Source organism: Vibrio sp. YT-18, from assembly GCF_033337345.1.
GTDB classification, from domain to species: domain Bacteria; phylum Pseudomonadota; class Gammaproteobacteria; order Enterobacterales; family Vibrionaceae; genus Vibrio; species Vibrio alginolyticus.
Window position 1 is genome coordinate 265,367 of record NZ_JAWOQO010000002.1, and the last position, 51,159, is coordinate 316,525.

The window sequence follows — 51,159 nt, forward strand, 5'->3', positions numbered from 1 at the left end:
TTCCCGAGTGCGCAAGCAAAAATCTTCCTTGATGCGAGTGCTGAAGAGCGTGCAAATCGACGCCTTAAACAGTTGCAAGAGAAAGGGTTAGATGTTAGATTTGCTGACCTTTTAAGCGAGATCCAAGAGCGTGACGACCGAGATCGTAACCGCCCAGTGGCGCCATTACGCCCTGCTGAGGATGCGCTTGTGCTAGATTCTACGTCGATGACTATCGACGAAGTAGTAGAAAAGGCACTACAATATATCGAATCGAAGCTAGCTGAGTAATAATACTCGACTAGGCTAAGAGCGTTGGTCGCAAGGATGATGACTGGCGAATTTAATAACCCCATGCGGTAGGATACCCGTGGAAGTTTAATTTATTGAAGATTAATTAAATGACTGAATCTTTTGCTCAACTCTTTGAAGAGTTTCTAAACGAAACAGAATTCCAACAAGGCAGCATCGTTAAAGGTACTGTAGTAGCTATCGAGAACGGTTTCGTTCTTGTTGACGCTGGTCTTAAGTCTGAATCTGCTATCCCTGCTGAACAGTTCAAGAACGCTGCTGGCGAACTTGAAGTTGAAGTTGGCGCTGAAGTAGACGTAGCTCTAGACGCTGTTGAAGATGGTTTCGGTGAAACTCAACTTTCTCGTGAGAAAGCTAAGCGTCACGAAGCTTGGATCGTACTTGAGAAAGCTTACGAAGAAGCTGAAACTGTTGTTGGTATCATCAACGGTAAAGTTAAAGGCGGTTTCACTGTTGAACTAAACGGTATCCGTGCTTTCCTTCCTGGCTCTCTAGTAGACGTACGTCCAATCCGCGACACTGCTCACCTAGAAAACAAAGAGCTAGAGTTCAAAGTTATCAAACTTGACCAAAAACGTAACAACGTAGTTGTTTCACGTCGTGCAGTTATCGAATCAGAGAACAGCGTTGAGCGTGACGAGCTTCTAGAAACTCTACAAGAAGGTTCTGAAGTTAAAGGTATCGTTAAGAACCTTACTGACTACGGTGCGTTCGTTGACCTAGGTGGCGTTGACGGTCTTCTACATATCACTGATATGGCTTGGAAGCGCGTTAAGCACCCATCTGAAATCGTTAACGTTGGTGACGAGATCCAAGTTAAAGTTCTTAAGTTCGACCGTGAGCGTACTCGCGTATCACTAGGTCTTAAGCAACTAGGCGAAGATCCATGGGTAGCAATCGCTAAGCGTTACCCAGAAGGTCACAAACTAACTGGTCGCGTAACTAACCTAACTGACTACGGCTGCTTCGTTGAAATCGAAGAAGGCGTTGAAGGTCTAGTTCACGTTTCAGAAATGGATTGGACTAACAAGAACATCCACCCTTCTAAAGTTGTTAATGTTGGCGACGAAGTTGAGGTTATGGTTCTTGAAATCGACGAAGAACGTCGTCGTATCTCTCTAGGTCTGAAACAGTGTAAAGCTAACCCATGGCAGTCATTCGCTGAAGCACAAGCTAAAGGCGACAAAGTTACTGGTAAGATCAAGTCTATCACTGACTTCGGTATCTTCATCGGTCTAGAAGGCGGCATCGATGGTCTAGTTCACCTATCTGACATTTCTTGGAATGTTGCTGGCGAAGAAGCTGTACGTGAGTACAAGAAAGGCGACGAGATCTCTGCAGTTGTTCTAGCAGTAGACGCTGAGCGTGAGCGCATCTCTCTAGGCATCAAGCAAATGGAAAATGACCCATTCAATGCTTACGTTGCTGACAACAAGAAAGGTGTTCTAGTTAACGCTACTGTAACTGCTGTTGACGCTAAAGGCGCTACTGTTGAAATCGCAGAAGGCGTTGAAGGTTACATCCGTGCTTCTGAAGTATCACGCGATCGCGTAGAAGATGCTTCTCTAATCCTAAGCGCTGGTGATGTTGTTGAAGCGAAGTTCACAGGTGTAGACCGTAAGAACCGCGTAATCAACCTATCTATCAAAGCTAAAGACGAAGCTGACGAGCAAGAAGCAATGGCATCTATCAACAAGCAAGATGACAATGCATTCGGTAACGCAATGGCTGACGCTTTCAAAGCTGCTAAAGGCGAATAATATACTCGCTTAAGCAAAAAAGGAGCCGCAAGGCTCCTTTTTTATATTTGGTCATATTTAAGTAGTAATACTAATGACAGTAAACTATCTTAATAAAAGGCATTTCTTCATTGCGCATTTTGCATAAAATTTGTCTAGAATTGTCAGCAAGTGTTTGTTGGAATTAGTATTACTTACTATAATAAGTGATAAAGATACTCAAAGAGGGCAACTATGACTAAGTCTGAACTGATTGAAAGACTCTGCGCTGAGCAAACACACTTATCAGCGAAAGAGGTAGAGGATGCTGTAAAAGATATTTTAGAGCACATGGCCTCTACACTAGAGAGCGGTGACCGTATCGAGATCCGTGGCTTTGGTAGTTTTTCTCTTCATTACCGCGAGCCTCGCGTAGGTCGTAACCCTAAAACGGGCGATAAAGTGGAATTGGAAGGTAAATACGTTCCACATTTCAAACCTGGTAAAGAACTTCGTGAGCGTGTAAATATTGGTTAATGCACTCTTATTAGTTTGAAAAAAGCGGCATACGTTTGTGTATGCCGCTTTTTTGTAATGTATCCAAGTTAGTCATACATCCAAGATCGTTTACTAATCTAATTGTGGATTCAGCCGTTTTCCTTGCTGCTTTCTATACCCAAATAACTTTAACTTCTAAGCATGTCTACAAACTAAGCATCTTGAGGTTACTTGGGTATAGATTATTGCTAATATACGTAGTCTGAAGAAGCATTTTCCTGCATAATCTTACCGACTTACTCCTAGAAGGGTGATGTAACATGAAAATTATAAAAATCGTTGCTGTTTTAGCTCTCTTTTTAATTGCATTGGCGTTAGGTTCCCAAAACCAAGAGCTCGTGACTTTTAACTATCTTCTAGCAAAAGGAGAGTTCCACTTATCTACGCTATTAGGTGTAGTATTTGTGGTTGGCTTTGCTTTAGCGTGGGTTATCTTTGGTAGCATCCAACTGAAAACTCAGCTACAGGTCCGTCGTTTAAAGAAAAAACTGAAAAAGTACGAACCAACTGAATCAAACAACGCTGCTGATAAGCCAGCCATTGAAAAACAGGCATAAGGATAAGGCTTAACTTTAATGCTTGAACTACTCTTCTTGTTGTTGCCTATAGCTGCTGCGTATGGCTGGTATATGGGGCATCGCAGCGCTCAGCAAGACAAGCAGAAGCAATCTCATCAAATCTCTCGTCAGTATATGACGGGTCTTAATCTGCTGCTCTCTGACCAATCAGATAAGGCTGTCGATCACTTTATTGAATTGCTCCAAGTTGATAACGAGACCATTGATACTCACCTTGCGTTGGGTAACCTGTTCCGGTCTCGTGGTGAAGTCGACCGCGCAATCAGAATTCACCAAAATCTTATTTCTCGTTCAGGCTTAACACTGGACCAAAAGAACCTCGCCCTTCAACAGTTAGCGAAAGACTACATGGTCTCTGGTTTTCTTGATCGTGCAGAGAAAATCTTCGAACAGTTAGTCGAAGAGCCAGATTACAAAGAGGCGGCTCTTCAACAATTAGTGACCATTTATCAGCAAACACGAGAATGGGAAAAGGCGATTTATTACGCGAACCAATTGGCTAAGTTAGGTAATAAACGCTCAAGGATGCGTGCAAATATTGCCCATTTTTGGTGTGAAATAGCCATGCTCGACCAAGCTGATGGGAATACTAATAAGGCAATACAGCATTTTAAAAAAGCGTTAGCGGAAGACCCGAAGTGTGTTCGAGCAAGTATTGCTTTGGGACGAATTTACCTAGAGTCTGAAGACTATAAGCACACCATCAAATATCTGACGGGGGTACTTGAGCAAGATAAAGACTTTATCAGTGATGTCTTGCCAACTATTGCAGAATGCTATCATCATCTGGGTCAGGAAGATGAACTTGTCGAGTTTCTGAGAGCTTGTATTGATAAGAAAGCAGGCGTATCAGCCGAGTTGATGTTGGCTCAATTAGTTGCTCATCACGAGAACGTTGGGGCTGCTCAAGAGTTACTGACGAAACAATTGCTGAAAAACCCAACCATGAAGGGCTTCTACCGTTTAATTGATTACCACATTGCAGAAGCAGAAGATGGTCGAGCGAAAGACAGCCTATCAACACTACAAGCGATGGTGGGTGAACAGTTAAAAGTGAAACCACATTACCGATGCCGGAAGTGTGGATTTTCTACCCATTCCCTTTATTGGCATTGTCCGTCCTGTAAAGGATGGGGGACGATCAAGCCAATCCGCGGATTGGATGGTGAATAATTCTTAATGCAGCTGGCAGAGTTTCTGTCCGCTGCATTTTTTTAACTTTTTATTTAATAAGAACCAAAACAGTTAGGAGATGAAATGATCGACCAAAAAGTTATTGTCGCACTGGATTATGATAACCAAGCAGATGCACTTGCGTTTGTAGATAGAATTGATCCTGCGTCATGCCGACTAAAAGTTGGCAAGGAGATGTTTACGCTATTTGGTCCTGATTTTGTACGTGAACTCCATAAACGTGGTTTCTCGGTATTCCTAGATTTAAAATTTCACGATATTCCAAACACCTGTTCGAAAGCAGTTCGCGCTGCGGCTGAAATGGGTGTATGGATGGTGAACGTACACGCGAGCGGTGGTGAGCGTATGATGACGGCATCACGTGAAATTCTTGAGCCATATGGTAAAGATCGTCCACTTCTTATCGGTGTAACGGTACTAACCAGTATGGAACAAAGTGATTTAGCTGGTATTGGTTTGAATGTTGCGCCTCAGGAGCAAGTGATTCGTCTAGCAACCTTGACCAAAAACGCAGGCTTAGATGGTGTGGTATGTTCAGCGCAAGAGTCCTCATTACTGAAGAGCGAACTAGGCCAAGAATTTAAGTTAGTGACCCCTGGTATTCGACCTGCTGGCTCAGAACAAGGTGACCAACGCCGTATCATGACGCCAGTAGACGCTATCCAATCAGGTTCAGATTATCTTGTGATTGGTCGCCCTATCACTCAAGCGTCAAATCCTGCAGAAGTGCTGAAGTCGATCAATGAGAGCTTATCTAACATGTAAGCACTGTCTCGATTGTATGGAGAAAAGTGAGGCTAAGATGCCTCACTTTTTACATCGAATGAAAATACTGATCGCGGTAAACAACCATTCCTTTTAACCAGCTATGTCTGATCATTTACTCGCTTTAACTGGTATATCGGGGCCAATTGAGATAAAGGTTCTGCGGTTTATTCTGAGTAAAGTAGGGCTTGGTACTATGCCGATCACACTTTTGTAACATAACTCACTGTGATGCCTCGAAAATGCAACCATGTGTTATTGATGGCTTGCGTTACAAATGTCTAAAGAATACTATGGCGAAGATGCATTCACTGCGTTGTAAGGTCTAGGATGACCTAGTGAAACTCTTTGAAATTAATATAGAAGCTGGCAGGACGTCACTTCATATTACGTTCCTATTATTTCCTATCTGCGTATTTTAAATCGCAGCTTTCTGTGAGCTTTCACACGCTGTCTTCCTTGTTACGACCTTAGTGCGCAAACACAACAAGGAAGAAACATGACTAAAAAACTGCCATTTTCAGTACTAGCAACACTGACCGCTGCCAGTTTTCAACTGAGTGCGGCAGAATTGCCAGCTGATATCGAATGGATTTCAAACAACAACGAACCTCTATTTGCCTCTGAAGAAGCGGTACGAGGTGGCACCTATCGCACTTACATTCAGAGCTTTCCGCAAACATTACGAAGTGTTGGTCCAGATGCGAACTCAGGTTTGCGCCAATACTTAATGGATGGTTCACCAAAACTGGCTCAGCGTCATCCAAATACTGGCAAATGGATCCCTCAACTTGCTAAGTCATGGGCATTTGGAGAGGACAACAAAACCGTATTCTTTAAACTCGACGAAACGGCCGAGTGGTCAGATGGTGAAAAAATTACAGCAGATGATTACGTCTTTATGATGAAGTACTACACGTCAAAAGACATTATCGACCCGTGGTATAACGACTTCTTCACAAACAGTATTGTGAGTGTTGAAAAAATTGATGACTACACGATCAAAGTCAATCTTGCTGTAGCTCAAAGTCATGACTCACTTATGGTTATGATTAACATGCCAAGTAATGGTTTTCAGCCTCGTCCTGAACACTTCTTTGAAGGAGAAAAGGACGCAAATAACGATGGCATGCCTGATAACTTCGTCAGAAAGTTTAACTTTAAATCTGAGCCAACCGCAGCGCCTTACTACATTGATCAAGTGAAGAAAGGTAAGAGCGTAACATTCAAACATGTCGGTGAAGATTGGTGGGGATACAACAACCGCTACTATAAAAACCGTTATAACGTTGAAAAGGTTCGCATTAAGGTAATTCGCGATCCTGATATTGCCATGAAGCACTTTGAGAAAGGCAACTTAGACTACTTTGAGATGGTGCTACCAAGCTTTTGGCATGACAAAACCAATAGTGATGTGTACAAAAAAGGCTATATCCAAAAGTACTGGGGCTTTAACGAAGCACCGCAAGGAGCTGGTGGTCTTTGGATGAACACAGCGATGCCGATGTTGGATAACCTAGAAGTGCGTAAAGGTGTTATGGCAGCCACTGACTATGACGGCATGATTGAAAACATCATGCGTGGAGATTATTCACGTAAACCGCATGGACTCGGCTTTGGTCATGGCGAATACGATGATCCTAACAATACACCGCCAAAGTTTGATGCTGATGCGGCGGTTAAACACTTCGAAAAAGCGGGCTTTGACAAAGTGGGCGCAGATGGTATTCGTGTTAACGACAAGGGCCAACGCTTGAGCTTTGCCATCACCTACGGATACAACTCTTGGACACCGCGTATTGCATACCTGAAAGAGCAAGCGAAACTTGCTGGTCTTGAGTTCACGTTAAACTTGGTGGATGGCTCATCTGCGTTTAAATACATTCTTGAGAAAAAGCATCAGCTAGCGTTTTTGAATATGGGCTCTGGTGAGATCCCTGCGTATTGGGAATACCTACACTCGGATAATGCAAATCGACCACAAACGAATGCTCACACCAACTACAGCAGCCCTGAGCTAGACAAGTTAATTGAAGCGTATGACTCTGAGTTTGATCAGGAGAAGCGTTACGACTTGTCGCATCAAATCCAAAACTATGTCAGCAAAGCAAATATCATCGTTCCTGGCTACATGGTGCCTTATTCTCGAGTTGCTCATTGGCGCTGGGTTAAAATTCCTAAAAACGGCATGACAAAAGCGACAGAATGGGTGCTTCATCCAATGGATATCGGTAATTTCTGGATTGATAACCAAGTAAAAGAAGAGACAGAAGAAGCGATGGACGAGGGTAAAACCTTCCCAGAACTAACGGTAATTGATGATCGTTACAAATTGTAAATCAGTAGTTTAGATAGAAAATGATAGCCCCGATAATGAATTTTATCGGGGCTTTCTTTTTTACTTAATAAGGTAAGACACTTCTAAAAGGTAGGTTTTTGCATCACCAAGCAAAGAGAACGCTCTATCGATGGTTTTAAATCGATCATCAAGCGAGTCGCTGGATATCAGCTGGCTGAATGTTTGCAACGAAAAAGCTTCGTTTGCTTTGAAGAACTGATGTACGTTTTCAAGCTGAACTTTATGAATATGCTCCACCTTATTTAGGGCGGTGGTTAAATCGGAAATGTTAATCGACATTGCTACTCGGGAACCTTATCAATAAGACCTATATGAGGTCATAGAGTGGGGTTTTACATTTTGCGACAGAGAGTAACACCGAAGAGCAATTTATAGTCTGATGAAGATCAATTTGCCTTATTTAAGCATCTGTAACGCGACACTAGACGTGTACCTAGAGCTAGTACACGTTACAACGCTTGAATATAGGCTAGGGTTTCACCTGATCAAAAGTAAAAGCCAAGTCCGACTAAAAGCCCTTGAGAAGCTGTATCATATTCAAATACTCCCTCATTTTTGTAATCAACCCAGGTCGACTTGTAAGCTAAGTTGAGATCAGACCATTCGTTAAAACGATAACGAACACCAGTTTGAATGGCATAAGTGAAGTGAGTATCGTTGCCAAGTCCGGCGTCGATGCTGGCATGAAATCGCCAGTTTTCGCTCAATTCATCAATGAGTCGCAAGCCAACTAAAAAATCGACCCAATCTTCTTGTAATGACAGTCTATCTTCTAGTACCCGGTTATCATTACGATACAGCTTGCCGGTGATGTCATTGTCCCACCAACGTAATCCAAACATATAATCCAGTTTACCAAATGAATATTGTTCGCGTTGGAATGCCTTTGCTTCTAGAACACCTTGCCGTATTTCGATGTCCGCACGATAACGAGCGTTAGGCAGAGCGCCCTTGATATTATTAACATCACCACTTAAGTTCATGAAACTATAATCTATGTAGTAGCCCCACTTACTTTGGTAAATACTCTCGAATCGCAACATCGCCCCAATATCGAGGTGGTCTACGATGAACTTAGGATCGACATCCACCTCTGATGAAAAGCGACCAATACTGGTATCCCCGTGGATATTCAGTCCTAGCATGTACACTTCTATGCTATTTCGCCAACGAGATTCTTGTGTCTCGGCTGAGAGCGCTACTGATGTAGGTAATACAAGAATGAGTGAGGAGAGTGATAGCAGGTTACATGGTTTCATCCAATTTCCTTTTCGGCTTTTCGTCAGCTTTCAGCTTAGTAGAAGTCGCTACACTCTGCATAAAAAAGGGAAGCAACTTGCTTCCCTGTAATTAACATTGACTTAGAGTTGTTTGGCAATGTCTGAGGTTAGGCTTTCTAAGCCTATGGATAAAGCGTTGACGAGCGCTTCATAGCCCTCATCTTGAAGCGGCTGTGAGATTTGTATTGGCGCACTGTTTTCGACCTTACCTTCGGCATTAATGAGCAACCATTCTCCCTCAATTTCGATATTACCTTTGTAGCTGCCATTAAATTTATTTAACGTAAGCTGGAGTTTGGCTTCACCGCTTTGATCCAACAGATTATTCATTTCAGTCGGCCAGTAATGACTTTGCTTGTGACGTAGTTCCGCGACGACTCTCTGAGTGATTTGCTCAGAAATACTGTGCGCCCATTGATTGTGCTTCGCCTGAATAACTTGGGTCTCAGAGGTTCGATAAACAATGCTATTATCATTCAAATAACTCGCCAATGTCACTGGACGAACAACTAAAGTTGGGCGCTGAGCGATATCAGAAGAGCTCAGCGTCACTGGTTCCGCCTTAGGTAGAAGGTACATAGCTCCTTTAGTTTGCGGAGCGCTACTGCAACCCGTTAGACCGACAAATAGCGCGATAGACAGAAAGAATACTCGTTTCATTAGTTTTTGCCTTTAACTGGTATTGGGTCACTGATTTCATCTTCTCCAAACACGAGAGAGTTTGGCTTTTCGTTTAGCTGTTTAAGTACGGGTTTAAACTCTGTCATTACGCTTTCTAATTCTTTTAGCGTGGCTTCCATTTCGCTGTACATGGTTGAGTTGGGCCCATAACCATCGAGTGTTTTTTGTAATTGCTGTAAGCTTTGGCGAATATCTGTTGGGATCTCTTGCGTCTCTTTTTGATTCAAAAGTTTATCAATACTGTCCGCCACGCGTTCTGCTGAAGCTAACGTTTTTTCGGACGTTTTTAACGTTGAATTGAGAGAGTCTAGTGTTTCTTCCATTGGTAAGTTATTAATCTTATTTAGGAAGTCGTTCACTTGGCGCTGAACCTGCGCAAAACCACCACGCATGGTTGGGAAAACATCTAAATCAGCAAACTTACTCGGTACGTAAGGCTCGTCGTTTGGATAGAAGTCGGCGTCAACATACAGTGCGCCTGTTAATAAGTTACCTGTTTTTAAAGTACCACGTAGGCCTTTAGCAAACTCACTCTTCAATTTATCTTTTAACATTGGTAAAGATTGGGATTGGAAATCGCCATAAACACGGCCGAGCTCGATTCGTACCAATACAGGGATTTTTTTCGCAGAAAAGTTCTCTTCTGGGGTTGGAAGTCGCATTGGTACACGCATCACAGTACCAATTCTCAAGCCTCGATATTCGACAGGTGCCTTACGTTTAAGTCCTCGTACCGATTCATCAAAAAGCATAACGAATTCAATATAATCATCGTACATGCCTTCTCGAAGTTGTTTAATATCATCGTACAAGCGGAAGTTGACCATATTTTCAGTGAGCTGTTCACCGGATTCAAGACCTGGAACGGTATCGAAGGTAACACCACCCGTTAGCATGCTCTCTAATGAGCCAAACTTGACTTCGAACCCTTCAGCGTTGAGCTGTAAATCTACGCCAGAATTCAGCCAGAACTTGGTACGAGTGCGCACTAAGCTGTCATAAGGCTTGAAAATAAAGAGTTGGTATAACGCTTTGCGAGTGTCAACATCAAAGCTGGTTTTCTCTACACGACCAACCGTAAAGCCTTTATAAATGACGGGGTCACCAACGCCTAGCTTACCAGCCTCGCGGTGTGTTAACACAAGGCGTAACCCCTCTGCATCAGGAGAGGCGACTGGGGGAACATCTAAGACCGTAAAGCGCTCTTTCTCTATCTTAGATTTACCCGGCTGAAGTTGGATATAAGCGCCAGAGAGCAAGGTCTCTAAACCTGAAACGCCATCACGGCCAATACGAGGCTTCACAACCCAAAACATGGTGTCATCTCGCAGCATGCGTTCTGCATCCTTGTTCATTTGTGCCTTAGCGATGATGTGATCGTAATTTTCACTGAGAGTGACTTCAGTAATCAGTCCGACTTTTACATTCAATGCTCGGATTTCGGTTTTGCCAACCTCAATCCCATCTGCGGTTGGCAGTTGGAGAGTAATTTGTGGGCCTGTACTGTTGATATATTGGAACAGCATCCACGCTCCCATGGCTAGCGCAAGGATCGGGACAATCCATATCGCAGAAATCTGCTTTTGCGGTTTTATTTGAGCGGTTACGTTGTTCTCATCACTCATATTTGGCTTTCTCGTTTAAGTTGTCAGAAATCGGCTCCTGCACTTCGTTTTGTGGCAATTGCCACAACAAACGTGAGTCAAATATCATTGCAGAAAGCATAGTAAAAATGACCACTGCCGCGAAAGAGAGCGCAGCAGGACCTGGATAAATCGCCATTAAGTTTTGCAGCTGAACCAGTGCAACTAAGATCGCGACGACGAAGATATCGATCATGGACCAACGGCCAATAAACTCAGTTATGCGGTAGATCTTTAAGCGTGAAATACTCTCTTCGTGCGGAAGATATCGCGCTTTTTGCGCATTGTAATACAGCCACGCGAGTGCCAGCATTTTCGCCATTGGAATAAATACGCTAGCAAAGAAAATTACCATCGCAATAGGGTAAGAACCTAAATGCCAAAGCAATATTACCCCCTCCATGATAGTCGAACCTTCTGCATGTCCAAGACTTACGGTGTACATCATAGGGTAGAGGTTTGCAGGGATATAGAAAATGACTGAAGCAAACAAAAGCGCCCAAGCTTTTTGTAAGTTGTCTGCGGGGTTGTATTTGTGAATAGGGCTTTTACAACGAATGCAGTGTTGGTGTTTCTTAGCTTCAATAGGGTTGAGCTGGTGACACGTATGACAACCAATATGGTTGTGGTTATGGTGCGTATCACCCTCTTTTACATTAGATAGCTCGATAGCTGGAATAAAGTGCCCCCAGAGCCAGCTTTTGTCGACCATTGATATGCATTTGACTACCAGAACGGTATATACACAAAACGCCCAGAATGAAGTGCCCATTCCTATGTCTGCGAGGGAAGCGATTTTAATTAAGCTGACCAACACGCCAATCAAAAAGACATCCACCATTAACCAGGGTTCGACTCGAAACAGAAGACGGCATAAAACTTTTGCCATTCGTTGCTGCTTTCTAGAGGGGGTATGTTTACGTGCTTTTAATGCTTCAAGGTGAAGAAAGAGAATGAGACCAACATAGATTGCAGGCAAAACGATAACTGTTGCGAGTAGTAGCACACCCAAAAGCACATTTTGAAACTCAGCCAGCATTTTGGCAGCGTGCAACAAGGTGATTTCTTGCGACAACCCTTGCACGCTGAACGACATAAAAGGGAAAGAAATGCTTAGCACTAACATGATCAAACATGCCGATGATATGGCGATCACGCTTTGGTAAGGCTTGGCATTCACTTTAGTCAGCGAATGCGAACATCGAGGACATTGTGCTTTTTGCCCCTGTTCGATATCGGGAATGCGAACAACAAGGCCGCACTCTTCGCATGAAATTAACTGACGGGAATTAGGTTGAATACTCATCGGGTAGGTTTTAGATTCATTTGCTTTAAGAATACTCTTTTTTCACTAGGCACGCTTGTTTTGATTCAGGAGTTTACGAGTTTCTTACTTTTGGCATTAGAGGATATGGGAGATCTAAGACATAAACGAAGTCGCGTTTGGTACAAGATTTTACGGCGAAGATGAGTATGTTGGAAGTCGAAAATAATGTGATATTGCTTGTCTGTGGAGGGGGGTAATTACTTGTTTTTAAGGGTAAGTAACCCTGCCCAGATAATCAGAGCAGGGAAAAAGAGCATTTTATTTAAGGTACTTAGTTGTACTTTACTTGACCGTTCCGCTCTTAAAGGCATTGGAGCCGACTTGCGTACCGTTGAGCGTTTTGCCGTAATAGCCTTGGTGCTGGTGATATTTCTCCGCGTTTGCGGTGACATTGCCTTTGAATCGAGGATCTTGTGGACGCTCATGGCTGTTGACGTATGCTGCGACATCCCAAGCTTCTTGCTCTGTCAGCTGTACACTTTTACCAAGCGGCATGTTTTCGTAAATAAAATAGGCCGCTGTGTTAATCCGGTGCATACCTGCGCCCCAGTTATACGCATATTCGCCCCAAAGTGGTGGAATGTATGAATGGTCGTTGGTGTCTTTGATGCCTGAACCGTCGGCGCGATGGCAAGTTTCACAGTTCTTTTCGTAGACCAATGCGCCTCGCTCTATTGATGGTTCTTTCTCAGGGGCGGCGATTTTTGGGTAGCCACGCCCAGAGAGATTACCTCGCTTTTCAACTGGTAATGCTTGTGCGATGGCTTCAGGCAACGGAAAGTCTTTTGCTTTTCCACCAATTTGCAACGCTTTTGCGTCTAGCTCTGGGATGGGTTCATCCGTCATACCATGTTTGTCAAGCAAGCCGCCCATCGCTAACCAGTAGGCGTAAGCACTAAGGGCAACAATTTCTGTCGAATCGTAAGCGGGCGCTTTACCGTTCATGGAATACTCGAAACAACCTTGGATACGGTCAGCATAGCTGTTTACGCGATCGTTTTTCTTACGATATGCCGGGTATGCCATGTAAGCTGCCCACAGTGGCGCAGCGTTTGCTTTTCGTCCTGCCTCCATATGGCAGTTCACACAGTTTTGTTCGTTGCCAACGTATTTTCCGCGCATTTGTTGTGAGTTAACAAAGAGCGAGTAACCGCGTTTTACTTGCTCACCAAATGCGGTGTTTGGGATTGTGCTGAGATCACGCGGTTTTAAGTATTCACCGTGATTTTCTTTTTCTATCGCAGGTAGCTCTTTCTGGCGGTCCGGTAATGGATCGTTAGCTAGTACGAGCGTAGAAATGAAAGGCAGTGCGAACAAAGAATAGAAACGTTTCATGACTGCTCCTAGTAACGTAATGAGGCAAAGTAGTAAGCAAGATTTTCGATCTCTTTGTCAGTGAGATTTTTTGCGATGGTCCCCATCATATTGAGCGGGTCGCCACTGCGAGTGCCGTTTTTCCATGCCATCAATTGCGTTTTTAAGTAATCAGCATGTTGGCTTGCGAGGCGAGGGAACTTGTCGACGCCCATACCGCTGGCTCCATGACAAGTTGCGCAAGCTGGAATATTTCTATCCCAATCGCCTTGGAAAATTAATTTACGATACGGGTTACGAATATCAGCTTGGTCGCCGCGTTGTTCTGGATTCGTGAACTCGTAGCTCGGGAGGTTAGCAAAGTACTCCATAACTTCCTTACGGTCTGCGGGATCGTTGAGTTCCTTCGCCATGCCTTGCATGACCACATTTTGGCGTTCGCCACTAAGGAATAGTTCGATTTGAGTGTTGAGATAGTTCGCGTTTAAACCAGCGATCATCGGCGCGATATTTGGCTGTCCCATGCCATCTTGGCCGTGACAACCGCTACATACGCTGGCTTTTTCCGGAATAGAAGAGGCGCTTGCGCCCATAGTGGTTGCTAACAAACAGGCCACCACCACTGGAAGAATTTTTGACATGCTGACTCACTTTAATTTTTATTAATATGTCTAAGTGCTACTTGGTAGTCACTTGGACGATATTGTCGGCCTTGTCAATAATGAAAGGTATTGTGGATTTCCACATATTTAATAAGTGTAAATGGCCGTATTTGTTTTTATTGGTTGTTCTATAAGCGATAAAAACAAAGTGGTGAAGAGCTGCACAAATCGGCAGCTCTAAGTGGTAGAGACGTCTTAACGTGCGGCGTTACGCTTTGCGGATTTTGGCTGGTAATGATTGACGAGCCGCGGCTCCTACCACCCAATCTAACAACACGCCTTTCCCTTCTCGGGTTGGGTCAATTAATCCGATGTCGTTAATGTTGACGCCATCTTGGCTGCGAGTTTTTACTGGTTGCTGTTTATCGCCGATCCAGTGCGAGCGTTGTCCTAGCTCGGTATGACCAAACCCATGTTCAAATCCGAGTGTGCCAGGGCGAATCCCGCTGACTATCATCGCAAGTGCTTTGGTGCTTGCAGATGGTGTCTCGATAACAAACTCATCACCCGTTTTAATGCCTGCGCGCTCGGCATCGATTGGATGGATGTACACTGGGTTTACGCCTTTAATCGAGTTCAACCTTGGCGATAGATTGGATACCGCACTGTGAATGTTGGATTTAAAGTTCGTCAGGCTGAAAGGCCATTCTGAGCTTGGGAACTGGTCTTCCATTGGTGTGCCATCGGCCAGTTTTTGTGGATGCCATGTTGGGCAACCCGTGTAGAAATCACCGGTCATGGTGTTTCTTGCGCTGCCGACACGTTCATTCCATATCGCGACAGGTCGTGTCCATTTGTGCTTCATTTGCTCACCTTGATACGCTTCGGTTGCATTTTCAAAGCGTCCGCCGCGAGCAAAAATAAACGCCACTCGTTTCATCTCATCCGCTGTTAGCGTTCTTTGCATCGCTGGCATTAAACGCTCTAAGCCTGACCATGCAATGTCTTCTGCCGAAACTTCAGGCACGCCGCCTTTCACATAAGCCAAGTTTGCCGCAGCTCGCAAATAGAAATCTTCGGCGTGATGGAGAGCGTGCCAGTTGCCTTGTGCATCTTGAATTGCATTGTCACCAAAACCGCCCAGCTGCATTTTCTTAGCAACATCAATCAGGAAGTTCTCTAAACAAATCGAGCGACCGTCGGCGGTTTTCTCTGTTCTCGCTTCCACTATCGGCCAACGAGCGGTGACGGTTTTCACCGGAACGTCGTGCCAAGGCGTTGCCATGCCCCAGCTTTCGTAAGTAACGGTGTCCGGCACAATGTAATCCGACAACGCGGTGGTTTCGTTAATGAATGCATCAACAGACACAATCAAACCGATCTGCTTTGGATCTTTAAGCTTGTCTTCCAGCAGTGTTTTCAAACCGGGTACACCATACATCGGGTTCGCCATGTGGTTGATCCACGCTTTAACGCGATATGGATAACCATCAATAGCCGCAGATAGGTGTTCTGTCAGCAGTGGCGCGGCAAACGGATACCAAGGGGCGCGAGTTGGATAAGGGGATTTTCCTGCCTCAACGCGACGTTTGTATTCGCTGGTTTTGTGGTATGGGAATTTACTGCGCGACAAAAAGACGCCTTTCGGGCCGACTTTGTCAGCAAATTTGGTGAAGTCGTAACGAGGACCCGCAGCGGAAGTTGGGTAGCCACCCGCTTTCGCCATCGCGCCGCCTTTCATGTTGATATTACCAATCAACGCATTGAGCATCATGATGGTAAACGAGTTATAGAACCCATTGGTGTGCATGTTGCCACCGTGGGTATCGACCACCGCTTTTGTTCCGTGACTGGTAAAGCGCTTTGCTAGTTCAACAATTTGTTCGACAGGGATTTCACATTGTTGGCTGTAGAACGCAAGACTGTATTTGAACGCCTCTTCTTTGAGCCTTTGTAGAGACGATTTTACGCGCACTTCGCCTGATGCAAGCGAAACCGTTTTATCGACAAACAGTGCCGCCTCTCCTGTCTGGGTATGCACACCAAATTCGCCGCTTTGATCATCCACGATGACGTACGGGTCGGAATCAGACAACGCTTCGCCCTCGAATGGCAGATTCATATCCGATGCGCGTAAAAACGTGCCGTTTCTCGGGTGCTGCTCATCGCTTATCACTAGATGTGTAGCATTACACCAGTGCGCGGTGCCTGCTCGTTTCATCGCGTTTGCCCCCGGCTGCGCCAAGAAGGTTTTGTTGTAGCGTTGGTTTTCGATGATCCATTGGATCATGCCAAGCACGAGGGCAGAGTCGGTGCCCGGTTTGATTGGTATCCAGCGGTTATTGTCACCTGCTGCCAAGCTCGATGAACCCGCCGGCAAACTTGGTGTGATGATGGTGTATTCCAAGCTGCCTTCTGTTCGCGCATTGGCGAGTTGGCGCGCCTGACGCTTAAAAGGGTTACCCGCTTGAGCTGGCGACATACCGATGAAGATGATGTATTCCGCATTATCAAAGTCTGGCTTTAAGTGTGCGTTCTTATCTAAATCGTTCATAAATGCGCCGCTGCCAGCACGAAATGCATAGCCGCAGTAAGAGCCATGATGCCCAAAGTTACGCGTACCATAGCTGTTGAACGCGAAGCGTTTGAATATGTCGTCTCGGCCTTCGTTACCTGCGTTGGTCATTAACAATTGGTTGGCTTTCGGTCCATATTCTGGGTTTTCAGGATCAACGGGCGTTGTTAAATCGCGAATATCGCGTAAGCCATCAACATGGCCTTCACCAAATAAATCACCACCTTCAACGACTTCTTTTATCAATTGCTCGTAGCTGATCGGAATCCATTTTCCTTCGCCGCGTTTGCCAACTCGTTTCAGCGGCTGAGTAATGCGGTACGGGCTGTTGCGAATTTCTAGCATCCCGTTTCCTCTTGCACAGGCGGTCGAACGGCCGTCAAGGCCCGCTTCTCCTGCCAAACTTAAATAAGCATCTTTGACTGGCGTTTCGAACGGCATGTGTTGCTGATGAGAGAGTGGGTGATATGGGTTGCCAGTAATGCGCAAAATCTCGTCGCTGCGGTTATCAATGCGTACACGCAATCCGCACAGTGACCAACAACCAAAACACATCGATGGCGCAACGCGCTGATTTGGATTAGGGATTAGGTTGCCTTTGCTGTTGACCGTGTACTCTGGTTCAAGCGAGTTACCGTGGTGAATATCACGCGTTTTTTCTCCCGCAGTGCCTTCGAGCGCACCCTCGACCATGTGTTTGGTGGTGGTGGCGTAACCCGCAGCGAATGCGCCAAGCCCACCCACTGCAATGCCTGATTTCAAAAACTGACGGCGTTTGTTATCCATGATGAAATCCTCTTTGATTAGCGTTCAGTTAAGGTGAGTGATGAGGCTTTTACTTCGATCTTTTGTTTTGGCTGAACCAGCTCCGAACCGAGCAGTGCCAGTGCAAGCCATAATCCGAGCATGCCGATAATGCCTATCCAGCCATTTCCATCCATAGTGAGTTGGTATGGATACAGCCCTGCATCGAACTTGGCGATGATTTGCACTTCCATGATGGTAAACCAGCGAATCAGCCATGCACTTGCCAGTGCGGCAGCAGACACAAAACTGAGCCCTATGACGTGACGAAATCTGGCTGATGCGGACTTTTGGGTATCGCGCAAGAAGATGAAAGCGAGCAAAACACAACCTAAAACGACAAAAGTGAGCAGGGCAATGTTGTGCATCCACTGTTCGCTAGAATAGAGCGAAAATGCGGAATTGTTGGATGCCCAAATCGGTAGCAGTATCAGCGTTAATACACCGCTGGTAACCACTGATTTTTTAAGTAAATTAGTATCGCCAGATGTCAGTGTCTTTGACTGACTAGGCAGCAAGAGCCAAATCAACAGAGAAAATCCGACCGCGCTCATAAATGCAGTGACAAACCAAAGAACCGGCGACGCGGGTTGGTGCCATAAAGAGCGCGATTTAACGACTGCAATTTCAGCGCCTGTGTAGACTGCAATGGTGATGCCTGATAGCACCGTGATAACAGATACCATAAGCATGACTCTACGAGAGAGCACCCAGTCACCCAGTGACAGCTTTGAAATTAGAGGCAGTACTTTCCCTGGCTGATTACGTAAGTTGATCAGATCCTCGCGGAGATACAGCCATGCAGTCACTACCGCTAAACCTGAGAAAACAGGCAGGAACAGCGAGCCTAGAGACATCCATGACCACGGCGTGATGTGCACGTAAAAATGCCAAGCTCGTCCCGGCTGGTGAAGGTCGCCAGTTAACGCCAACGGGCCTACGATAGCGCCGATGGCCATCGTTAGCACCAGCGCGGCGCGTAACCGATGACTGGTGTGTTGCTCAAATAATAGGGCGATTAGGAACAAAATAGCGGCAGCGTAAGCAGAACCGATGTAAAAGAAGTACTGCACCGCCCACGGGAGCCAAGCCATTGCTTGAGGTTGGACTAACACTTCGGTGATGTTCATGCGCGCTTTCCTTGTGGGTCGTAAATAGCTGGCTGCCCGTCGATGTGGCTGGTGAAGCGTTCATCCATGCCGATGTAAAACACATGCGGCTTGGTCTCTTCATTGGGCTTTAGCACTTTGATATCGTCTTGGTGCTTCGCAATTAAGCGGCGAACTTCACTTGATGGATCATTCAAATCACCAATTACACGTGCTCCGCCAACACAGGTTTCCACGCAGGCAGGTAATAGGCCTTGTTCTAGACGGTGAGCACAGAAGGTACATTTATCTGCGGTGAGGGTGTCTTCATTGATAAAACGAGCATCGTAAGGGCAAGCTTGTACGCAGTACGCGCAGGCGACGCAGCGGCTGTTATCCACCATGACAATGCCATCTTCGCGCTGAAAGGTTGCTTGAACCGGACACACTGCCACGCAAGGTGGGTTGTCGCAGTGGTTACAAAGGCGCGGTAGCATAAAGGCTTTTGCTTCTCGCGTGGCTGTAGAGCCATCATCTAACGTAACTTCGTATTGCTTTACGGTGGTTCGGAATTGACCAATTGGCGCTTGGTTCTCGATGCTGCAGCCCACAGTGCAAGCCTGGCATCCGACACATTTACGCAAATCTATCACCATGGCATAACGCTTGCCGACTTGCCCTTTTCGGTCAGCGGACTGGTTATTTCGAATAATGTTTCCCGCAGTTGCCGTGCCAATGCCTGCGACTGGAATTAACGCGGCTCCGGCTGTGACCGCGCTGAGAAAGCGACGTTTGGTGGAATCCATAACTCACCTGCTTTTTTTGTTGTATTTGAATTGACTGATTCCATTGTGAGAAATGCACTGCGAGGCTTATATTGTGGATTTCCACATACTCAGATCAAACTTGATCTAAAACAAATGTGGTTTAGGGAAGGTAGCTGTTATTCTTGTCGTACTCTCTTGACGGAACGATTCGACTCATCATGAAAAAAGCACTGTGGCTTCAGCTTTGGATTCTTTGCTTAGTTGCCTTTGCATCTTTGGCTCACGGCGCAGTTTCTGAACAAGCAGATCTGCAAGAGCAAAAAGCAGAGCAGCCACAGGTCAAGAAAAAAGTCGAAGTGGGCGTGTTAGCGATACGCGGCCATCTTTATGCCGAGCAGAGATGGCAACCGACCATTGATTGGCTCAATCAGCAAATTTCCGATGTGCATTTTGTCCTTCATCCCCTTAACTTGGATGAAATGGGCGAAGCGGTGAAGTTTCAGAAGATGAATTTCATCTTAACCAACCCAGGTCAGGCAGTGCGATTGGGCAGGCAATACGCGCTGTCGTGGATGGCAACGCTAACTAGCAGAGCCCCACAAAACTCGAATTACGGCATTGGTTCGGCGCTTGTGGTTCGAGCCAATTCAAGTTATCAAACGGTGCAAGATGTCTCAGGACGTCCCGTTGCGGCGGTATCAGAAAAAGCCTTTGGTGGTTACCTCACGATGCGCTATCAAATAGTCAAAATGGGGCTTAATCCAAACGATTTCTTTTCCGATGTCCGCTATCTTGGTTTTCCTATTGATGCCAACCTGTATCAATTACGTGATGGTAATGTGGAAGCGGCCGTCGTCCCTGCTTGTTTATTGGAACAGATGTTAAGTGAAGGGCTTTTACAACCGGGTAATTACCGAGTTTTAAATCAACAGCCGAATGAGCACTCGTTATGCGCTGTTTCCACACCGCTTTATCCTAACTGGTCATTTGCCAAAACAGAGCGCGGCTCAGCTCAGATCGCCAAACAGATTGCGCAAGTATTGTTAGCGATGCCACCTGAACACCCTGCGGTTATTGCGGCAGGCGCGTCAGGTTGGACGTCCCCCGTCAGCTTGCTGAGCATCGACAAACTTTATCAGGCGTTGGATCTCCATCCGTTGCAACAACCCTGGTGGAGTGAGGCTCTACGCTGGCTGCGTAGTCATCAAGAATGGGCATGGGCGCTGTTCATGTTTGTGATTGTGTTGAACGCGTACCACTTTTGGCTTGAGTATCGATTTAGCAAGAGTAAGCAAGCGTTGGAGCAGACATCGTTACGATTAAAAGAGAAAAGTGAACAGTTAGAACATTCACAAAGGGTCGCGATTGTCGGAGAAATCGGCACTAGTCTTGCCCATGAACTCAATCAGCCACTGGCAGCCATTCGCAACTATAGTGAAGGCGGTTTACTTCGCTTGGCCAAAAAGCGCCCTCATGAAGATATTGTCCCTGTGCTTGAGAAAATACAGGGCCAAGTTGAAAGAGCCGATGCAATTATTCAGCGATTAAGAACGTTGATTCGCAAGCGCAGTGTCGACAAAACGTCGTGCGATCTTCAAGTACTCATTGATGACACGATTGAGTTACTCCATTTTCGGATGCAGAAGCAAAACATTTCTATTGTGGCCAGTACAGAAGGGAACATTCGTCCGTTACTTGTCGATGCAGTTGGCGTACAACAGGTTTTAGTTAATGTGATCAGCAACGCGATTGATGCGTGTACTTTGTTCCAAGAGAAATATCACTCATCAGGTTATCAAGGTAAAATTGCCCTGCATTGCGATTACCAAATCAGTCAACTCTCTATTCGAGTGTTAGACAATGGTACAGGGTTGCAGCAAGAGAATCCGACTCAAGCGTTTGTGAGTAGCAAAGAAGAAGGGCTTGGGCTAGGGTTAGCCATTTGTCGCGATGTGATGGAAATGCATGGTGGCGAGTTTGTCATCAGCTCGACAGCACCACATGGTTGTTTGGTTGAGCTTGTGTTTCCATATCAAAACTAATCTGAACTAGGCATAGGAGCATTCAATGAGCAGCGGTGAAAAGCAGCTACCTGTTTTTGTAGTCGATGATGATGAATCGGTGCGTGACTCGCTCGCTTTTATGCTGGAAGAGCATGACTTCAACGTGACGACTTTTGCTGATGGGCAATCTTTTCTCGATAAAGTGAACATTCATCAGGCCGGATGCGTGATCCTTGATAGCCGAATGCCCAACCTTCGTGGTCAGCAAGTGCACCAAGTTTTAAATCAAGCCAACAGCCCGTTGGCCGTTATTTATCTGACAGGGCATGGTGATGTTCCGATGGCGGTCGATGCATTGCAAGCTGGGGCGGTCAATTTCTTCCAAAAACCAGTCAAAGGCGATGAACTGGCACGAGCCATTTTGCAGGGACAGGCGCAGTCTGCCACAAACCTCGATATGGCAGCAGCTAAATCGGCTTATGAATCGCTCACACCTAGAGAAAAAGACATTTTACGTTTGATCATTGAAGGAAAACGCAACATTCGTATTGCTGACGAACTTTGCATAGCAATGCGAACGGTTGAAGTACACCGAGCCAATCTATTGAAGAAGTTCTCGGCAAAAACCGTCGCAGAGTTGGCATATATTTATGGCAGGCTAGATTAAAGCTTAGCGAGTGAAGCCTCTTAAGGTTATTTAGAGGATACAACTTGAGCTTTATGACGACTCGCGTATTATCTTCTTCGTTCTTACTTTATCTGAATTCTTATGAGTTTGTTGACTAAACGACATCACACGCCACATAAGCGGGCAAAATGGCTACTGGCGATTATTGGCTGGGTGGTCGTTGTGTGTCTGATGCAAAATTCAGGCTTTGCATCGTCATGCTCTATGAAATATGAGACGGAATCGCCCGCGGTTTCATTTGCTGATGAGCGTTCGAGCGTCAAGTCGATTGATACTAAAGAAACCAGCAAGTGCGAATTGTCTGAAAAGTTAATTCAGTTTTCTCAACATCAACTCGATGTATTTATTGTTGTTCTGTTTGTCGGTCTTTTTGCTTCGGCAATTTGGTTGTGCAGTGCCTATATTGGTGTGCAACATTGGACGGAACCGATAGGCCGTAAGTATCGAGTCCATCTGACTTTCTGTGTGTTCCGAGAATAAAAGCGTGCTTTCTGACCACTAGCGTCAGTTATTTAGCACCTTTGTCTTTTAACTAGGAATCACTATGAATCAAATTACTAAACTGACTCAGTTTGCGTCCATGTTTTTTATGACGCTTGCTTTGAGTTTGCTCTCTCTGAGTATTTCAGCTCAAACTACTGATACAGGTTGGCTGACCAACCCGCAACATCTTCCAGTGCAAACGCGCTTTGTGCTCACTGGTCAACAAGATCCGCAAGCCAAAACAATCACTGGTTATCTGGACGTCAAGTTGGCTGGGGACTGGAAAACTTACTGGCGTTCACCTGGTGAGGGCGGCGTAGCACCATCTATTGATTGGCAGAATTCACAAAATTTATCCAAAGTGGATTGGCAATGGCCGCACCCACAAAAATTCGAACTATTAGGTATCGAGACTCTTGGGTATAAAGGCGATACTTTGTTCCCCATGACGCTGCACGTCGAAGACATGTCCAAACCTGTCACGATTGATGCGGTACTGACACTTTCTTCTTGTACGACGATTTGTGTGCTGACCGACTATCAAATTCAATTGACGTTCTTGCCTTCTGATCTAAAAGTCGATGAAGACGTGATGTTCAGTTACGCTCAAGCAGTGAGTAACGTGCCGCAGCCATCGCCGTTTATTGATGTTACTCAGGCGAGTTGGGATGCGAACCAATCGAAACTACAAATCAAGCTACAGAACAGTCAGGGTTGGCAACAACCACAAGTGCTGGTGGATGGTGTCGATGAAGCAACGCGAGACTATAGCTTCAAGCTTGAAGGAATGTATCAAGAAGGAAACATCGTCACCGCGAGCTATATCGTTGATACTTGGCTGGGCGATGTGGAGTTAGATGGTCAGTCGCTGTTTGTGACCATCAAAGACACCAATTTACTAGCAGAAGAAACCACTCAAGCAACTGCTGAGGCAATAGTTGAACCGTTGCCGAGCACGTCTCTAACGAGTGTTTTTCTATTCGCGTTGCTCGGCGGTTTAATTCTTAACATTATGCCTTGCGTTCTTCCGGTTTTGGGGATGAAGCTAAGTAGTATTGTTGCCGCTCAAGGTATCGAGCGTCGTCAAATTCGCGCTCAGTTTGTTGCCTCGTCACTTGGTATATTAACGTCGTTCTGGATTCTCGCTGGTTTTATTTTGGTGCTTAAGCTAACAGGTAATGCCATTGGCTGGGGCGTGCAATTTCAAAGCCCTTGGTTCTTAGGTTTGATGGTGTTGGTCACCACTTTGTTTGGGGCCAATATGCTGGGGCTGTTTGAAGTCCGTCTATCATCGGGTACCAATACATGGCTGGCCTCGAAAGGTGATAACTCCCTAGTTGGTCACTATGTTCAAGGTATGTTTGCTACATTGCTTGCGACGCCTTGCTCCGCGCCTTTTCTAGGAACGGCCGTGGCGTTTGCCTTGGGTGCCGACGTATTAACGTTATTTGCAACCTTTACAGCATTAGCATTGGGTATGGCACTGCCTTGGCTCTTAGTCGCTGTGTTTCCAAATATCGCGCTGAAACTACCAAAGCCTGGCTCGTGGATGAATGTCGTTAAAATCGTGTTTGGCATAATGATGCTGGCGACTAGCATTTGGCTACTTTCATTAATGGCAAATCATGTACCGATGTTATGGATTGCACTTATCGCTGTGGTTGCTTTTGTTGTAATGATGGCAAGAGTTAAGAAAGTGTATGGTGAGAAAGCGCTTGCTGTATCCGGAACTGCGTCATTAGTGTTGATAGCTGGTGGCCTGTTACTTGGTAGTGTCACTGCCGACCAATGGGCGACACCGCTTCCTGAGGACTTAGCGTGGCAGAAGCTTTCTAACTCGGCGATTGAAGATCACGTCAATAATGGGCGAGTGGTGTTTGTGGATGTCACTGCGGATTGGTGTGTCACGTGTAAAGCGAACAAGATCGGTGTGATCTGGCAAGATCCTGTCTACTCATTGCTGCAAAGCCCTAATGTAGCGACGTTAAAAGGGGATTGGACACATCCGGACGGCTCGGTAACTGACTTTTTACGAGCTCATGGGCGTTACGGTGTGCCGTTTAACATCGTCTATGGCCCGGCGGCGCCACAAGGTATCCCGTTACCTGTGATTCTGACTGATGATGTTGTTTTAAGCGCGGTGAAACAAGCGAGTGGGGGAGCCATTCAATGAGTTCGACAAAGCAGCGTAGAACATTCCGATATTGGCTCATTCAAATCGTACAGATGGTGCTCATTGTCACCGCGATTTCTATCGCGATGGATTGGTATCGCACTAAAGATATTCCTAAACAGGAGTCACCACCATTGAGCTCAGTATTGAGCGATGGCGAACACTTCGATGCAATCGCGCAAAGTTATGAACAACCTGTCGTTGTTTATTTTTGGGCGACTTGGTGTCCCGCTTGTAAATTTGTAAGCCCAAGCGTGAGTTGGCTGAGTGATGACTACACCGTAGTTGGCGTTTCTGGATCGTCGGGACCGAATGAGCGTGTGGCGCAGTTTATGAGGGCAAAAGAATATCGTTTTGAAAACATAAACGATCCTTCAAGCTATATTATGCGTGAATGGAAAATTAGCGTGACTCCAACCATTTATATTTTAAGAAATGGTGAAATTTCCTCCGTCACAACTGGCGTTACCACTCCGATAGGAATACTAGCGAGAGTTTGGTTAGCTCGATAACGCTATAAAAATCCGATATTCAAAATATTGAGTATCGGATTTTTTCTTTTTATTTTCTCGCTCTAACGGGAATAATAATGTGTGCGTATGGCATACCATTCCACATCACGTATGGGCCATCATAACTTGAACCGATGGGTAGATAGTCGAGCAACACTTGGTCTAGGGTAATAATCATCATGTGTGGTTCTTCCACAATCCATTGGTTATCGTCCGTTATTCCTTCTGAAAATGGGTCGGTGTTATTGGCGCCGCCATCACTCGCTAACATGCCAAAAAGTACAATTAACTGAAATGAAATTAGTTAAATAGTCAGATTAATAAATTAAAGCTTAATTTAATAAAAATTAAAGTTTGATAAATTTAATTATAGAGTGCCTTTAAAAAGGAAGTGTTATTTAAATTTTAAATAGTAATTGATAGTTTTACTATGTTAATTTAAGTGTTCATTTATAAACATTTTTTCGTCTATTAATACGCATGGTTTAAAACATCTTGGCTGTCCTGCTTTGAAGCGTGACCAAAAGGTGATAAATAGGTGTTTTTAGTGATATGAGCTGAGTTTATTTGTAATCTATATTTTCAACACCTAATTCCCCTCGTATGGCTAATCGTATAAAACAACATTTTATCTTTATTGTTGTCACGCTAAAGCGTACTTTCTTAATTATATGATTAGTTATAAAGGTAACGAGAATGGGATTAAAAATCCGTGGCTCTGTTGGTATAAATGGCACTAATTCGAAAAATGATGTTAAAGCAGTTCAACAATTTTTAAATGATAACCAAAAGAGAATAGGTTTTACCCGACTGTTGGTTGTTGATGGCTCGTTAGGGCGGAGTCCTCATTTGTCGAAAACAGTAGAGGCAATAAAAGTGTGTCAGCGTAAGCTACTTTATATGGTAAAGCCAGATGGTCGGATCGATGTAAATGGTAGAACTCATCGTAAGCTCAATGGATTACCATCCTATAGTTCAGTGAAAAATGATCCTCATGATGCTCAAAAACTAGTAACCAAAGTGCCTTGGATGAAAACAGCGTTGGGAGAAATTGGACAAAAAGAAGTTTCAGGCACTAAGGCCAATCCAAGGATTTTAGAGTATTTTACAGCATCTAAGTTCTGGGGCACTGATGACTCTGGAGGTCAAAATGCTTGGTGTGGTTCGTTTGCCGCTTGGGTTTTTAAACAACACGGAATCACTCCAGTAAAAGAAGCTTATCGAGCAAAGGAGTGGAAGGGTTTTGGTAAAAACATCTCAGAACCTATACATGGAGCTCTAGGGATTAAATCGAGAAAAGGTGGTGGGCATGTTGCTTTTGTCGTGGGAAAGAGCCCTGATGGTAGGCATTTGTACATGTTAGGAGGAAACCAAAGCAACCAAGTCAATATAGCAAAGTACTCTATTGATGTCTGGGACAAGTTCGTAGTACCGAGTAACTACGATGAAACAAAAGGTACTTTACCTGTATATACAAAAGGCTCTGCCTTAGCAGGAACGGAAAGTTAAACATGAAGAAATTTATAAGTTTGCTAGGCTGTGTGAGCTTATCAGCTTGTGCTTCACAGGGAGTGTACTCTCAGAATGAGGTACTCAAAGATGCGATATTTCAAACGCCCTATTCTGCAGTGGTGAAAATTACAGGTTTTGAAAAGTTTGCTGAACACGAGGAAGATGTTCTCTTTAAAGTTCAAGCAGAAGTGATTCAGAAACTTCGTGGAGACGTTGGGTCTGAGATTACTTTCAGTATGTATGGCGAGCTAGGAGATGAGCCCAATATACACAATGATCCTGTCATTCTCACACTATGTCGTGATAAAGATACATATTATTGGCCTGGAACGGGGGCTGAGTTTGGGGCTAATCAAGAGAACATATTAAACGCTCAAGAAACAGCTGCTCACTTGGATACAGAACAGCGCCATTTTGCACATTGTTCAGAATGAAATTGATAGCGGTTGAAATGAGCGGTTACAGAGCATGTTAGTTGCCATCGTAGACAGCGTCTTTGCTGAATGATTCGTCGAGATTTTTTAGTCTTTGATTGTCAGAGGCGACTGACAAAACCATACCAACTGTGACAACCAAACCGCTATTAAAGCAGGATATTATTCCTTCAACTTTGTGTTTTAGGAGTAGTCATTAGACTACCCAATAATTGTTGGAATAAATAATGACGAAACGTTGGCTTGTCTCCGCTGTGAGCATCGCGCTGCTCGGCGGTGGTACGTATTTCTATCTCCAATCTGCTGCTCAACCAGAATTGCTGCCTACATTGATTGTGGAAAAAGGCACGATTGAAAAACAAGCGGTGGCTGTTGGTAAAATTGTCCCTGCACACTCTGTGTCTATCAAGTCACAAATCGACGGTATCGTCGGTGAAATTTACGCGAAAGTTGGTGAAAAGGTGAAGCAAGGCCAGCCGCTGATCAAAGTGCGTCCAAACCCAACACCCCAAGCATTAACGGATGCATCGGCAGAACTCATGCGTAGCGAAGCCGATCTGGAATCCGCCAAACAAAAACTGTCCAACTTAGAAAGCTTGGTCAAGCAAGACATTATTCCAAGTAACTACGACGAATACGTAAGTGCGCGCTCGGCAGTCAAATCTGCGCAAGCGGACGTATTGCAAAAGCGCCAGAATCTCGAACTCATCCGCAGTGGTGAGGCGTCTATCGGCGATGCGCGTTTAACGTCGACGATCTACGCGCCAATTGATGGCACAGTACTCAACCAGAAAGTAGAGGTCGGAGAGCCGATCATCTCGACTCAATCAAGCCAAGCCGCGACTGAAATGATGTCATTGGCCGACATGAACAGTCTGATTTTTAAAGGTAGCGTCAGTGAGCATGATGCTGCGCAGTTGTCTCCGGGAATGCCCGTTATGTTGACGGTTGCGCCTTATCCTGATGTGGCGATTTCTGGTGTGCTAACCAAAGTGGCGATTCAATCTGAGAACCTTAACTCACCAGAGGGCAATGCTTCGGCAAAAAGTTTTGATAACGGTTTTGAGGTTGAAGTGGGAGAACTCAAGATCCCACAAGATGTGTTGCTTCGTTCTGGTTTTTCATCGACGGCTCAAATCATTCTGAAGAAGTCTGAAAACGTGCTCACTCTACCGGAGCGCGCTCTGCAATTTGATGGTGACGCACCGAATGTTCTGATCCCCGACAGCTCAGAACAAGGGTTTCATAAACAACCTGTGAAACTCGGTCTGTCAGATGGCATCAATGTCGAAGTGCTTGACGGCGTGGAGCTTGATGAAGAGGTTATCGACAACAGCATGATGGGAGCGGCGCATGGTTAAGCTGCAACGATCAACAATCGCCTTTGTATTGTTGGCTGCCACGCTCAGTTTGCCGACCTACGCAATTTCTATTGAACAAGCTTGGCAACAAGCAAAGCAGAACGATCCTAATTACGAAAAAGCGAAAATCGGTGTCCAGCTTGGCGAGGTTGGCGTACAGAGTAGCCGCAGTGCGTTATTGCCGGGTTTAAGTGCCAGTGCGTCAGCGGATTGGAATGAGTCCTCAAGCCATTCCAACAGTTACGGCGCGACCTTATCTCAAACTATTTGGGATAGCAGTTTGTGGTCGGAACTGGATCAAGCGAATGCCAATTATCTCAAAGCACAGTTAGAGCTATCTCAATCGCATAACGAGCTTGCGCAGAAGTTGCTCACCGCTTACCTAGATGTGGCAAGCGCACAGGGCGACCTCAAATTGGCGCAGTCCAAGCTGGAAGAGGGGAAGGAACTTCTCAACATCATTGAGAAACGCTATCGAGCAGGCAAAGTGAAGTCGGTTGATGTTGAAGAGATGCGAGCGAATCAAGTCTCTGAGCAAGCAAGTATCCTCAATGCAAAAGCCGATCTCGAAGTGAAAAAAGCAGAGCTTGCGGCGTTAATCAATCAAATGCCGGAGAGTGTCGACCAAATTCGAACGGATTCTTTGATTCAGCCGCCGATGCTGGTGGACTCTCAGGAGCAATGGCTAAAACTGGCGAAAGACAGCAGTCCAGAGCTGTTGGTGGCGGCGCAGATGGTGAAAGCGAGCGAGTTCGCGAAAGATTCAGCTAAAGGTGGATACTACCCGACCGTCAAAGGCAGTGTGGGCTACAGCGATGGTGACAATCGTTCAAACGGCGAGTTTAACGCTGGGATTAGTTTGAGTTTGCCGATTGACCTCAATGGTGCAGTGCGAGCGAAAGTGGACGAAGCATCGTTGAACATTTTAAGCGCCAAGCAAGATATGCGTAGAGTGGAAATTGATATTCAGAAACGAGTTATTCAGCAGTTTACTCAGGTCGATATCAACTGGAATCAAGTTTTGATAGCGAACGAGCTGGTTGAGTCGCGCGCCAGAGTGTTGCAAAGCAAAGAGAAACTTTACGACGCTGGTCTGCTTGAAGTGTCGGAAGTTATCAGTGCACACAACAGCTTGTTTGAGGCGAAAAACAGTCTGCAAACCAACTTGTACAGCTATTGGCGTAAGAGAATCGGCTTACTGCAAACCGCAGGGAAACTCGATGACGATACCATGGCGTTGATCTCTCGGGCTTTTCATTCATGAGCAGCCTGTTGCAGCAAACTTGGCAAACGTTGATGGCACACCGCATGAAGAGCGTGCTAGCCATTATCGCGATTGCTTGGGGCGTGATCTCTGTGGTGGTGTTAATCGCACTTGGCGAAGGCTTTTATCGCCATCAGACCCAGTCGTTTTCCTTTATGATCAACAATGTGCAAGTGGTGTTTCCGTCGAGTACCAGTAAACCGTGGCAAGGGTTACCTTCAAGACGACAAATTGATATTCCACAAGAAAAAGTCGACATGATCAAACAGTCGGGCTTCGTGCAACAGGCGTCGAGTGTTTACGCCAAATGGGATGCGAATATCACCAATCTCAAAGGACAGAATTTATCGAGTACGGTCAGCGGTATTGATACGTCTTACTTTCCTTTAATGCAACGCAAGCTGCAATCCGGTTCGAGAAACCTGTCACCAAGTGATATGGACAACCACACTCGCGTGGCAGTGTTAGGCGATCAAATTGCGCAAATGGGCGGAATCCAAATCGGGGATAGGCTCAAAGTCAACGGCATTCCGTTTTTGGTGATTGGGATAACCGTTGGTGAGGACACTGGCATTTCATTCGGCGATAGCCGCACGGTTTTCATTCCTCAAACAACGTACCGCGATTTGTGGGATGCGAAACCTTGGATGGTATTGATGAAGCCGAGAGAAGGGATGGATGCATCGTCATTTCGACAAAATATCGTGAACTTTTTCGCCAAGCAGCTTCATTTTGACCCAAGTGATAAAGATGCGGTCGAATTACCCGATTTTAGTGAAGGTGCGGCGGTCATCAGTGGAATTTTGCGTGGCATTCAGATTTTTCTCGGAGCGAGCGGCGCGATGACCATGGCGGTCGGTGCGCTTGGTGTTGCCAACATCATGTTTTTATCTGTCACGGAGCGCACGCGTGAAATCGGTGTGCGTTTGGCGATCGGGGCGACTCAAAAATCCATACTCAGTCAGTTTATTCTTGAAGGGCTTATATTGGTAGCCGTGGGCACGGCATTAGGTCTGATGTTTTCGTATGCAGTGGTATCTGTCCTAAGCAGCATGGCATTACCGGAATGGATTGGTTTACCTGTGATCACGCCAGATTCCATTGCTTGGTCTTTACTTGTGACGCTTATCTTGGCATTGATGGCGTCGTATTTCCCAGCAAGGCGAGCATCGCGTCTCACGCCAGTCATTGCTTTGAGTGCGAGGGCTTAGTCATGTTGTTACCGATGAGACAAATTTTCCAAGAAATGGCCGCAGAAAAGCTGAGACTGGGTTTGACCATTCTAGCAGTAGCGTGGGCGACCCTTTGTATCGCTGCTATGTTGGCGGTAGGTGAGGGTATTCGTCAGGGCGTATTGAAAACCGCACAAAATGGTAACGGCAACTTGATTTATTTGACCGGAGGGCTGGCCACCGTCGACCACGGTGCTTTTCACCAAGGTAAGTTTCTGACACTAAAAATGGACGATTCAGAGGTCGTTCGAGCGTTACCCGATGTAAAAAGCGTTGCGCCAACGGCGAAGTGGAAAGAGCGCATCACCGTTGGTGACAGAAGCTCGTGGCAAGAGCCGTTAGCGGTCACGAGCGAGTTTCAATCCATGACCAATTTGGTGCCGATGGCGGGGGGGCGATGGTTAAACCCACTCGATCAAAAAGAGACGCGCAAAGTCGTTGTACTGGGTTATGAACTGGCAGCCGACTTATTCAACCCGAATGAGGACTTTAGTTGGTTTGCGACAGCCACATTGCAAGTCAACCCTGTGGGGAAAAAGGTAAAAATCGGCAATGAGGAGTTCACCGTTGTGGGCGTATTGGAGAAAAACAGCGCCCAAATAGAACTGGGGGATCTTATCAACTATTCCAGCTTTGTGCCGTTAGCGACGTGGAAGCGATTTCATGTCAACGGTGAAATTGGTGGCATCAATGTGCAGCCACAAGCGGATGTAGACCGAGAAGCCTTAGCAAAGACGATCAGGCAAGTGATTGCCCGTAAACACGGGGCAAGTGTCAGTGATGAACAGGTCGTCCAAGTCGATGATATGTTCCTTAAGCAAAAGAGTATGCAGCAGTTTCTGATAGGTTTGCAGAGTTTCCTTGGCATTATCGGCTTCGTGACGTTAGCTGTTGCTGGTGTTGGCATCGCCAATGTGATGTATGCCACCGTAAAGCGATCTACGCGTGATATCGGTGTGCGCATGGCAGTCGGTGCAACCCCAACGGCTATTCGCATGCACTATTTAGTACAGTCTTTATTGACAATGATGATGGGGGGGGCGTTTGGGTTAGCCGTGACGTACGCGCTGGTGTCTGCCATCAGTTCCATTCCTTTAGAGGGCAATGCTTTTTATGAACAACTGGGTAAACCTGTCCCTGAGTTGTCGTGGGTCGTTGTCGCGATTGTCATCCTCACCTTAGTGATCATTGGTGTGGCATCTGCATGGTTACCTGCAAACCGAGCCGCAAAAGTCAGCCCGTTGGAGGCGCTACAAAGTGAATAACAACAATAACTCTGGAAAGAACATGTCGAACAAGCCGCTTGTTGAGCTGACCAACATCTGTAAATACTACTCAAGCGGGGAGGCGGAAGTTCGCGCGCTAGACGGCGTTGACTTAACCATTAATCAAGGTGAGTTTCTTTCGATTCTTGGCCCGTCCGGTTCAGGCAAATCAACGTTGATGAACATGCTCGGCTGTTTAGATAAGCCCACCGATGGCAAGTACCAACTTGGCGGCCAAAACGTCGCAAGTTTAAGTGCGAATGAGCTGGCTGGCATTCGTAACCAAAAGATCGGATTTGTCTTCCAAAGCTTTAACTTATTGGAATACGCGACGGCGCTTGATAACGTGGCACTGCCGTTGGTTTACTCTGGTATCAAAGCCAAAGAACGTCGCCAGCGCGCAGCTAAATTGCTAGAGCAAGTCGGGCTAGGGGATCGTTTAGACCATAAACCAAACCAGCTTTCTGGTGGTCAAAAGCAGAGAGTTGCGATTGCAAGAGCCTTGGTCAACGATCCGCAAATCATCCTAGCTGACGAGCCAACCGGCGCGCTCGATTCAAAATCTGGTGCTGAGATCGAAGCTCTGTTCAACCAACTCCACGCCGAAGGCAGAACATTGATCATCGTGACGCACGATAACGCTCTGGCAGAGCGCACTAAACGCATCATCACCATCAAAGACGGCAAGGTAATTTCGGATAGGGTGCCGGAGTGATATTCACAGTTTGGAGCTTTACTAAAATAAAGGTAATTTCGGATAGGGTGCCGGAGTGATATTCACAGTTTGGAGCTTTACTAAAATAAAGGTAATTCGCCTATGAAAATGGTCACTTTGGAAGTGGTGTTTTAGTCAGCCTTGTTTAGAATTTACATCTTGATTTGAATTGCTAACTGTTTTGATAGTTAGTTGATGTGAAATTTGGTTCCCACAAGGCTACAAGATTGTAATGAATATAAACCACGCACTTTATAGAAGCGAAAAGTATAGCGAAGAATCAATGGAAGAGATTCTTTCTAGGTTAAAAAATACTGACTATTTTTATTTAAATGAGAATAATCCTAGTGAAGGTGCTTACTTGACTAAGAAAAAGGAAAATATCTTAATAGTAAAAAGAAAAACTTCTCGAAGTTCTGAAGCACATCAAGACCGGTTATTCAATACTCGTGAGTTTATAAACTTCAGCTCAATTGTTGCAGGACGAGAGATTGGTGGGGAGCTTCGATGTAAACTAGGACAAGATAAAAATAAAACGAAAATAACGTACTCTTGGTATCCTGATGAGTTTGTTCAAAATTTTTGTTATGCATTTATTGTTCTGGCTTTATTAATGTCAGCTTTTAAATTTACTCCTGGTGATTACGATGTTATTTGGAATCTATTGAAAGCTGTTTTGATGTTTTCAGTTCCAAGTTTATTACAAATGATTCACCTTCCAGGACTAATAAAGCTGGCAAACAAAATTTTGAGATTAAATGGCACTAAACAATTGTTATTAAATACATAAAAATAGACTTTAATGTAAGCAATCACTTTCTATATTTAATAATCCGATTCCTATCAAAAGTAATCGACTTTTGTTTATATCTCGTGTGGTTAAAACCGATTTTTAGAGAGCAACTGCTCCAGTTTTCCTTTTGCTGTCTTACTTACCGTTTGCATAAGCTTGAAGCTTGGCGCTGCTATGCCCGATTGTTCAAGCTCTTCCACCATCAGTAACCAAAGCTTTGCCATTACCTGTGCATCGGCTAACGCGCGGTGGAATACACCGTCGTTTTCAATGTTCTTATAACGAACCAACTCACCCAACTTGTGTGACGGCGCATCTTGAATAAGGCGTTGTGCCACCAATAAAGAACACGCGAACTTGCCAGAATAACCGCAGTTAATTCGCTCCAGTTCCGCATCCAGAAAGCGCTTATCGAACGACGCGTTGTGCGCAGCATGTTATTGGTAATGCCTGTGTAAACTTCAATGGATGAGCTCACACGAAAGCCAGGATTCATAAGTTGCTGAAAACTATCGATCACCTCAACATCAACGATCTTAACCGCACCGATTTCAATCGCGCGATCACCCATATTCGGAGACAGACCTGTGGTTTCAAAGTCGAGTACGACAACGGAGTTAGCTTGAGGCATGAAGTTTTCCAACTGAACAATAAGGCGCAAGAGTATCGTTGAAAGTGTGGGAAAAGGGAAGGAGGAGGAGAAGCTTTAGTAGTGAGAGAAACTTACGGAAGCTCAGTTAGAAATTGAATGTTAGCTTGCCCACTAGATAAAACACCTTACAAAATCTGGTGCGTTCGTTTGCCCTCATAAAATGTAACCTAAGGCGATTCAAACTCTCACTGTGGTATTTGTCTGTTCAAAGTTACGTTTTTGGGTGGCGGGGTTATCCTGATATCTGGGCAGCAATGATTACTCTGTGCTTTTTAATGAAACGGCACTTACCCACTTTGATCATACCTTTTAAAAGGTGCAATCTTAACCATTACGCTGGTGTCCACAAATAACGTTGCAATATCATGACTTACTAAATTTGAAAAAGTTACAAATACATATTCAGAGGTGTGCTGGTGGTACACCAAACACGATTGTATTTTTACCCGTTGTACTTTCTAGCTCAATAGTGTTTCTTTTCTACAGAGTGTTTTTACTCACTTATATGTTGCTGACGTGTTTTTGCCTGAAAAAAAGTTATCTTGCATAGTGAAACCAACACAAACACGGTCAATTTTTGGTTATCATCGACTGATGCTTACCTGTATTTACCAAATTGAACAAAAATACAAGTAAACATTGAAGTTCAATATTACTAATAACTATTAAATTTGATATGAAGTTCGGAGGATTTAACCTTGGAGAAATTTAGATAACAATGAAAAAACGTGATGTTAATTTATTGCAAAGAGTTATGTTCAGGCTAAAAATAACATTCAATATTATTTATAAATTACTTGTTGTTGCGTTGCCGATTGATATTCTTAAATACTTAGCGATAAAGGGGTCTAGTGTGGCTCAAATTATCTTAGCGAGACGTTACTATCATGGAAGGCGTGTTAAGTATAATAAAAAGCTAGTAGTAAATTGGTTAACGAAGGCAGCGTTGAAGGGAAGCTCGGAGGCAAAGAAAGAACTTGGCTACCTGTATTTTAGTGGTGAAAAATTTAAAAAGGATTGGCGGTTAGCTAGCAAATGGTTGACGGAAGCATATGCTGACGGAGAAGTAGATTGCGCTGCTATTTTAGGCATAATCTATGAAGGAAACGGACACTTTCGTCGAGATTCAGCAGAAATGTTGAGATGGCACACGATTGCAGCAGAGTCTGGAGATTTAGAAGCGCAAAAAACTCTTGCGGCGATTTATACTATGGACAAAGAGTACTCTAACCCTAAAATGATGATGCATTGGCTACACAAGGCAGCAGATCAGAATGACACGGACGCAATGCTTCTTCTTGGACACACTTATCTGGATGGTGACCATTACGATTTCAACGAGGCTCTTAAGTGGCTTAAGACTGCTGCCAACAAGAAGGATCACTACGCATTAGTTTTACTTGGTGACATTTATTCATCAACTAAGTACAACATTGTAAATTATAAAGAAGCCATCCAAAAATACTATAGTGCAGTAAACGAAGGTTCAAGCGTTGCGATGGGGAAAATTGGATATATGTACCAATATGGCCTGGGTTGCGATAAGAATATAGATAAAGCAATAGAGTGGTATTCCGTGGGGGTTAAATACAATGACCCATATTCTCAATTTGGCTTTGCGCAATTATATCGTGATGATGAAAATGGGATGATGAATTTAATTGAAGCGTTTAAATGGTCTTACTGGGCAAAAAAAAACAAACATCCAGACGCAGAAAAACAGTTCAAAGAAATCTCTGGAAAACTAACGAAAAAAGATATAGATAAAGCACTACGTTCGGCTCAGAGTTATAAAGTAAAGCCTGTTAAAAGTTTGGGTTTTACTTTAGGTTATAAAATGGGAGAAAAAGGTACTATATATAGGTGAGTAATTATGAAAATTAAATCCACTTAATAATTTATTATGGTTGTTTATTATCATTTATTAATGGAGCGAAGAAAGTTAATTCCTAAAAAATATGGAACCACTCCTTTAACTATTGATGAACTGGGGTAACTGACTAAATTTGTTTTCTGGTTCGCTCTAATAAATAATTCTAAATTGATGTTTTCATAAGAATACGGAATTTTTAATACTGGTAAATAGAAGTAGCAAAGGAGGCACAATGATTTATTCATTAAAACTGAACTGGAGGAATATGCTAATGCTCTGTATTAGAAGTACAATATGTACATTGGGTTTGGTAGCTTTTTCTGTCAGCGCTTTTGAGGGAGAGAGTTTTCAACACAAAGATTGGTATCTAGCTTGTGATAATACAGGGACCTGCCGGGCGGCTGGCTATTCAAATATTGGCAGTCTCAATCCTGTTGCTGTGATGTTTACTCGTAAAGCGGGTCCTGCAGCGTCAGTAACGGGCAAAGTGTATTTAGGGGATGAATCTGATTTTGACCATTGGCCTGAGCAGATAAATCTTTATATCGATGGCCTAGAGTTGGGCCCGATACAGCATGACGCCATGACATCCATGCAGGTTCAGGCCATTCTTGCAGTAGTGACTAAAGATGCACTTATTGAAATTGGTGATGGTAAAACTAAATGGGTACTGTCTGGTAGCGGTGCCAGTGCCGTGTTTCGTAGGATGGATGAATATCAGGGGCGCCAGAATACTCCGTTTGCTATTGTCGCAAAAGGTCAAGGCGCTGAGTCTAGGGTGAATCTTGCTGTGGCTATCCCCACACTTGTGAATGTTGGCGGCGATGCAATGATGAAATCACTTGAGCCAGAATCTGCCCAATATGCCAAATTGTTACCACAGCTTCGTGCTAGCTATCAGTCTAACGGAGACAGTTCCGAGTGCCATAGACTGTTTGAAGAAACACCGTCAATTGCTATTGCAAAGCTTAATAATGGCCAATCATTGATTGAGGCGTCCTGTTGGATGGCGGCTTATAACTATGGTTCAAGTTATTGGTTGTTGGGAGAAGGCGATGCTGCTGTGCCTAAACGTCTTAACATCTATGGTAATGACTATTCTGACGGCATTGTTTCCTCCGCTCATAAAGACCGAGGATTGGGGGATTGCTGGAGCTTTGAAAGCTGGTTGTTTGATGGCAAACAAATGGTTCGTGCGAGTTATGGTAATACAGGTTTGTGCCGTGGTATTGCCGCTGGAGGCATTGACTTCATGCCTATTTGGGTAAGCGAAGTGGTTACTACACAAGATTTGAATAAATAGCTATGTTTTTAAGTTACTGTTCTAGCACTTCTGCTCAGGGCTTTTTAAGGTTCTGAGTTTAAAAGCAATAATTGCTGTCTGACTTGTAACAATTCTGGTACTAAAAAACGGTAGACCCTATCACAAATACCTACGAGAAATTGTTTGTGAAGTATAAATTACATAAAACTCTTCTTGTGCGTTCCTAGCTTCGATAAGGCGTAGCTATAGTCAGATAAAAAATACATCCAATATATAATCAATTCGGTGTAAAGTTTGCGAAATCAGGAACTATACCAAAAGCTCTTTTGATGAGGTTCTTTACTCCTATTTCAACTTTTATGCCGGCTCGCCCCTCAAGCTTAATTTTGCTCGTGGTACTTTGTGGATGTGATGGTTTTAAGAGGGCTCTACCCCAAATTCGTTAGATTAAATAATCTAAAAAGTCTAAAAGCGTGTGTTTTATACTACGAAAATACTGCGATAGAATGAAACTTAACAAGATTTAAGCCTTTTATATAGTTGTTTTGCTTGTCAAACCGCTTCTTTTAGTAGTGAAATTGTTTAAACAACTTGTTGGGAATGATAAGTCGCAATAAGTATTGCTATCATCCTCTTAACCCAAGATAAAACTGACCGTATGTGAATGTTTTATGCATTCGCACAGAAAATAAATATAAATCTGAGAACAGGTATGTCATTATCAATAACAAGATTCACGAGGGTAATCTGCCCGACCCTGGGCAGTTTGCTCTGTTTAACCTTTCTTACTGGCTGTGAAAAAGCAACAGAAGGGTTGGTGTATGGCACAAAAAGCAAGTCAGTAATTATTGACTATAATGGTAGCGAAACAGATGTCATCATCCCAGATTCGGTAACTACTATTCGGCGTGATGCGTTTAGACGTAGCAAGCTCACCAGCGTGACTATCCCTGATTCAGTGACTACTATTGGTGCGAGTGCGTTTAGTTACAACAATTTGACCAATGTGACTATTCCAAATTCCGTGACCACCATTGGTAGGGATGCATTTAATGGAAACAAGCTCTCTAGTCTGACCCTTTCAAATTCGTTGACTACCATTGGTGATTGGGCGTTTCAACACAACGAACTAACTAGCTTGATCATTCCAGACTCGGTAACAACCATTGGTAAGGAAGCATTTTATGGAAACAAGCTCTCTAGCCTGACCCTTTCAAATTCTGTGACCACTATTGGGGATAGTGCGTTTGAACGCAACGAGCTTACTAGCCTGATCCTTCCAGATTCGGTGACCGTTATTGGCGAGAGTGTGTTTGCCGATAATGAGATCCACAACGTGACTATACCAGAATCTGTGACCACCATTGAGGATGACGCGTTTATTCGAAACAAACTCACCAGCCTGACTATACCTAATTCAGTGACCACCATAGGAAAAGTTGCGTTTGCTGACAACAACCTCACCCACGTGAGTCTCTCTGATTCGGTAACCACTATTGGTTGGGGGGCATTTACTGGCAATACACTTACCAGTGTGACCATCCCAGACTCTGTGACGACTATTGAGGGTTCAGCGTTTTCTGACAACTATCTCACCAGCGTGATTATCCCAGATTCGGTGACCACCATTGGTTCTAATGCGTTTAATGGTAATGCAATATCCACATTCAACAATGCGCCATCAGATGGCATAATCTTTGCTCGTAATGATGATGGTACTGACAACAAGAAGGTTGTTGTTTCCTTTGGCGGAGGGAGAAAGGAGATTGTTATTCCTGATTCGGTGACTACCATTGGTTTCGGTATGTTTGAGGGCAACAATCTTACCAGTGTGACTTTTCCAGATTCGGTGACTGCCGTTGATAAGAGCGCGTTTGGTCATAATAATCTCACTAGCATAACCCTTCCAGATTCGATAACTACTATTGGAGACTATGCGTTTATTTACAATGAGCTCACTAGTGTAACGCTCCCAGGTTCTGTGATTACTGTTGGGGATAATGCGTTTGCTCACAACAAACTTACCAGCGTGACCATTCCAGACTCGGTGACCACTATTGGTGAGGAGGCGTTTGCTGATAACGCGCTCACTAGTGTGACTATTCCAGATTCGGTGACTACTATTGGTGAAGGGGCGTTTGCTGGTAACAAGCTCATCAGTGTGACCATTCCAGATTCAGTGACTACCATTGGTGAAGGGGCGTTTGCTGGTAACAAGCTCATCAGTGTGACCATTCCAGATTCAGTGACCACCATTGGTGAAGGGGCGTTTGCTGGTAACAAGCTCATCAGTGTGACCATTCCAGATTCGGTGACCACCATTGGTGAAGGGGCGTTTGCTGGTAACAAGCTCATCAGTGTGGCCATTCCAGATTCGGTGACCACCATTGGTGAAGGGGCGTTTGCTGACAACAAGCTCATTAGTGTAACCATTTCAGATTCGATGACCACCATTGGTGAGAGGGCATTTGCTGATAATGAGCTTACTAGTGTGACCATTCCAAATTCGGTAACCACCATTGGTGAGAGGGCATTTGCTGATAATGAGCTTACTAGTGTGAACATTCCAAATTCGGTGACCACCGTTGGCCAGGGGCGTTTGCTGATAACGAGCTCACCAGTGTGACTATACCTAGTTCTTTAACTACCGTTGAGGATGATGCGTTTGCTCACAACAGGCTCACCAACGTGACCATTCCAGATTCGATAACCACCATTGGACATCGGGCCTTTTCTGGCAATGAACTCACCAGTGTGACTATCCCAGATTCCGTGAATATTCTTGGGTGGGAAGCATTTAGTTACAATAATTTAACCAATTTGATCATTCCAGATTCGGTGACCATTATTGGTTGGAAGGTGTTTAGTGATAATAAACTCACCAGTTTGACTATCCCAGATTCCGTGAACACTATTGAGGGGGCTGCATTTTCTAACAACCAGCTCATCAGCGTGACTATCCCGGATTCTGTGACCATTATTGGTAATGGAGCGTTTAATGGTAATGTAATATCTGCAGTTAACAATGCGGCATCAGATGGATTTATTTTTGCTCGTAATGATGATGGCACAGAGAACAAGAAGGTTGTCGTATCCTATGGTGGTTCAAGAAAAGGAATTGTTATTCCAGATTCGGTAAACACTATTGAGCGTGGCGCGTTTTCTGATAATGAGCTCACCAGTGTGACTATGCCTGATTCGGTGACGACCATTGGTGAAAAGGCGTTTGCTTACAACAAGCTCACCAATGTGACTATACCTTATTCAGTGAATACCATTGAGAATGAGGCGTTTCGGAACAACCGACTGACTAGCGTAACTATCCCAGATTCTGTGACCTCTATTGAGGATAGGGCGTTTAGTAATAATAAACTCACCAATTTGACCATTCCAGATTCAGTAAGAACTATCGGAGAGGCTGCGTTTTCTGACAACCAGCTTGTCAACGTGACCCTCTCAAATTCGTTGACTACTATTGGCTTAGGTGCATTTAATCGCAATGCACTATCCACAGTTAATAATGCACCATCAGATGGCTTTATTTTTGCTCGTAATGAGGATGGCACCGAGAATAAGAAGGTTGTTATTTCCTATGGTGGGGCAAGAAAAGAAGTTGTTATTCCTGATACGGTGACCATCATTGAGCGTAGGGCGCTTGCTAGCAGCGAACTAACCAGTGTGGTCATCCCAGATTCGGTTACCACCATTGGGCGTGAGGCGTTTGCTGGCAATGAACTTATCAGTGTGGCCATCCCAGAATCGGTTTCCACTATTAGCCATGGGGTATTTAGTAACAATAATCTCACTAGCGTAACTATATCAGATTCGGTAAATACCATTGCACCGGAGGCGTTTGCTGATAATAAGATCACTAAGGTGACTATACCAAGTTCAGTGTCCTTCATTGGTTATAAAGCGTTCCGGAATAACCGACTTACCAGCGTAACTATCCCAGAATCAGTGTTCGATATTCAAAGTGAAGCGTTTGCTGGCAATGAACTCACCAGTGTGACTATTCCATCTTTGGCGACCCACAATGGTTTGATAGCGTTTGATGAAGGTGTAGATATTCACTGGTATTAACACTATTTTGTGTGCTGTTGCAATTTTAATATGTGGCAGTACACAAAGTTTTTGGAGAATGGTGTTTTCATCAGATGTTGTTTTTGAAGGCTCTCTTATGACGACAGAGGTCTACGTGCAACATCCTTGTCTAGGTATTTAAAGTAATGGTATTTAATAATCTGTATCTAAACAAAGCCTTTTTACTATTGCGATTTCGCTCATCGCACTAGCACTTCCAAACTCATGTTGCCACACCTGTAGTTATTTGATAGTTGCTTATATTCAATTTTCCTAAAGACGTTAATAAGATGGTACGCCCCACACCTGCACTACACTCAGCTATGTCGCTGAATATTGGGAGGTGCCATCATGTCGGCAATCAAAGTTATTGGAATCGATTTAGGTAAGTCTACTTTTCATCTAGTTGGCCACGATTATAGTGGTCGTGAACAATATCGGCACAAATTATCTAGAAGTAAATTACTACAGTTTATCTCTGTGCATGAACCAACATTGATAGCAATGGAGGCTTGCTGTGGTGCTCACTGGCTTGCAAGAAAATGCCAAGAATACGGGCATCAAGTTAAACTTATCCCACCTCAATATGTAAAACCTTACGTTAAAGCTCATAAGAATGACTTTATCGATGCAGCTGCTATTGCTGAGGCATCTACAAGACCTAATATGAGGTTCGTTTCTCCAAAGAGTGAGCAGGCTCAAGTAGGCGTCGTTATTCGGCGTGTTAGAACTGGTTATATTAGGGAGAGGACAGCAACGATGAACCGTATTGGTTCGATGTTAATAGAGTTTGGCATCAGCTTTCCACGGGGTCATGCAAACATGAAAAAGCTGTTTCAATGGTTAGCGGACAACAAAGAACCGATCCCTCCGTTATTGGTTCAGGAACTACAAAATCAGCTCGACTATTACAATCAACTGAATGAACGGATAAAAGAGCAAGACCGAAAAATAGAAAAACTGAGTTCCGAAGATGAACTTTACGCTTTACTTCAAACGATACCAGGTGTGGGTCCCATGACTGCATCTTGCTGTTTATCGTGTGTTGGAAAACCTTCAGATTTTTCTAATGGTAGAAACTTTGCAGCGTGGATCGGACTTGTACCATTCCAGTACTCGACTGGAGGGAAACAACGGATGCTGGGAATTTCAAAGCGAGGAAATAAAGAGCTGAGAGAACTCTTTGTTCATGCCGCACGAGCAGTGATGTGGAGGGAAGAAACTGCTGAACGCTATTTCGTTTCATGGTTATTAGATTTGAAACGTCGAAAGCCTTTTAATGTTGCTCTAGTTGCGTTAGCAAATAAGCTAGCGAGGATTGCATGGTCAGTAATGACAAGTCACAAGCCCTTTGAATTAAGAGTTTAATCTAGATTTGCATATGGTAATGAAAGATGACAAAACGGTTAGACCACCAGATTGAAGACCTGATGGACAGAACAGCAACTAGAGTGCTTTCACGTTTTTGAGGACAATCTGGCGCGGATCTCATCGTAGAGCTGGGGCTAACTAATCAGTGTCCCAATTAGACTCTGAATACATTAGCGCAAACCAACGCCGTTATTTGGATTTTTCACTTGCAAAACGGGGCGTACCATACATTTGTCCAGAAATATCACGATCTGAATTTTAACACGTGGTATTTTCTAGCTTGAAAATGCCCCCAAATCGCTTAGAATCTTAACCCTATAAAACAGAGGCCGCATGTACTTACCCTACTGAAAGTAATCCTTTTTTATACTCCACCGCTTATTGATGCGAACAACTTAGCAAGCCGCCACCAAGATCGACATTTAAACTCACCTCATTTACAAAATTATTGCTTAGAAGGAAAAGTTACATCAGTGATGTAGGTCGGCATAGGGTCAATACCGCCGGCAATACCTCGGCATGGACCCGTGCTGGATATCAAAGTGGGTACCATAGATTGCCCATCAAACACCCATGCCTGACTTTCCCAGCAATCGCCATATCCTCGTCCCTTGCGGTCTTGGCGCGCCATACCATCTATATAAAAACCATCACTGTCCAATGCAACCAACTGATTGGGGCCATTTTTATCCGCTAACCAATGGTTGCAAAGCGCGTTGTAAGCCATAAGCCAACAAGCACCAATAAATCGTTTACCCTGACCCAGCTCTGCAGTTTCAAGTGATGCGCTCTGGAGTTCGAAATCCAACTCAGATGCTGGCACATTAGTGGTCAGCAACTGTAACACCTCATTATAAGCTGACGAACCGATTTCAAGGGTAACAGCGTTTGATAGCGGTGCTTGCACAGTCAAACTTGGTGGTACTTTAGCGGGTGGTACTTCGTTCTCAGATTGTTTACCTTTGGCAACCACAGCAAATGGTGTGTTGCTACGCCCTTGATACTCATCCATTTTGCGAAACACAGCGCTGGCGCCATTGTTCGAAATGCGCCAGCGCTGCTTTCCAGCGCCTACTTCAATTACCGCGTTAGTAGTAACCACCGCCAATAATGCCTGTACTTGCATGGCGCTCAGCTGACTCGTTTTATCTGTGTAGATTGGGCCGAGGTCTTGGTTGTCAATCAACAAAGTCACACTTGCTGGCAACGCCTGCTCATCATGTAGCTGCAGAAAAAGCTTTGCCGTGATCTGGGTTGCAGGTCCAGCTTCACGTCTAAACATCATTGCCATACCATAGCCAAGACCAGCTGGCGCGTACCCCGCTGCTCGGCAAGTGCCAGTATTGTCACATGCCAAATACCAATCTTTGTGAGCAAACCTAGCTCCGTCAAAAGCTTGGACAGAAAAAATCGCTACACTCAATGCGATTATAATTAGACGAATATAGCGCATTTTCTTATTCCTTTGAGATAATATATCTGTGAATGTTTGATGGATTCTATGCGTTGAATTTAAGTTAATTTGACTTATTCGAAGGCGATTTTTGACATGAACTACTCCAGCCAGACTGGAGTAGATAATGATTAATCTAAAGCCAATCTCATCGCTTGAAATACATTAGTTTTACCAGCTGTTACGCTCCTTCAGGCGCTTGCGTGCGAACATCCCTATAATATTGAATTGGGTGAGGAGCGTAACTTCCGCTTGGTCTGAGCTTTTGTTCGCTTCCGCGACTTTAGCTCGACTTTGATAGCCGCAGAAATTGCCCATCTCTAGTCTTCTTATGAATATTCATCTTGAATATGGATGATCAAATAGGCAACAGTTTTCTTTATTACAGGAAACTATTGCTCCTATACTCATTAGATCAAATACCCTGCAAAAAGTTATCCGATAGAATGAAATTCAACACGATTTAAGCGTTTTATATGCTTGTTTGGCTTGTCAAAGTTGCCTCTTTTGTTAGAGAAACTATCTAAGCATCTTTTTGGGAGTGATAATCCATTAAAAGTATTGTTATCATCCTTTTATCTCTGAGTAGAGCTAAATTTCTGTGAACATTTTATGCGTTTGCATAGAAAGACCGATAACGGTCTAATTATAAACCCGCGAGTAGCAATGTCATTATCAAGAATAAAACTCAATAGGCTAACTGACCAAATCTTTGGCATCTTGCTTAGTCTAGCCCTTCTAACAGGCTGTGAGCATGCAACGGAAGGGTTAGTCTATGCTAAAAAATTAGATGGCTCGCAGAACAAATCAATACTTGCAGAGTATACCGGTAGAGAGACCGATGTCATAATTTCAAGCTCGGTGACCATTATTGGTGAAGGCGCGTTTGTTGGTCACCAACTCACTAATGTAACCATACCGGATTCGGTTGCTACAATTGAAGATGAGGCATTTAAGGACAATGAGCTCACCAACCTGACCATTCCAGATTCCGTGGTAGCCATTGGCAAAGGGGCGTTTAGCGATAACAAGCTTACCAGCGTTAAATGTGTTTAGTTTTAACCAACTTAATAGTGTGACCCTCCCAGATTCGTTATCCACCATCGGTGCTGGAGGGTTCAATGGTAACGCGTTACCCACATTAAACAATATACCATCAGATGGCTTTATTTTTGCTCGTAATGATGATGGAACTGAGAACAAAAAGGTCGTTGTTTCCTACGGTGGAGCAAGAAGAGATATCGTTGTTCCTGACTCCGTGACTACTCTTGGGAAGGGGGCACTTTATGGAAATAAGCTCACTAACGTAACCCTTCCAAACACGTTGACTACTATTCGGGAGTTGGCACTTAGCCATAATGAGCTCACCAGAGTAACTCTACCTGACTCAGTATTTACCATTGGGAGGAGGGCATTTGATGGAAACAAGCTTACTAGCATAACCTTTCCAGATTCGGTGACTGTCATTGGTGAAGAGGCATTTACTGATAACGAGATCACTAGTGTGATCATTCCTGGTTAGGTGCGCGCTATTAGCCCATGGGCGTTTGATCTTGGTGTAGTAACTAAGCGGAATTAAAGCTATTTTTGGATGCTGTCGTCTTCAGCTGGTAAATAGCAACTATTGATAAGTTATCCTTGAAACCATATATATTGAGGCACACAAAACGAGCACTGCCGAATAAAAGGCAGTAGTTCTTTTGACGGTTTGTTTGTATGAGTCTCGAAAAGGCGAAAGTACATAAATGTGCAGGGTCTTTTTTACACGAGCTTGGCTTGCTGAAAGGTAAAAAATTAACGACAGATCCACATGCAAAAGCTATTCAGTAGAGCACGGGAGGAGATGTTTAAGATCTTCCTTTTGTTTTGAAGGTAATATAGCTACCGTCGGAGACGCCTTTCAGTTATTTACTTAGTCGTTTGGGTAGCAGAAAGGCTTTGTGATTCAAACAAACGTAAAGCATACAAGAGCAGTTAACTCCCACAGGGCAGTTCGACTTATTTGGAAATCTCATTTCAGCAACATTTCGTCTGCTCAGTATTTTAGCGCTTATAAATTGAATGACTGTCAAGTGACCGCGCATCTTGGTGGATTTTTGATATCTTAAAAAACTATATTTATGGATCTATCCATACTTCTCCTAATCACCGTCAGCCAAAATAGAGCAGAAAGTTCAACAAGCTTCTGTCCAACTTTGAGTTAGCATACTCAAAGCCAACCATTTCTCCATCTACAAATTCGAGACGCGGAAATCACTGCGTCTCATCTCCTCAACCTCAGCCTCAAACAAACAACTGTACCGCGCAGTAAAGTAGCGTCGCCGCTAAGGTCATATTGATCGCTTTGCCATATTTCTGGAATTGCGATTGAAGAAGTTTGCCTGCAATTGCCCAGATCAAGTTGCTGGCTAGAGCAATAAACGCGAGCACTAGGCTGGTGGCCAAGATCCAGTAGATGTTTTGTGTGTAAGGCAACACGAATGTCGATATGGATGTTACGCCGTATAGAATGATTTTCACGTTTACGAACTGCAAACCAAAGCCCGTCAAGAAAGTGATGCCCTCAGAATCTTCTGATGTAGTTTTGATATCACTTGTCGCGATTCCCCAAGCTAACCAAATGATGTAAGCCGCACCCACCCATGTGAGCCAAGGTGTAATCACAGGAAGCAGGCTGACCATGTGGTAAGTGAAAACGCCACACAGCAGCATCAAAACAATATAGCCGCAGAACATCTCAGAAATGACGTTGGTAGATCGCTTTAGCCCGTGCTGTGTTGCAACACTGAGCGACAAAATGTTGTTGGGACCCGGCGTGATCGAAGTAATGATGACGTAGGTGAAAAATGCGGTGTAGATGGCACTCATCTCTATCTCTCCTGTTTTTTGTGCACTATACTTCGCGTTAATCAATTAAAAAATTGAATGCATTTAAACTAAGAGTTTTAACTTTTTGAACTATTAAGTTAGGAGTTTGGTCATGAATCTAAAACGTTTCATTACGTTTAAAACCATTGTTGAGGAAGGTTCGTTTCTTAAAGCATCGCAAAAGCTTTATTGCACTCAGTCGACAGTTACCTTTAAGATCAAATAGTTAGAGCAAGATCTCTCATTGCAGTTGTTCGAAAAGATCGGCCGAAAAATGGTGCTGACTCAGGCAGGAGAAAAGATCCTTCCGTACGTTTATGAGCTCGCACGAGTGATGGAAAACATTGAAGGCACGGCACAACAAGAGAGTTCTGAGCCGACAGGGGAGTTGAAGGTTTTAATCGCAGAAACTCAGCTCGCTTATAAAATGGCCAATGTTTTGAAGGAATTCAGAATACGAGCGCCGAAAGTAAGGCTCTCACTGCAATCACAAAACTGCTATAAGATTCGTGATGAATTGATTGCTGATAAAGCCGATTTGGGTGTGTTTTATCGTGTCGGTAATGATGATGCACTCAAGGTGCATGAGTTTGAACAAGAGCCGTTGGTCCTTGTTGCTTCGCCGCTTTTAACAGGGTTGGATCTACAGAAAGGGGAGCAACACATTGATTTGGGATTCATCAGCAATGGTCCTAAGTGCCTTTTCCGTAAGACTTTTGAGAGCATCATCCAAAAGCGAAACATCAGCATCGATAACATGATTGAGCTGAGCAGTATTAACACTATCAAAAACTGTGTAGAGAGTAATATCGGTATCTCTTTTCTGCCTCGCTTCACTGTTGAAAAAGAACTACAAGAGGGCAGCCTGCAAGAGCTTGAGTTTACCAACGCACCGCAAATGATCAAACCGCAGTGTGGCTGCAATGCCGGAAAGTGTGTTACGCCTGCAATGGAAGTCTTTATCGACTGCATGTGTAACACGCACGAGACAGGCTTTTTCCTCAAATCATGAAATTCCTTCATGTTCAATGTGAAACAATACCAATATTACTCAACTCGTGAAGCAAGTATAAAAAAAGGACTGCTCTGGTGTTAGGCACTGCGACGGTCATTTTTGTACGAACCGTTCGTCGTAAGTGCTGTGCAACCTAACGATTGGGAAAACCAAAAAACAAAAAATGTCCCCATGCACAGAGTTAGGAAAAGTCTGCTTTATCTAAGGAAATAGGATACCAACTCACGATGAATAACGATTTCACATTTGCTATCAAAAGCATTCGCTTTGATGAGAATTACCAACCATCAGACAACACGCGAATCACTACCAACTTTGCTAATCTGGCTCGCGGAAACTACCGCCGAGAGAATCTGCGCAATGCGCTCCGAATGATCGACAATCGTTTTAATGCGTTGGCATATTGGGATAACGCGCAAGGTGACCGCTACTCCGTTGAACTTGAAATCATCTCCGTTGATATGGATATCCAGGGTAGTGGCGAAGCCTTCCCATCGATTGAAGTGCTCAAAACTAACATTGTTGATCACAACACTAACGAGCGCATCGAAGGCATTGTGGGCAATAACTTCTCTTCATACGTTCGTGATTACGACTTTAGCGTTTTGCTGTTGGACCACAACAAAAACCAGCCACAGTTCAGCATCCCAGCGAACTTCGGTGATTTGCATGGCAAACTGTTCAAAGCTTTCGTTAATTCTGAGTCTTACAAACAGCATTTCAAAAAGCTGCCGGTGATTTGTCTGAGTGTATCGGACAACAAGGTATATCGACGCACCGAAAACCAACATCCTGTTTTGGGCTTTGAATATCAGCCGAACGAATCTTCGTTGACGGAGCAGTACTTCAAAAAGATGGGCTTACAGGTGCGCTACTTTATGCCGCCAAACAGCGTTGCACCGTTGGCATTCTACTTCTTCGGTGACTTGTTGAACGATTATTCAAACCTAGAGCTTATCAGTACGATTAGCACGATGGAGACATTCCAGAAGATTTACCGACCTGAGATTTACAATGCCAACGCGGTTGCCGGTAATTGCTACCAGCCAAACTTAAAAAACCTAGACCACTCGCTAACTCAAATCGTTTACGACCGAGAAGAGCGCAGCCAACTGGCAGTTGAACAAGGGAAATTTGCCGAGGAGCATTTCATCAAACCTTATCAATCTGTGCTTGAACAATGGTCTGCAAATTACGCGTAAAAGATAACGAGAATCTAGAAAGGAATGACGATGAAAACACTATTACCGACTTCAACGGCTGGCAGCTTACCGAAACCTTCTTGGCTGGCCGAACCAGAAAAACTTTGGTCACCGTGGAAACTGCAAGGTGAAGAACTGATTGATGGCAAACGCGATGCGCTACGTGTCGCTTTGCAAGAACAAGAACTGGCAGGCGTTGATATCGTCAGTGATGGCGAGCAAACTCGGCAACATTTTGTGACGACCTTTATTGAGCATTTAAGCGGCGTAGATTTTGAAAACCGTAAAACGGTGACCATTCGCAACCGTTATGAAGCAAGTGTTCCGACTGTGGTTGGCCCAGTAAGCCGCACAAAGCCCGTGTTTGTTGAAGATGCCAAGTTCTTGCGTCAGCAAACTAAGCAACCTATCAAGTGGGCGCTGCCAGGCCCTATGACGATGATCGACACACTTTATGATGATCATTACGGTAGCCGTGAAAAGCTGGCTTGGGAATTTGCAAAGATCCTCAACCAAGAAGCGAAAGAGCTTGAAGCGGCGGGTGTCGACATTATTCAATTCGATGAACCTGCGTTCAATGTGTTCTTCGATGATGTGAACGAATGGGGCATTGCGTGTTTAGAGCGTGCGATTGAAGGGCTGAAATGTGAAACTGCAGTGCACATCTGCTATGGCTACGGCATCAAAGCGAACACGGATTGGAAGCAAACGCTAGGCACTGAATGGCGACAATACGAAGAAGTATTCCCTAAATTGCAGCAGTCGAATATCGATATTATCTCGCTTGAGTGTCATAACTCGCGAGTGCCTATTGAGTTGCTTGAGTTGATTCGCGGTAAGAAAGTGATGGTTGGTGCAATTGATGTAGCAACCAGCGAGATTGAAACGCCAGAAGAAGTGGCGAATACACTGCGAGAGGCATTGAAATACGTTGATGCCGACAAGCTTTACCCATGTACCAACTGTGGTATGGCGCCTTTGTCTCTTGAAGTATCGACCGCTAAGCTCAATGCGTTAAGTGCGGGTGCGGAGATCATTCGTAAAGAGTTGGTGGGTTGATGTTAATACTTAGGCTCCGCACCATGAACTAAAATTAGGGTCATTCTAGCGAGTTTAAATGAGACTAGGAGTCGGTTTACTGCTCGCTAGGAAATAGCGATAACTTCCGCACTTCAAAGCACTCGGTGGGTAGATCCTGAATCACGCTCGTCCCTCGCTGTTCAGGATGACGGATGTTGGAAGATACATTGCTCGCCACAACCCTAGGTATTGGATCTGCTCCAACAGAGGGTCATTCTAGCGAGTTTAAATGAGACTAGGAATCGGTTTACTGCTCGCTAGGAAATAGCGATAACTTCCGCACTTCAAAGCACTCGGTGGGTAGATCCTGAATCACGCT

At 44.4% G+C, this 51,159-nt stretch carries 45 protein-coding genes and 2 pseudogenes (1 of these 47 running past the window's edge); 32 read left to right on the top strand and 15 right to left on the bottom strand.

What is annotated here, in order from left to right:
- The 7 genes from cmk to R7M72_RS03605 all read left to right on the top strand — a co-directional run.
- A protein-coding gene (gene cmk, locus R7M72_RS03575) for a (d)CMP kinase (RefSeq protein WP_021033981.1) crosses the window boundary here: on the top strand, window positions 1–270 show its 3' portion. It extends 411 nt beyond the left edge of the window; only the last 270 of its 681 coding nucleotides appear in the window; its start codon lies off the left edge, out of view; the stop codon is at window positions 268–270.
- A 110-nt stretch (window positions 271–380) separates the two neighbouring features.
- Window positions 381–2,051 (top strand): 30S ribosomal protein S1, encoded by a 1,671-nt coding sequence (gene rpsA / locus R7M72_RS03580; protein WP_005385817.1) that lies wholly within the window; start codon window positions 381–383, stop codon window positions 2,049–2,051.
- Between the two features lie 213 nt (window positions 2,052–2,264).
- Window positions 2,265–2,546, top strand: a complete 282-nt coding sequence (gene ihfB, locus R7M72_RS03585) for an integration host factor subunit beta (RefSeq protein WP_005385816.1) — start codon at window positions 2,265–2,267, stop codon at window positions 2,544–2,546.
- A gap of 281 nt (window positions 2,547–2,827) precedes the next feature.
- A complete protein-coding gene (locus tag R7M72_RS03590) occupies window positions 2,828–3,124 on the top strand; it encodes a LapA family protein (protein ID WP_005376663.1) in 297 nt (98 codons plus the stop codon).
- A gap of 18 nt (window positions 3,125–3,142) precedes the next feature.
- A complete protein-coding gene (gene lapB / locus R7M72_RS03595) occupies window positions 3,143–4,318 on the top strand; it encodes a lipopolysaccharide assembly protein LapB (protein WP_005376665.1) in 1,176 nt (391 codons plus the stop codon).
- Between the two features lie 84 nt (window positions 4,319–4,402).
- Entirely contained in the window at window positions 4,403–5,104 is a 702-nt protein-coding gene (gene pyrF / locus R7M72_RS03600; RefSeq protein WP_005376667.1) for an orotidine-5'-phosphate decarboxylase, read from the top strand.
- Between the two features lie 499 nt (window positions 5,105–5,603).
- Window positions 5,604–7,442: an extracellular solute-binding protein gene (locus R7M72_RS03605; RefSeq protein WP_017633867.1), complete on the top strand. Its 1,839-nt coding sequence runs from the start codon at window positions 5,604–5,606 to the stop codon at window positions 7,440–7,442.
- Window positions 7,443–7,502: 60 nt separating this feature from the next.
- Here R7M72_RS03605 and R7M72_RS03610 read toward each other — a convergent pair whose 3' ends face one another.
- The 10 genes from R7M72_RS03610 to dsrO all read right to left on the bottom strand — a co-directional run bounded on the left by R7M72_RS03610 (window position 7,503) and on the right by dsrO (window position 19,583).
- Window positions 7,503–7,742 carry a hypothetical protein gene (locus R7M72_RS03610; RefSeq protein WP_033905728.1) on the bottom strand — a complete coding sequence of 80 codons (240 nt, stop codon included), beginning with the start codon at window positions 7,740–7,742 and terminating at the stop codon, window positions 7,503–7,505.
- A gap of 206 nt (window positions 7,743–7,948) precedes the next feature.
- Window positions 7,949–8,722 carry a hypothetical protein gene (locus tag R7M72_RS03615; RefSeq protein WP_005385811.1) on the bottom strand — a complete coding sequence of 258 codons (774 nt, stop codon included), beginning with the start codon at window positions 8,720–8,722 and terminating at the stop codon, window positions 7,949–7,951.
- A 102-nt stretch (window positions 8,723–8,824) separates the two neighbouring features.
- Window positions 8,825–9,403 carry a membrane integrity-associated transporter subunit PqiC gene (locus R7M72_RS03620; RefSeq protein ID WP_053306607.1) on the bottom strand — a complete coding sequence of 193 codons (579 nt, stop codon included), beginning with the start codon at window positions 9,401–9,403 and terminating at the stop codon, window positions 8,825–8,827.
- A complete protein-coding gene (pqiB, locus tag R7M72_RS03625) occupies window positions 9,403–11,049 on the bottom strand; it encodes an intermembrane transport protein PqiB (protein ID WP_017821656.1) in 1,647 nt (548 codons plus the stop codon). The genes R7M72_RS03620 and pqiB overlap by 1 nt, the downstream gene beginning before the upstream one ends.
- Complete coding sequence (locus R7M72_RS03630) at window positions 11,042–12,373, bottom strand: paraquat-inducible protein A (RefSeq protein WP_017821655.1); 1,332 nt, start codon at window positions 12,371–12,373, stop codon at window positions 11,042–11,044. The genes pqiB and R7M72_RS03630 overlap by 8 nt, the downstream gene beginning before the upstream one ends.
- Window positions 12,374–12,676: 303 nt before the next feature.
- On the bottom strand, window positions 12,677–13,729 hold the full coding sequence (locus R7M72_RS03635) for a c-type cytochrome (protein WP_017633872.1): 1,053 nt from the start codon (window positions 13,727–13,729) through the stop codon (window positions 12,677–12,679).
- A gap of 8 nt (window positions 13,730–13,737) precedes the next feature.
- Window positions 13,738–14,301, bottom strand: a complete 564-nt coding sequence (locus tag R7M72_RS03640) for a c-type cytochrome (RefSeq protein ID WP_373920870.1) — start codon at window positions 14,299–14,301, stop codon at window positions 13,738–13,740.
- A gap of 277 nt (window positions 14,302–14,578) precedes the next feature.
- Entirely contained in the window at window positions 14,579–17,671 is a 3,093-nt protein-coding gene (locus R7M72_RS03645; RefSeq protein ID WP_262584523.1) for a tetrathionate reductase subunit A, read from the bottom strand.
- Between the two features lie 17 nt (window positions 17,672–17,688).
- Entirely contained in the window at window positions 17,689–18,819 is a 1,131-nt protein-coding gene (gene nrfD / locus R7M72_RS03650) for an NrfD/PsrC family molybdoenzyme membrane anchor subunit (protein ID WP_042523072.1), read from the bottom strand.
- Window positions 18,816–19,583 (bottom strand): sulfate reduction electron transfer complex DsrMKJOP subunit DsrO, encoded by a 768-nt coding sequence (dsrO, locus tag R7M72_RS03655; protein WP_017633876.1) that lies wholly within the window; start codon window positions 19,581–19,583, stop codon window positions 18,816–18,818. Before dsrO ends, nrfD begins: the two co-directional genes overlap by 4 nt.
- A 179-nt stretch (window positions 19,584–19,762) precedes the next feature.
- Between dsrO and R7M72_RS03660 the strand changes: the two genes are divergently transcribed.
- The 5 genes from R7M72_RS03660 to R7M72_RS03680 all read left to right on the top strand — a co-directional run bounded on the left by R7M72_RS03660 (window position 19,763) and on the right by R7M72_RS03680 (window position 25,403).
- Entirely contained in the window at window positions 19,763–21,586 is a 1,824-nt protein-coding gene (locus R7M72_RS03660; protein ID WP_017633877.1) for a sensor histidine kinase, read from the top strand.
- A gap of 25 nt (window positions 21,587–21,611) precedes the next feature.
- A complete protein-coding gene (locus R7M72_RS03665; protein WP_017633878.1) occupies window positions 21,612–22,214 on the top strand; it encodes a response regulator transcription factor in 603 nt (200 codons plus the stop codon).
- A gap of 102 nt (window positions 22,215–22,316) precedes the next feature.
- Window positions 22,317–22,715 (top strand): hypothetical protein, encoded by a 399-nt coding sequence (locus R7M72_RS03670; protein WP_017633879.1) that lies wholly within the window; start codon window positions 22,317–22,319, stop codon window positions 22,713–22,715.
- Between the two features lie 64 nt (window positions 22,716–22,779).
- Complete coding sequence (locus R7M72_RS03675; RefSeq protein ID WP_054576214.1) at window positions 22,780–24,891, top strand: protein-disulfide reductase DsbD family protein; 2,112 nt, start codon at window positions 22,780–22,782, stop codon at window positions 24,889–24,891.
- Window positions 24,888–25,403 (top strand): protein disulfide oxidoreductase, encoded by a 516-nt coding sequence (locus tag R7M72_RS03680; protein ID WP_017633881.1) that lies wholly within the window; start codon window positions 24,888–24,890, stop codon window positions 25,401–25,403. Before R7M72_RS03675 ends, R7M72_RS03680 begins: the two co-directional genes overlap by 4 nt.
- Before the next feature lie 49 nt (window positions 25,404–25,452).
- Here R7M72_RS03680 and R7M72_RS03685 read toward each other — a convergent pair whose 3' ends face one another.
- Window positions 25,453–25,674 (bottom strand): hypothetical protein, encoded by a 222-nt coding sequence (locus R7M72_RS03685; RefSeq protein WP_017633882.1) that lies wholly within the window; start codon window positions 25,672–25,674, stop codon window positions 25,453–25,455.
- Between the two features lie 425 nt (window positions 25,675–26,099).
- Here R7M72_RS03685 and R7M72_RS03690 point away from each other — a divergent pair, with 425 nt between their 5' ends.
- The 8 genes from R7M72_RS03690 to R7M72_RS03725 all read left to right on the top strand — a co-directional run bounded on the left by R7M72_RS03690 (window position 26,100) and on the right by R7M72_RS03725 (window position 33,976).
- On the top strand, window positions 26,100–26,912 hold the full coding sequence (locus tag R7M72_RS03690) for a TIGR02594 family protein (protein WP_017821644.1): 813 nt from the start codon (window positions 26,100–26,102) through the stop codon (window positions 26,910–26,912).
- Between the two features lie 2 nt (window positions 26,913–26,914).
- On the top strand, window positions 26,915–27,349 hold the full coding sequence (locus R7M72_RS03695; protein ID WP_017633884.1) for a hypothetical protein: 435 nt from the start codon (window positions 26,915–26,917) through the stop codon (window positions 27,347–27,349).
- 227 nt (window positions 27,350–27,576) lie between these two features.
- On the top strand, window positions 27,577–28,710 hold the full coding sequence (locus R7M72_RS03700; RefSeq protein WP_005376722.1) for an efflux RND transporter periplasmic adaptor subunit: 1,134 nt from the start codon (window positions 27,577–27,579) through the stop codon (window positions 28,708–28,710).
- On the top strand, window positions 28,703–29,974 hold the full coding sequence (locus R7M72_RS03705) for a TolC family protein (protein WP_023623847.1): 1,272 nt from the start codon (window positions 28,703–28,705) through the stop codon (window positions 29,972–29,974). The genes R7M72_RS03700 and R7M72_RS03705 overlap by 8 nt, the downstream gene beginning before the upstream one ends.
- Window positions 29,971–31,185, top strand: coding sequence for an ABC transporter permease (locus tag R7M72_RS03710; RefSeq protein ID WP_047010017.1), 1,215 nt, complete (start codon window positions 29,971–29,973; stop codon window positions 31,183–31,185). The genes R7M72_RS03705 and R7M72_RS03710 overlap by 4 nt, the downstream gene beginning before the upstream one ends.
- A 2-nt stretch (window positions 31,186–31,187) precedes the next feature.
- A complete protein-coding gene (locus R7M72_RS03715) occupies window positions 31,188–32,471 on the top strand; it encodes an ABC transporter permease (protein ID WP_318056035.1) in 1,284 nt (427 codons plus the stop codon).
- 22 nt (window positions 32,472–32,493) lie between these two features.
- Window positions 32,494–33,186: an ABC transporter ATP-binding protein gene (locus R7M72_RS03720; RefSeq protein WP_213899677.1), complete on the top strand. Its 693-nt coding sequence runs from the start codon at window positions 32,494–32,496 to the stop codon at window positions 33,184–33,186.
- Window positions 33,187–33,418: 232 nt separating this feature from the next.
- Entirely contained in the window at window positions 33,419–33,976 is a 558-nt protein-coding gene (locus tag R7M72_RS03725) for a hypothetical protein (protein ID WP_017633890.1), read from the top strand.
- Window positions 33,977–34,065: 89 nt separating this feature from the next.
- On the opposite strand, the gene R7M72_RS26290 is transcribed toward R7M72_RS03725, so the two are convergent.
- Window positions 34,066–34,203: a hypothetical protein gene (locus R7M72_RS26290; protein WP_373896867.1), complete on the bottom strand. Its 138-nt coding sequence runs from the start codon at window positions 34,201–34,203 to the stop codon at window positions 34,066–34,068.
- A 48-nt stretch (window positions 34,204–34,251) separates the two neighbouring features.
- A pseudogene (locus R7M72_RS03730) lies at window positions 34,252–34,610 on the bottom strand (PolC-type DNA polymerase III); the annotation flags it as partial.
- Window positions 34,611–35,349: 739 nt separating this feature from the next.
- Between R7M72_RS03730 and R7M72_RS03735 the strand changes: the two are divergent.
- From R7M72_RS03735 to R7M72_RS03755, 5 genes are all read left to right on the top strand, one after another.
- Complete coding sequence (locus R7M72_RS03735) at window positions 35,350–36,498, top strand: tetratricopeptide repeat protein (RefSeq protein WP_053304256.1); 1,149 nt, start codon at window positions 35,350–35,352, stop codon at window positions 36,496–36,498.
- Window positions 36,499–36,736: 238 nt separating this feature from the next.
- Window positions 36,737–37,807 (top strand): DUF1176 domain-containing protein, encoded by a 1,071-nt coding sequence (locus R7M72_RS03740; RefSeq protein WP_017633893.1) that lies wholly within the window; start codon window positions 36,737–36,739, stop codon window positions 37,805–37,807.
- A 778-nt stretch (window positions 37,808–38,585) separates the two neighbouring features.
- Window positions 38,586–40,394: a leucine-rich repeat domain-containing protein gene (locus R7M72_RS03745; RefSeq protein WP_318056036.1), complete on the top strand. Its 1,809-nt coding sequence runs from the start codon at window positions 38,586–38,588 to the stop codon at window positions 40,392–40,394.
- On the top strand, window positions 40,391–41,851 hold the full coding sequence (locus R7M72_RS03750) for a leucine-rich repeat domain-containing protein (RefSeq protein ID WP_318056037.1): 1,461 nt from the start codon (window positions 40,391–40,393) through the stop codon (window positions 41,849–41,851). The genes R7M72_RS03745 and R7M72_RS03750 overlap by 4 nt, the downstream gene beginning before the upstream one ends.
- 351 nt (window positions 41,852–42,202) lie before the next feature.
- The gene (locus tag R7M72_RS03755) at window positions 42,203–43,219 is read left to right on the top strand and encodes an IS110-like element ISVpa1 family transposase (protein ID WP_315956431.1); all 1,017 of its coding nucleotides are present in this window, start codon (window positions 42,203–42,205) and stop codon (window positions 43,217–43,219) included.
- A gap of 448 nt (window positions 43,220–43,667) precedes the next feature.
- Here the strand turns inward: R7M72_RS03755 and R7M72_RS03760 are convergent, their stop codons facing one another.
- Window positions 43,668–44,675: a DUF1176 domain-containing protein gene (locus R7M72_RS03760; RefSeq protein ID WP_017636065.1), complete on the bottom strand. Its 1,008-nt coding sequence runs from the start codon at window positions 44,673–44,675 to the stop codon at window positions 43,668–43,670.
- 666 nt (window positions 44,676–45,341) lie between these two features.
- Between R7M72_RS03760 and R7M72_RS03765 the strand changes: the two genes are divergently transcribed.
- The 3 genes and pseudogenes from R7M72_RS03765 to R7M72_RS03780 form a co-directional block, all read left to right on the top strand.
- Window positions 45,342–45,731: a leucine-rich repeat domain-containing protein gene (locus R7M72_RS03765; protein ID WP_157632409.1), complete on the top strand. Its 390-nt coding sequence runs from the start codon at window positions 45,342–45,344 to the stop codon at window positions 45,729–45,731.
- Complete coding sequence (locus R7M72_RS03770; protein WP_081008358.1) at window positions 45,679–46,197, top strand: leucine-rich repeat domain-containing protein; 519 nt, start codon at window positions 45,679–45,681, stop codon at window positions 46,195–46,197. The genes R7M72_RS03765 and R7M72_RS03770 overlap by 53 nt, the downstream gene beginning before the upstream one ends.
- A 224-nt stretch (window positions 46,198–46,421) precedes the next feature.
- A pseudogene (locus R7M72_RS03780) lies at window positions 46,422–46,736 on the top strand (thiamine biosynthesis protein ThiJ); the annotation flags it as partial.
- 222 nt (window positions 46,737–46,958) lie between these two features.
- Here R7M72_RS03780 and eamB read toward each other — a convergent pair.
- A complete protein-coding gene (eamB, locus tag R7M72_RS03785) occupies window positions 46,959–47,543 on the bottom strand; it encodes a cysteine/O-acetylserine transporter (protein WP_017636062.1) in 585 nt (194 codons plus the stop codon).
- Window positions 47,544–47,655: 112 nt separating this feature from the next.
- Between eamB and R7M72_RS03790 the strand changes: the two genes are divergently transcribed.
- The 4 genes from R7M72_RS03790 (at window position 47,656) to R7M72_RS03805 (ending at window position 50,819) form a co-directional block, all read left to right on the top strand.
- Window positions 47,656–47,769 (top strand): LysR family transcriptional regulator, encoded by a 114-nt coding sequence (locus R7M72_RS03790; RefSeq protein WP_017636061.1) that lies wholly within the window; start codon window positions 47,656–47,658, stop codon window positions 47,767–47,769.
- An 18-nt stretch (window positions 47,770–47,787) separates the two neighbouring features.
- Window positions 47,788–48,555, top strand: coding sequence for a LysR family transcriptional regulator (locus R7M72_RS03795; RefSeq protein WP_230850631.1), 768 nt, complete (start codon window positions 47,788–47,790; stop codon window positions 48,553–48,555).
- Window positions 48,556–48,785: 230 nt separating this feature from the next.
- Window positions 48,786–49,760, top strand: a complete 975-nt coding sequence (locus R7M72_RS03800; protein WP_017821636.1) for a DUF1852 domain-containing protein — start codon at window positions 48,786–48,788, stop codon at window positions 49,758–49,760.
- A gap of 30 nt (window positions 49,761–49,790) precedes the next feature.
- On the top strand, window positions 49,791–50,819 hold the full coding sequence (locus R7M72_RS03805) for a methionine synthase (protein WP_318056038.1): 1,029 nt from the start codon (window positions 49,791–49,793) through the stop codon (window positions 50,817–50,819).
- Window positions 50,820–51,159: the final 340 nt, after the last annotated feature.

What these genes read in the sequence shown, in the direction of transcription:
- rpsA (WP_005385817.1), top strand. Translation starts at nt 381, where the DNA reads ATGACTGAATCTTTTGCTCAACTCTTTGAAGAGTTTCTAAACGAAACA.
- R7M72_RS03665 (WP_017633878.1), top strand. Translation starts at nt 21,612, where the DNA reads ATGAGCAGCGGTGAAAAGCAGCTACCTGTTTTTGTAGTCGATGATGAT.
- pqiB (WP_017821656.1), bottom strand. Translation starts at nt 11,049, where the DNA reads ATGAGTGATGAGAACAACGTAACCGCTCAAATAAAACCGCAAAAGCAG.
- R7M72_RS03615 (WP_005385811.1), bottom strand. Translation starts at nt 8,722, where the DNA reads ATGAAACCATGTAACCTGCTATCACTCTCCTCACTCATTCTTGTATTA.
- R7M72_RS03605 (WP_017633867.1), top strand. Translation starts at nt 5,604, where the DNA reads ATGACTAAAAAACTGCCATTTTCAGTACTAGCAACACTGACCGCTGCC.
- R7M72_RS03755 (WP_315956431.1), top strand. Translation starts at nt 42,203, where the DNA reads ATGTCGGCAATCAAAGTTATTGGAATCGATTTAGGTAAGTCTACTTTT.
- R7M72_RS03630 (WP_017821655.1), bottom strand. Translation starts at nt 12,373, where the DNA reads ATGAGTATTCAACCTAATTCCCGTCAGTTAATTTCATGCGAAGAGTGC.
- R7M72_RS03645 (WP_262584523.1), bottom strand. Translation starts at nt 17,671, where the DNA reads ATGGATAACAAACGCCGTCAGTTTTTGAAATCAGGCATTGCAGTGGGT.
- dsrO (WP_017633876.1), bottom strand. Translation starts at nt 19,583, where the DNA reads ATGGATTCCACCAAACGTCGCTTTCTCAGCGCGGTCACAGCCGGAGCC.
- R7M72_RS03610 (WP_033905728.1), bottom strand. Translation starts at nt 7,742, where the DNA reads ATGTCGATTAACATTTCCGATTTAACCACCGCCCTAAATAAGGTGGAG.
- nrfD (WP_042523072.1), bottom strand. Translation starts at nt 18,819, where the DNA reads ATGAACATCACCGAAGTGTTAGTCCAACCTCAAGCAATGGCTTGGCTC.
- pyrF (WP_005376667.1), top strand. Translation starts at nt 4,403, where the DNA reads ATGATCGACCAAAAAGTTATTGTCGCACTGGATTATGATAACCAAGCA.
- R7M72_RS03790 (WP_017636061.1), top strand. Translation starts at nt 47,656, where the DNA reads ATGAATCTAAAACGTTTCATTACGTTTAAAACCATTGTTGAGGAAGGT.
- R7M72_RS03695 (WP_017633884.1), top strand. Translation starts at nt 26,915, where the DNA reads ATGAAGAAATTTATAAGTTTGCTAGGCTGTGTGAGCTTATCAGCTTGT.
- R7M72_RS03660 (WP_017633877.1), top strand. Translation starts at nt 19,763, where the DNA reads ATGAAAAAAGCACTGTGGCTTCAGCTTTGGATTCTTTGCTTAGTTGCC.
- R7M72_RS03635 (WP_017633872.1), bottom strand. Translation starts at nt 13,729, where the DNA reads ATGAAACGTTTCTATTCTTTGTTCGCACTGCCTTTCATTTCTACGCTC.
- R7M72_RS03640 (WP_373920870.1), bottom strand. Translation starts at nt 14,301, where the DNA reads ATGGGCGCAAGCGCCTCTTCTATTCCGGAAAAAGCCAGCGTATGTAGC.
- R7M72_RS03685 (WP_017633882.1), bottom strand. Translation starts at nt 25,674, where the DNA reads ATGTTAGCGAGTGATGGCGGCGCCAATAACACCGACCCATTTTCAGAA.
- lapB (WP_005376665.1), top strand. Translation starts at nt 3,143, where the DNA reads ATGCTTGAACTACTCTTCTTGTTGTTGCCTATAGCTGCTGCGTATGGC.
- R7M72_RS03710 (WP_047010017.1), top strand. Translation starts at nt 29,971, where the DNA reads ATGAGCAGCCTGTTGCAGCAAACTTGGCAAACGTTGATGGCACACCGC.
- R7M72_RS03620 (WP_053306607.1), bottom strand. Translation starts at nt 9,403, where the DNA reads ATGAAACGAGTATTCTTTCTGTCTATCGCGCTATTTGTCGGTCTAACG.
- eamB (WP_017636062.1), bottom strand. Translation starts at nt 47,543, where the DNA reads ATGAGTGCCATCTACACCGCATTTTTCACCTACGTCATCATTACTTCG.
- R7M72_RS03675 (WP_054576214.1), top strand. Translation starts at nt 22,780, where the DNA reads ATGAATCAAATTACTAAACTGACTCAGTTTGCGTCCATGTTTTTTATG.
- R7M72_RS03765 (WP_157632409.1), top strand. Translation starts at nt 45,342, where the DNA reads ATGTCATTATCAAGAATAAAACTCAATAGGCTAACTGACCAAATCTTT.
- R7M72_RS03800 (WP_017821636.1), top strand. Translation starts at nt 48,786, where the DNA reads ATGAATAACGATTTCACATTTGCTATCAAAAGCATTCGCTTTGATGAG.
- R7M72_RS03725 (WP_017633890.1), top strand. Translation starts at nt 33,419, where the DNA reads ATGAATATAAACCACGCACTTTATAGAAGCGAAAAGTATAGCGAAGAA.
- R7M72_RS03805 (WP_318056038.1), top strand. Translation starts at nt 49,791, where the DNA reads ATGAAAACACTATTACCGACTTCAACGGCTGGCAGCTTACCGAAACCT.
- R7M72_RS03690 (WP_017821644.1), top strand. Translation starts at nt 26,100, where the DNA reads ATGGGATTAAAAATCCGTGGCTCTGTTGGTATAAATGGCACTAATTCG.
- R7M72_RS03715 (WP_318056035.1), top strand. Translation starts at nt 31,188, where the DNA reads ATGTTGTTACCGATGAGACAAATTTTCCAAGAAATGGCCGCAGAAAAG.
- R7M72_RS03670 (WP_017633879.1), top strand. Translation starts at nt 22,317, where the DNA reads ATGAGTTTGTTGACTAAACGACATCACACGCCACATAAGCGGGCAAAA.
- R7M72_RS03705 (WP_023623847.1), top strand. Translation starts at nt 28,703, where the DNA reads ATGGTTAAGCTGCAACGATCAACAATCGCCTTTGTATTGTTGGCTGCC.
- R7M72_RS03740 (WP_017633893.1), top strand. Translation starts at nt 36,737, where the DNA reads ATGATTTATTCATTAAAACTGAACTGGAGGAATATGCTAATGCTCTGT.
- R7M72_RS03590 (WP_005376663.1), top strand. Translation starts at nt 2,828, where the DNA reads ATGAAAATTATAAAAATCGTTGCTGTTTTAGCTCTCTTTTTAATTGCA.
- ihfB (WP_005385816.1), top strand. Translation starts at nt 2,265, where the DNA reads ATGACTAAGTCTGAACTGATTGAAAGACTCTGCGCTGAGCAAACACAC.
- R7M72_RS03735 (WP_053304256.1), top strand. Translation starts at nt 35,350, where the DNA reads ATGAAAAAACGTGATGTTAATTTATTGCAAAGAGTTATGTTCAGGCTA.
- R7M72_RS03720 (WP_213899677.1), top strand. Translation starts at nt 32,494, where the DNA reads ATGTCGAACAAGCCGCTTGTTGAGCTGACCAACATCTGTAAATACTAC.
- R7M72_RS03760 (WP_017636065.1), bottom strand. Translation starts at nt 44,675, where the DNA reads ATGCGCTATATTCGTCTAATTATAATCGCATTGAGTGTAGCGATTTTT.
- R7M72_RS26290 (WP_373896867.1), bottom strand. Translation starts at nt 34,203, where the DNA reads ATGGCAAAGCTTTGGTTACTGATGGTGGAAGAGCTTGAACAATCGGGC.
- R7M72_RS03700 (WP_005376722.1), top strand. Translation starts at nt 27,577, where the DNA reads ATGACGAAACGTTGGCTTGTCTCCGCTGTGAGCATCGCGCTGCTCGGC.
- R7M72_RS03680 (WP_017633881.1), top strand. Translation starts at nt 24,888, where the DNA reads ATGAGTTCGACAAAGCAGCGTAGAACATTCCGATATTGGCTCATTCAA.